This window comes from Sphingomonas sp. C3-2 (genome assembly GCF_033025475.1).
GTDB lineage: Bacteria > Pseudomonadota > Alphaproteobacteria > Sphingomonadales > Sphingomonadaceae > Sphingobium_A.
Map to the genome: position 1 here is coordinate 514748 of NZ_CP130322.1, position 55688 is coordinate 570435.

A 55688-nucleotide genomic window follows, 5' to 3' on the forward strand; every position below is an offset into this window, starting at 1 on the left:
GAACGGCCCCCTCACCGCCCCGGCGGTGAGACGGACAAGAACCGCGCCCGTGCCACCCGGCATTTGGGCGCGGTATTTTTTTGTGGTTGCGCCCTGCTGATCGCGGCCCCGGCACAGGGCCAGGAAGCACGCGATTTCTGCCCCGATCGGCCCGGTCTGGGTACGCCCGCGTGCACGCTCGAGCCAGGCGTCGTGATGGTCGAACTGGGCGTGGCGGAATGGATGCGTGAAAGCGATTCGACGACGCGGAGCGACACGATCGCAACGGGTGAGCTGCTGGTTCGGCTGGGCATTACCCCACAGCTCGAAGCGCAAATCGGCTGGGGTGGCTATGCGCATATGCGCGAACGCGACAGGGCGACCGGTGTGCGGACCGATGATGACGGTGTCGGCGACCTCACGCTCGCGCTGCGCCGCAACCTCGCCAATCCCGATGGATCGGGGCTCAGCCTTGCGCTCATGCCCTATGCGACGCTTCCGATAGGAAGTGCGCCGGCGGGCGCGGGTGATTGGGGCGTCGGGCTGCTCATCCCGATCAGCTACGCGCTTGCAGGCGATATTTCGCTTGCCCTCACGCCCGAGGTGGATGCCGCCCCCGATAGCGATGGCAATGGCCGTCATCTGGCTTATGGCGCGGTGATCGGCGTCGAATTCCCCCTGCACAACATGGTTACCGCCACGCTCGAGCTGGCCGCCACGCACGACCGTGATCCCGATGGGCATAGCACCGAAACGCTCGCGGCCTTTTCGCTGGGCTGGCAACCCGCCGACGATTGGCAGATCGATGCCGGATCGAGTTTCGGGCTTAACCATGACAGTCCGGATTTTACCCTTTCACTAGGCGTTGCCCGCAGATTTTAGCGTGCAGATTGATGTCGGGCCTGTTCGTTTGAGGGCCGCTTCGCTAGCGTTGGAGCATGACTGTTCTCGCCGACCTGATCCAGCCCGACAAGGGCCAGCCCGCCCGCACCATCCACATCGTCGACAAGCAAAATTTCGATGATTGGCTGGCCGCGCAGCCCGAACGGCACCGCACCGCGATCGACGCACAGGATATGAAGCCAACGCCCTTTGCCCGCGCGATCCTGCCGGGCGACAAGGCGGACGACTGGTCGGTGGTAACAGTGGTTGCCGATCGCGTGCGGCTTTCGAGCTGGTGCCTTGCCAAGCTTGCCGAGACGCTGCCGGCGGGCACCTATCGCCTTGCCGAGGGGGAACCCGGCGCGGCGCTGTTCGGCTGGTTGAGCGCGCAATATCGTTTCGACACCTATCGCAAGGATGAAAAGGCAGCCCCCGCGCGGATTTTGCTGACGGGTGAGGTAAACCGCATTGCCGATACCGTCCGCACGGCGAAGGCCACCGCGCGGGTGCGCGATCTCGTCAACACCCCGACGCTCGACATGGGCCCCGCCGATCTCGAAGCCGCCGTCGCGGCGCTGGCGCGCAAGCATGACGGCGAATGCAAGGTGACGCGCGGCGACGAGCTGGAGCAAGGCTATCCGATGATCCATGCCGTCGGCATGGCGGCGGACAAGGCGCGCGCGCCGCGGCTGATCGAACTGAGCTGGGGCCGGAAGGACGCGCCGCGGGTCGCGATTGTCGGCAAGGGCGTGTGCTTCGATACCGGCGGGCTCGACATCAAACCTTCGGCGGGCATGCGCCTGATGAAGAAAGACATGGGCGGGGCCGCACATGCGCTGGCGCTGGCCGGGCTGGTGATGGAGCATAACCTGCCCGTGCGGCTCCACCTGCTGATCCCCGCCGTTGAGAACGCGATTGCAGGCAACGCGCTGCGACCGGGCGATGTGATCATCAGCCGCAAGGGCCTGTCGGTCGAGGTGGCGAACACCGATGCCGAAGGCCGCCTGATCCTGGCCGATGCGCTGGTTCGTGCAGTGGAGGATGAGCCCGAACTGCTCATCGACTTTGCGACGCTGACGGGGGCTGCACGCGTTGCGCTTGGCCCCGACCTGCCCGCGCTGTTCGCCAATGACGACGCGCTTGCCACGGACATGGCCGCCAATGGCACCGCCGAGGATGATCCGCTTTGGCGCCTGCCGCTCTGGACCGGCTATGACGACATGCTGAAATCGGATGTCGCCGATCTCAACAATTCGCCCGATGGCGGCTTTGCGGGATCGATCACGGCAGCGCTTTTCCTGTCGCGTTTTGTGCCGGATACGCTGCCTTGGGCGCATTTCGACACATTTGCCTGGCGCCCGAGCGCAAAGCCCGGCCGCCCCAAGGGCGGCGAGGCGCTTGGCCTGCGCGCGGCCTGGGGGCTGCTCCGCCAAAGATATGGCTGATTTCGTAGGTCAAATGCGTTGGGCCTGAAACTGCATCCGATCTGAAGCGTTATGATCCCATGACGATGTCGTTCCGAACATCGCGCAGTGGTGATCAGAGGTTTCATGGCTTTGAACAAGGCCCTTAACGGGTGGATGACGACATTGACGGAATATGTGCGGTCGGGGGAGCCCGATCTTACCAACCGGCAAATGGCGCTTCTGCTGATCGTTTACCTCAGACCCGGCCCGCATACCGTGCGCGGTCTGGCCCACGATCTGAACGTATCGAAACCCGTTGTAACACGCGCCTTGAACAAGCTGGGTGCGCTCGGCTATCTGCGCCGACAACGCGACGATGCGGATCGCCGCAACATCTTTGTGGCGCAGACGCGTGAAGGGGCAGAATTTCTTGAAAGCTTCGCAGGACTCATCGCCCGAACAGGGCAACATTCCGAATCGCGAAAGCGCGAACGCGCGTAAGCATTTCGGCCTGAGCGGGCCGTCCATCGTTCTCGACCGACGGGTCAATGCCGTGCGCGGCGATATCGCCGATGTGGCGCTAGCGGGTGTGCTGTTCGCCCCCCATTATGCGCGCCCGATGCTGCGTCGATGCGCGGTGCCCGTGGCCGCCGTGCGCGCCAAGGCCAATGACGATGCCGAATGCGTGTCGGAATTGCTGCACGGCGAAAGCTTTCATGTCGTCGACCTGAGCGGCGGCTGGGCCTGGGGTTTCTGCGGGCATGATCATTATGTCGGCTATGTCCGCGCCGATGCGCTGGCGGTTGCCGAAGCCGGCCACTGGCGCGTCCAGTCGGCCAGCGCGGCGCTGCGTTCGGGCGCGACAGCCGATGCCGAAACGCTTGGAACGCTGCCCATGGGCGCGATCGTGAGCGGCCGTGCAGACGGCGATCATCTGCTGACCGACGAAGGTGTAATCGCGCTCGCCGACCTGATCGCCGTGAACGGTCGACTCGATCCCGCTGCACAGGCCGAGAAGCTGCTGGGTGCGCCCTATCAGCGCGGTGGCCGCCACCATGCGGGCATCGACTGTTCGGGGCTTGTGCAGCTTGCTCTGTCCTTCGCGGGCATTGCGGCGCAGCGCGACAGCGATCTTCAGGAAGCAAGCCTGGGCGACGCATTGCCAGCGAACACCCCGCTCCAGCGCGGCGATGTCGTCTTCTTTCCCGGCCATGTCGGGATGATGGTGGACGCAGACCGCGTGATCCATGCCAGCACCCATTCGATGTCCGTCGCGATCGAGCCCCTCGCCGATCTCAAGGCGCGGCTCATCACCGACGACACTGTTTCCATGAAGGCAATTCGGCCATGACGATTTCGGTTTTCATCGACGGCGCAGCCGGCACCACCGGCCTTGAAATTCGGGAACGGCTGGAAGGCCGCAGCGACCTGACGGTCGTCACGCTGCCCGATGCGCTCCGCAAGGATGCGGGTGCCCGCCGCGATGCATTGAACAGCGCCGATGCCGTCGTGCTCTGCCTGCCCGACGATGCCGCGCGCGAAGCCGTTGCGCTTATCGAAAATCCTGCCGTGCGCGTCGTGGATGCGTCGACCGCGCACCGCGTTGCCCCCGACTGGGTGTACGGCTTTGCCGAAATGGAGCCGGGCCAGCGCGAAAAGATCGCGCAATCGACCCGCATTTCCAACCCCGGTTGCTATCCCACCGGCTTTCTGGCGCTTGTCCGCCCGCTCGTGCGCGCAGGGATCATCCCGGCCGATTGGCCGATGACGGTGAACGCGGTTTCCGGCTATTCCGGCGGCGGCAAGGCGATGATCGCGGCGTTCGAAAACAGCGATGCGCCGGATGCCACCGATACGGCGTTTCACATTTACGGCCTTGGCCTTGCGCACAAGCATGTTCCCGAAATGCAGGGGCATGGCGGGCTGGTGCATCCCCCGATCTTCGCGCCGGCAGTGACGCGCACCTATCGCGGGATGATCGTCGAAGTTCCGCTCCAACTGCGCGCGATGCCCAAGGCGCCGAGTCTTGCCGCCATTCGCGACGCGCTTTCGGCCGCCTATGCCGACAGTAAGCTGGTTTCGGTCGAGCACACCGACGATGTCGGCCAGCTGAGCATCGAACGCATCGCAGGCACCGACCGGGTCGAGCTGTTCGCCTTTGGCAATGAAGCGACCGGGCAGGCACGTCTCGTCGCGCTGCTCGACAATCTGGGCAAGGGCGCAGCGGGCGCCGCCGTCCAGAACCTCAACATTGCAACCGGGCTGGATGAACTGGCAGGGCTCAAGCTCTAAGCCGCCGCCACCCCCACTGGAAAAGAAAAGGCCCGGCGATTGCCGGGCCTTTTTCGTTATGCGTCGAACCGTTCGGGACAGGCTTTTACATTTCCCCGCGATCACGCCGGATCGCATACCATTTGCGAACATTGGCGTTGTGCTGGTCCAGCGTCTCAGCAAAGACATGGCCGCCCTTCCCGTCCGCGACGAAATAGACGTAGCGCGTCTGTTCCGGATCGAGCACCGCCGCGATCGAATCGCGGCCGGGATTGGCAATGGGCCCAGCGGGCAGCCCGGCCCGCGCATAGGTGTTGTAGCCATTGTCCGCCGCCAGTTCCGATTTCAGGATACGCCGGCCCAACGGCTTGCCCTTGGTGATCGGGTAGATGACGGTCGGGTCGGCCTGCAGACGCATCCCCATTTTCAGGCGGTTGCTATAGACCGATGCGACACGCCGACGTTCGGAGGGAACGCCGGTTTCCTTTTCCACGATCGCAGCGAGATTAACCGCTTCTTGAGGCGAGGAAACCGCGGTGCCGGGCTTCCGTTCGGACCAAAGCTCGGCGAGCGTCTTCGTCATCGCATCCTGCATGCGCTTCAATACGGCAGCGCGGGTCTCGCCGCGCTGATAGCTGTAGCTGTCGGGAAGCACCGAGCCTTCGGCGGGAACAGCAACCGTCCCGGAGAGCAACGGTTCGGCCATCAGCTTTTCACGGACGAGGATGGAAGGCATGCCCTCGGGAACCGTGACGAAGCGCTGCAGCGTCTTTCCGTCTTGCAGCATGGCGAGCAACGCGCGCCCGCTCATCCCGGGTTCGACCTTGTATTCGCCCGAATGAATCGGCGCATCGCCGCCCAGAAGCTTGGCAAATTTCAGGAACTGCTCCGCCGAACGGATCGCGCCGGCGTCTTCAAGCTGACGCGCGGCGGAGGTGAGACTCGATCCCGGCTTGACCAGAACCTCGATCTCCTTGTCGGCAGGTCCGGGGCCGATCCAGCCCCGGAATACCGTCAGCGCGGCAAGCGCAAGTGCGGCTGCAACGAGCAGCCCGAAGCAACCGAACCTGCGCATGCGATCAGATGGCCTTCATCACCAGGCTGGCATTGGTGCCGCCAAAGCCGAAGCTGTTGTTGAGCACGGCCTTGATCTTGCGCTGCTTTGCCACGTGCGGAACGAGATCGACACCCGCGCAACCTTCGCTCGGATTGTCGAGGTTGAGCGTCGGCGGCGCGATCTGATCGCGCAGCGCGAGCAGGCAGAAGATCGCTTCCACGGCACCGGCACCACCAAGCAGGTGGCCGATAGCCGATTTGGTCGAGCTCATCGACAGGCCGCCAATGTCGCTGCCGAACAGGCGGCGAACCGCGCCCAGTTCCAGTTCATCACCCAGCGGCGTAGAGGTGCCGTGCGCGTTGATATAGTCGATATCGGCAAGCGAGAGACCCGACTTGCGCATCGCCATTTCCATCGCGCGGTAGGCGCCCGAACCTTCGGGATGCGGTGCGGTGACGTGATAGGCGTCGCCCGACAGGCCGTAACCGATCACTTCGCCGTAGATCTTGGCACCGCGCTTCTTGGCGCGTTCATATTCCTCGAGCACGACAACGCCTGCGCCCTCGCCCATGACGAAACCGTCGCGGTCCTTGTCATAGGGACGGCTGGCGCGGGTCGGATCGTCGTTGAACGCGGTCGACAGCGCACGGGCCTGCGCGAATCCGGCAATGCCCAGCGGGCAGATCGCGCCTTCGGCGCCACCGGCGAGCATGACATCGGCATCGTCCATCGCGATCATGCGCGCAGCATCGCCGATCGCATGCGCGCCGGTCGAGCAGGCGGTGACAACTGCGTGGTTGGGGCCCATCAGGCCGTATTTGATCGTGACCTGGCCGGTGATGAGGTTGATCAGGCGGCCATGGACGAAGTGCGGCGAAACGCGACGCGGGCCCTTTTCGTGGAGCACGATCGATTCGCTCTCGATGCCCGGCAGACCGCCAATGCCCGAGCCGATCGAACTACCCGCACGCAGGCGCTCTTCCTCGCTCATGTCGGTCAGGCCGGCGTCTTCGAGCGCCTGGCCTGCGGCATCGATGCCGTAGACGATGAACGGATCAACCTGGCGCTGGACCTTGTGATCGACGCGCTTACCAGCGTCGAACCCACATTCATGGTCGGCGGGCTTCACTTCGCAGGCGATGCGGCAGGCCTGATCGCTGGCGTCAAACCGCGTGATCGTACCCGCGCCGGATTTCGACGCGAGAATGTTTTTCCAAACGGTCTCGACGTCGCTTCCCAGCGGCGTGACCATACCCAAACCGGTAACGACTACGCGGCGCATAAATTCACTCCATCAGAGCGATTCCCCCAAGCGCGCCTTATACGCGGATATGCGCGCCCCCGGAATCACGGCAGATTGATGCAAGGCAGAAACCAAAACGGCCCCCCGGCCCTTATGTCCCGGGTCGGGGAGCCGTTTCAAACTGTTTCGGCTCGTAAAAACGAGGCCGGATCAGCCCTTGTTGGCGTCGATGAAGGAGATCGCATCCTTCACCGTCGAGATTTTTTCGGCGGCATCGTCAGGGATTTCCACGCCGAATTCTTCTTCGAAAGCCATCACGAGCTCAACGATGTCGAGGCTGTCCGCACCCAGATCATCGATGAAGCTTGCTTCTTCGGTGACCTTCTCGGCTTCGACGCCGAGATGTTCGACAACGATCTTCTTAACGCGATCGGCGGTCTCGCTCATGCAGAGCTCCTTCTCTTAACGGTTGTTCACGGGTTGCACTAATCGCGAGGCGGAGAGCTTGCAACCCCCGCATCACATCTCTGCGCGCTTTCGCGTGCTTAAATCATCGCCATGCCGCCGTTCACGTGCAGCGTCTGGCCCGTGACATAAGCGGCTTCGTTGCTGGCAAGATAGGCGACAGCGGCGCCAATGTCACTGCCTTCGCCCAAACGGCCTGCCGGGATCTTACCGGTGAGCGCTTCCTTTTGCGCTTCCGGCAGCACATCGGTCATCGGCGAGGTGATGAAACCGGGGGCGACGCAATTCACCGTGATTCCCCGGCTTGCCAGTTCCTGCGCGAGCGCCTTCGACATGCCGACAAGGCCAGCCTTCGACGCCGCATAGTTCGCCTGGCCGGGATTTCCGGTGGCACCGACGACCGAGGTGATCGAAATGATGCGGCCCGTACGCGCCTTCATCATCGGCTTGGCAGCCGCGCGGCACAGGCGGAACGCCGCCTCGAGGTTGATGCGGATCACCTGATCCCATTCCTCGTCCTTCATGCGCATCGCGAGATTGTCGCGCGTGACGCCGGCATTGTTGACGAGGATGTCGAGCTTGCCCAGCGCTTCGACCGCGCGGGGCACGAGGCCATCGACGGCTTCGGCATCGCCGAGGTTGCACGGCAGAATCACATGATCGCCGCCGATTTCGGCCGCAACCTTGGCCAGCGCGTCTTCACGCGTGCCCGACAGCGCAAGGCGCGCGCCCTGCGCGGCCAGAGCCTGTGCGACGGCCGAGCCGATGCCACCCGATGCGCCGGTTACCAGCGCGGTCTTGCCTGAAAGATCGAACATAATCCCAATTCCCCTTAAAGCGCCTTCAAGAGCGCTTCGATATCGTCCATCGAAATGATGCTGACCGCGTCTACCTCGCCGGTGGCGCTGCGTTTGACCATCGGGCCGAGCACCTTGCCGCCAAATTCGACGAAATGCGAAACGCCCGCGGCTTCCATCGCGATCACGGATTCGCGCCAGCGCACACGACCGGTCACCTGCTCGACGAGCAGATCGCGGATCGTATCGGACGCGGCGACCGGCGCGGCGGTGACATTGGCATAAACGGGCACGAGCGGTGCGCGCAGCGAGGCCTTGGCCAGCGCTTCGGCCATCGCATCGGCCGCGGGCTGCATCAGCGGGCAGTGGAACGGCGCCGAGACGGGCAGCAGAACGCCGCGCTTGATCCCGTGATCCTTCACCAGCGCGATGGCGCGCTCGATCGCGGCCCTGTGTCCGGAAATGACGACCTGGCCCGGATCATTGTCGTTGGCGACGGTGCAGACTTCGCCTTCGGCGGCGGCATCGGCCAGTGCCTGCGCCTTTTCGATATCGGCACCGAGCAGCGCGGCCATCGCGCCCTCGCCCACCGGCACAGCAGCCTGCATCGCCTGACCGCGCAGCTTGAGGAGGCGCGCGGTGGTCGACAGATCAAGCGCGTCGGCAGCGCAAAGCGCGGTATATTCGCCAAGGCTGTGGCCGGCGACGAAATCGGCCTTGTCGGCCAGACGCACGCCGCCTTCCTTCTCAAGCACGCGCAGCGTGGCGATGGCATTGGCCATGATCGCGGGCTGGGCGTTCTCAGTCAGCGTCAGATCGCCCTCGGGGCCTTCCGTCATCAGTGTGAACAGACTCTGGCCGAGCGCGTCGTCCACTTCCTGAAACACTTCGCGGGCGGCCGGACTCGCATCGGCAAGCGCCTTGCCCATCCCAACGGACTGGCTACCCTGTCCCGGAAAAATGAATGCGCGCATCGGCTTCTTCTGCTCCTGTTACAAATCGCGACACTAATTTCGTTGGCGCGGAAATCCAATTACGGCAGGGACTAGATAGCCAGATGGCCAAGCGCAAGCGGGGCCAGGCTTAGTTTGCGGTTCATTCGCGCTGAGGAGTAATCTTGCCGGTGCGCAAAAGACTTGTCCTTACCCTAGGGGCCAGCGCCCTTCTGACAGGCTGTGCGGCCGGGCCGGACTATCGCCCGACCACCGCAATCGATCTTGGCGTTCCCGATCAATATACCCGCGGCGGGGGCGAACCACTGTCCGCCGAAACGCTCGCCATATGGTGGCGCCAGTTCAACGACCCCGCGCTCGACACGCTGATCCAGCGCGCGCTGACCGCCAATCTCGATCTTGAACAGAGCGTCGCGCGGCTGCGGATTGCGCGCGAATCCCTGGTTCAGGCCAAGGCCGGCTTTATGCCCAGCGTCGATGCATCGGCCAGCGGTGGACGCAATTTCCGGAGCAATCAGGCTGACAGCAGCAGTTTCTCACTCGGCGGCGATGCGTCGTGGGAAGTTGACCTATTCGGGCGGATTTCCCGTTCGGTGGAAGCCGCGCGCGCGGATGCCGAAGGCGCCGAATTCGATCTGGCCGCCGTTCGCATGGCCATCGTCTCCGAAGTCGCGACCAACTATATCCAGCTTCGCCTGAACCAGGAGCAGTTGCGTATCGCGCGCGACACGCTGGAAAATGACAGCGAGAATTTCGACATTGCGCGCTGGCGGGTGCAGGCCGGGCTCGTCTCCTCGCTCGACGAGGAACAGGCACGCGCCCAGCGCGCGCGTACTGCGGCGTCGATCCCGTCGATCGAAACCAGCTATGCGGGCGCGCTCAACCGGCTTGCCGTGCTGACCGGCCAGGCCCCCGGCGCCGCGACACAGGCACTGGAAGCCGCAGCGCCCATCCCTGCTGCGCCCACGGACATCGCAACCGGCATTCCCGCCGACAGCCTGCGCCAGCGCCCCGATGTGCGCAGTGCCGAACGCACGCTGGCGGCCGCGACCGCGCGGATCGGCGTGGCGCAGGCCGCGCTCTATCCCTCGCTGCGGATAAGCGGGAATATCGGCACCAGCGCGCTTTCCTTGGGCGGGCTGACCGATGTGATCACCGCCGGACTGTTCGGTGGGATTTCGCAGATGATCTTTGACGGCGGGCGCACCCGATCGCAGATCCGCGCGCAGCAGGCGAGCGCCGACGGCGCCTTTGCCGCCTATCGCCAGACGGTGCTGGGCGCGCTCGAAGATGTGGAAAACGGGCTCGTACGGCTCGATGCCTCGCGAACCCGGGCGACCGAGCTGCAGACCGCGCTCGACGCGGCAAACAATGCCGCGATCCTGGCGCGCAGCCAGTACCGTGCGGGCCTTAGCGATTTTCAGACACTGCTCCAGATCGAACAGTCACTGCTCTCGGCACGCGACAGCGTCGCTTCGACCCGCGCGGACGAAGCGCTGGCGGTGGTTCAACTCTACCGCGCACTCGGCGGCGGCTGGCAGACAATGGATGGACGGACCCAATGAACGATTCGGCTCCCGCAGCGCAGACCGAGGCACAGGCCAGCCTTGACGATTTTCTGGGCGTGAAGCCGCAACAGCCCTGGAAAAAATGGGCGGTTTACGGCGCCATTGCACTGGCTATCGTGCTGGTTGCCACGCTGATCTGGCGCAGCTTTGCCAAGGATGAAAGCCCGCAATATGCGACCGCCTCGGTGGAACGCGGCGCACTGACGGTTACCGTTTCGGCGACGGGCAATATCGAGCCAACCAACAAGGTCGAGGTCGGCTCCGAACAATCCGGCCTCATCACCGAGGTGTTCGTCCAGAACAATGACCGGGTCAGCAAGGGGCAGTTGCTCGCCAAGCTCGATCCCGCCCGGCTCCAGGATGCGGTGGTTCAGGCACAGGCCGGCCTTGCCGCGGCGGAAGCGAGCGTGGGCCAGGCCAATGCCACGCTTGTCCAGTCGCGCGCCAATCTCGCGCGGCTTGAGGAAGTGTCGCGGCTTTCGGGTGGCAAGGTGCCGTCGAAAACCGAGATGGACAACGGGCGCGCCGAATCCCAGCGCGCGACTGCCAATCTGCGTGCGGCCGAGGCGCAGGTGGCGCAGGCGCGAGCGCAATTGTCCTCGGCCAAGTTCAACTTCTCGCGCGCCTTCATCTACTCCCCGGTGACGGGGGTGGTGTTGTCGCGACAGGTCGAGCCGGGCCAGACGGTGGCTGCATCGTTCAATGCGCCGGTGCTGTTCGTGATCGCCGAAGATCTGTCGAAGATGCAACTCGAGGTGAAGGTGGACGAGGCCGATGTCGGCCAGGTCACCGACGGGCAGCGCGCCGATTTCACGGTCGACGCCTATCCGGGGCGGAGCTTCCCCGCGCAAATCGAACGCGTCGACGTTGGCGCCAACGCATCAACTTCGTCCACTTCGTCGAGCAGCAGTTCCTCAACCAGCAGCAGCGGATCGGTCGTCGCCTATACAGCGGTGCTTTCGGTCGCGAATCCCGAGCTGATCCTGCGCCCGGGGATGACCGCAACCGCCGAAATCGTGACGAGCGAAAAAAAGAATGTGCTGCTGGTGCCCAACGCGGCACTTCGCTTCACCCCAGATGCCGCGAGCAGCGCCCAGCCCGGCGGCGTCACCAGCATCTTGGTGCCGCGTGGTCCCCGTCGCGGCAACCGCGCCGAACGCGAAGTGGGTATCGGACGCGGCAGCCAGCGTACCATTTATGCGCTGGGCGCGAACGGCAAACCCCAGGCCGTTCAGGTGACCACGGGGGAGACCAATGGAACGCAGACCGAGGTGACGGGCAAGGACCTGAAGCCCGGTATGAAGATCATCACCGGCCTGCTCGCGTCAGGCAGCAGCGGAGCCCAGCCGCAGGGCCAGGGACGCCCGCGTGGCTGAGCAACCGCTGATCCGGCTGCGCGGCGTTACCAAGACGTTCGGTAGCGGCCCCACCGCCTTTCAGGCGCTAAAAGGTGTCGATCTTGACATCGCGCAGGGCGATTTCGTCGCCGTGATGGGGCCGTCGGGCTCGGGCAAGTCGACGACGATGAACATTCTCGGCTGCCTCGACGTGCCCACTAGCGGCGAATTCCTGTTTCGCGGCCATCATGTCGAACAATTGAACCGCGACCAGCGCGCGCTGCTTCGTCGCAAATATCTCGGCTTCGTCTTTCAGGGGTTCAACCTGCTCGCGCGGACATCGGCACTGGAAAATGTCGAACTTCCCCTGCTGTATCGCGGCGAGGAACGACGCAAGCGCCATGAGATGAGCATGGCCGCGCTCGACAAGGTTGGTCTGGCCGAATGGTGGGATCACACCCCTGCCGAATTGTCGGGCGGACAGCAGCAGCGCGTGGCGATTGCGCGCGCGATCGTCACCCAGCCCGATGTGTTGCTGGCCGACGAACCGACCGGCAATCTCGATTCCGAACGATCGGTGGAGATCATGCAGCTTCTCACCGGGCTCAACCGCGACAGCAACATCACCATATTGATGGTGACGCACGAGCCCGAAATGGCCGAATTCGCGCATACCGTCGTCCATTTCCGCGACGGGCTGGTCGATCGTCAACACCGTAACGGGGCGCATCGCTGATGCTGGGCACGACCATCACCCTCGCCTTTCGCGAAATCCGTCGGCACCTGCTCCGTTCGTTTCTCACCATATTGGGGATCGTGATCGGTGTCAGCGCGGTGGTGACGATGGTGACGCTGGGCAACGGCGCCACCCAGGCCGTGCAGCAACAAATTGCAGGGCTCGGCGCCAATATCTTGCAGATCCGCCCCGGTCAGGGCTTCGGACGCGGCGGTGGCGGCCCCCAGCCGCCCGATTTCAAGATGGAGGATGTCGAGGCGATCCGCGATCAGATCGCGGGCGTCCGTGCGGTGGCGCCACAGGCCCAGTCATCGGGCATGGCGGTGCGCAACGCCGCCAACTGGTCCACCACGATCAACGGCACCACCAACGCCTTTTTCGCCGCGCAGCAATGGCAGGTGACGTCGGGCCGCACCTTTTCAACGCTTGAGGAGCAGGCCGGCAAGGCCGTGTGTGTCATCGGCAACACCGTGCGCCAGAACCTGTTTCGCGGGGAGGACCCGGTCGGCGAGCGCTTTCGTATCCGCGACGTTTCGTGCGAGGTGATCGGCGTGCTCGCGACGCGCGGCCAGGGCGGGTTCGGCGATCAGGACGATATCGTGATCATGCCGATCAAGGCGGTGCAGCGCCGCTTTACCGGCAACCGCGACGTGCGCATGATCCTCGTCGCGGTGGACGACGATTATGACACCGCAGCGGTGCAATCCTCGATCACCAGCCTGCTGCGCGAGCGCCGCAACATCAGCGGCGGCAAGCAGGACGATTTCAACATCTTCGACACCAAGCAGATTTCCGAAACGCTGCAGGGCACGACCAAGATCCTGACCGCGCTGCTAGGCGCGGTGGCAGCGGTCAGCCTGCTGGTCGGTGGGATCGGGATCATGAACATCATGCTGGTGTCCGTCACCGAACGCACGCGCGAGATCGGCATCCGCCTCGCCATCGGCGCGGTGGGGCGAGAAGTGTTGATGCAGTTCCTCGTCGAAGCAGTCGTACTTGCCTGCCTTGGCGGATTGATCGGCCTGCTGCTCGCGCTCATCGCCAGCATATTGGCGGCGCCGCGTATCGGCGTGCCCTTCGTGTTCGACTGGCAGATCAACATGCTGGCCTTTGTCTTTTCAGCCGCGATCGGGGTGATATTCGGCTATTTCCCCGCACGCCGGGCTGCCTCGCTCAACCCGATCGATGCGCTCCGCCACGAATGAGCGGGGCGCCGAGCCACGGTCATATGTTGTAAACCAATGGCGTTTAGAAACATGAACGGCACATGACTGCCATGTGCCTGATAACAGGCAGCGGGATCGCAATTCGCAGCATGACGACAAGCTTCGACACCCTTGCCGCCGATCAGGCCAGTGCGCTTTCACCCACCTCCCGTCGCTGGGGGGATCGCTCGCGCGAAGAGGACGGGCGCGGCGTTTCCTTCGTCAACCGTCTGTTCGGCAAGCGGAGCGCCGATAGTGCGCCGCCCCCTGCCGACGCGGACACCGAGTTCGACCAGATCGGCGCGTTCCTGCGCGCCAACCAGCTTTCGCCGACGCCGGACAATTACAACATCGCCTGGGAATATATGACTGCGCCGCATGGTCCGTTGGGCCGGGCCGTCAGCGCGATCATCGAGCGCGAAGGCCGGCTGGATGCATCGGCCGCGACGGCGCTTCTGACCCAGTACCGCGCACAGGATTCGGCCGAGGATCTCGCCGAAATGCTGACCAGGGCGCAAGGTTTTCTGTCCGACGGCACCGATCTGATCGAACGCGCCCGCGTCGATGCCAAGGCCTATGGCTCTGCCCTGTCCAACGAGATGGCGGAAATCGACCGCACCGGGCAAACGGCGAGCACGATCTCGGCACTCGCCAGCCTGACATCAACGATGATTCAGAAGGCCGCCGATGCCGAAAGGCAATTGCGCGATGCGTCGCAACAGATGGCCGACATGCAGTCCCGCCTCTCCCATGCGGAAAAGCTGGCGGAAAGCGACGCGCTGACCGGCCTTGCCAATCGCCGGGCGTTTGAACGGCTGCTGCGCACCGCCATCACCGAGAGCGAGCATGACCGGACGCCCCTCTCCGTCGCATTTTGCGACATCGATCATTTCAAGCGGGTCAACGACACGCATGGTCATGCGACGGGCGACCGCGTCTTGAAATTCGTCGCCGGATTGCTCAGCCGGATCTCGAACGGCAATTGCCATGTCGCCCGCCACGGCGGCGAGGAATTCGTCATTCTGCTGAAAGGCAGGAACGCGCGGGAAGCCCAGCGCATTGTCGACAAGGCGCGCGTCGACCTGACCGAACACCACCTCACCTCACGCGAAACGCGCCAGCAGATCGGGCAGATCAGCTTTTCCGCGGGAATTGCCGACCTGCAACGCGGCGAGGAACCCAGCGGACTGTTGCACCGGGCCGACCGCGCGCTCTACCGCGCCAAGCAGGATGGCCGAAACCGGGTCTATTTCTAGTCCGCAGCTTGCACAGCGAGACGATTTCGCGTAACGCGCGGGCCAATCGGGCGCAGGCGGCAGCTTTGTGCTCCGGTTGCGTATTACGAAAGAAAGCCGGAGGGGCGTCCGCATGGGGCGGCGTCAGCGATCGGCCAAGACAAGGAAGTGCCTGCATGGCTCTCTACGAGCACGTGTTCCTGGCGCGTCAGGACCTGGCTCAGGCCCAGGTTGATGCGCTGGCAGAAACCGCCACCAAGATCGTCGAAGACAATAACGGCAAGGTCGTGAAGACCGAGACCTGGGGTCTGCGTTCGCTCGCGTACAAGATCGCGAAGAACCGCAAGGCGCACTATGTCATGCTCGAAATCGACGCGCCCGCAGGCGTGGTCGCCGAACTCGAGCGCCAGACGGCGATCAACGAAGACGTCATTCGCTATATGACCATCAAGGTCGACGCCCATGAACAGGGCCCCTCGGTCATGATGCGCAAGAACGAACGCGACGGCCGCCGTGGTGGCCGCGGCGATCGCGAAAATCGCGAAGAACGCCCCCGTCGTGAAGCTGCTGACAGCGAATAAGGAGCTCTAAACCATGGCACGCCCATTTTTCCGCCGCCGCAAGAGCTGCCCCTTCGCCGCCAAGGATGCGCCGAAGATCGATTACAAGGACGTTCGTCTGCTTCAGGGTTTCGTCTCTGAACGCGGCAAGATCGTTCCCAGCCGCATCACCGCGGTTTCGGCAAAGAAGCAGCGCGAACTCGCCAAGGCGATCAAGCGCGCCCGTCATATCGGGCTCCTCCCCTATATCGTGAAGTAAGGAGCTGATCCGATGGATGTGATTTTGCTCGAACGCGTTGAAAAGCTCGGCCACATCGGTGACGTCGTCACCGTCAAGGACGGCTTTGCACGCAACTATCTCCTGCCCCGCAAGAAGGCGCTCCGCGCCAACGCGGCGAACAAGAAGATCTTCGACGCCAACCGCGCACAGATCGAAGCCGACAACGCAGCCCGTCGTACGGACGCTGAAGCGGCATCGAAGGACGTGGACGGCAAGACCGTGACCCTGATCCGTCAGGCATCGAACACCGGCCAGCTTTATGGTTCGGTTTCGGTCCGCGACATCGTCGACGCACTTGAAGCGGACGGCGCCAAGGTCTCGAAGCAGATGGTTGTCCTCGAACGCCCGATCAAGGCGATCGGCGTCGAAACCGTCCGCATCGCGCTGCACCCCGAAGTCTCGGTTTCGGTCAAGGTGAACGTCGCACGTTCGCCTGAAGAAGCCGAACTGCAGGCACAGGGCGTCGACGTGATGGCTGCAATGTTCGAAAAGGACGAAGCAGGCTTCACCGAGGAATATGATCCCAATGCAGAACCCGGCGACATCGCCGCGGCGACCGCAGAGGAAACGGAAGAGCAGGCCGAAGCCTGATCCTTCCGAGCGATCAAAAAAAGGTCGTCCGAACCACGGTTCGGGCGACCTTTTTTATTGTGCGATTGAAACGCTGAAGCGCGTGCCGGGATGGCCGCGCTCAGGCGGCCATCCGTATTCGATCAATAGCCCATCAGGCTCAGAACTTCCTTGCGGCTGCGGTCATCCTCGCGGAAGACGCCCATCATCCGGCTCGTCGTCATGCCGACGCCGGGGGTACGGACACCGCGCGCAGTCATGCACGCATGGGTTGCCTCGATCACGACGGCAACGCCGTGGGGCTGGAGATGCTCCCAGATGCAATCGGCGACTTCGGCGGTCAGGCGCTCCTGCACCTGCAAGCGGCGCGCAAAGCCATGGAGCACACGGGCCAGCTTCGAAATGCCGACAACCCGGTCCTTGGGCAGATAGGCGATCGAGGCCTTGCCGATGATCGGCGCCATATGGTGTTCGCAGTGCGACTGGAACGGAATGTCCTTCAGCAGCACGACCTCGTCATAGCCGCCGACTTCCTCGAACGTCCGGGAAAGATGATAGGACGGATTTTCGTCATAGCCCTGACAATATTCCTTCCATGCGCGGGCGACGCGCTTGGGCGTGTCAATCAGCCCCTCGCGTTCGGGATTGTCCCCTGCCCAGCGCAAAAGGGTGCGAATGGCCTCTTCCACATCCGCAGGCACCGCGATCTTGGCGGGCGGACTGACGAGGTCGCCATTCTCAGGTGAACCGGTGCTCTCCATGTAACTCCTCACTGTTAGTCCTTCGCCGCTACCATGTCCGGGTCGGACCAACAAATCCATCCCGTGCCTCGGCATTGGCGTGAAATATTATTTTTGCACCGCAACAATTAAGCTGACGCTACGGCACTTGGATTTGACCAGATGTCTGGTGATGTAAAGTCTTAATAATTGTTGCATAGCCACAGCTTAGCAGAGTCAGCACGCCATTTCCGATTGTTGACGTTACCAGATGATGTGCGCAACAATCCGTTTACTGAGCCAAACAATGGCCACGCCTCAAAAGAGGCGACACAAAAAGAGGGGATGTTCTGATGAAGAAGCGTTACCTGCTTGCCACGTCAACCCTTGCACTCGCCCTGTCGCCTCCTGCCGCTGCCCAAGATACGGGAACCAGTGATTTCGGTATCGCCGACATCGTCGTGACGGCGCAGCGTCAGTCCGAAAGACTTCAGGATGTCCCCATTTCCATCTCGGCTTTTTCAGCAGAAACGTTGGAAAAGCAACAGATAGACAACGCAACAGATCTGCAACTTACGCTTCCCAACGTCACCTTTACCAAGACCAACTTCACGTCATCCAGCTTTACCATCCGCGGCATTGGTGATCTTTGCGTCGGCTTTTCGTGTGATCAGGCGACCGGCATCCATGTCAACGACATGCCGCTCGTATCGACCCGATTGTTCGAAACCGAATATTTCGATCTCGAACGCGTCGAGGTCCTGCGTGGCCCACAGGGAACGCTTTATGGTCGCAATGCGACCTCGGGCGTGGTCAACTTCATCACCGCGCGCCCGGACCTGACCGAGTTTCACGCCTCGGGCAGCTTCGAATATGGGAATTACGATTCCTACAAGATCAACGGGATGGTCAACATCCCGCTCGGCGAGACGCTGGGGCTGCGCGTCGCGGGCTATTATCTGAACCGGGACGGTTATACGAAGAACGAATATGACGGCAGCCGCATCGACGGGCGCGACCTTTACGCGCTGCGCGGTACGCTCAGGTTCGAACCGTCAGCCTCCACCACCATCGACCTGATCGGTTATTATTTCCGCGAAAAGGACAACCGCTCGCGCATCCAGAAGCAACTTTGTCACCGCGATCCGACAGGCATTCTCGGCTGCCAGCCAGACAAGCTGGCCGATGAATATGTGAACGCGAACGCCACGCTCGGCGTTATCCTCAGTTCGCGCGAATTCCTGTCCATCGCGGGATCGCCGGCTCTGGCCCCCTTCGGGCTCCAGAGCATCTATGGCACCGATCTCTTTGCGGGGCAGACGCTGCCATCGGGCAACCGCAACGTTCGGCTGGATTACAACCCGACCTATTTCGCCGAGGAAATCCAGGCGATGGCCAAGATCCGGCAGGATTTGGGCGATAATTTCGCACTGACCGTGACGGGCGGCTATGCGCAAAACAAGGTGGATTCGCGAACCGACTATTATCTGGCCGCCGCCAACAACTTCACGGGCGCCGCGCTCCCAACCTTCCGCGCGGTGCTGGGCAACACGCCCGTTGGCCAAGCGCTGCTCGATTCGAACGGCAATATCTGCGTGTCCGACACGACGGGGGCGTTCGGCGTCGGCTATGGCGGCGGCTTTATCGACAGCTGCGGCCCGGCGAGCATCGAATATGACCGCAGCGCCGCCAAGGTCCGGCAATATTCGATCGAAGGGCATATCGATTCCCGCTTCGACGGGCCGTTCAACTTCCTGCTCGGCGGTATCTACCTCGACTCAAAGACCACCAACGGCACCTATCAGGTCGCGGCGAGCGGGCTTGATTACGGCACTGCCGTTCTCGGCGGTGCGGCGTCGGGTGGCCAATATTATGTCGCCTCCCCTTATTTCGACGTCTCGGACCCGCTGTTTCGGCTCAAATCCTACGGCGTTTTCGGCGAAGTCTATTTCCAGGCCTCGGAAAAACTGAAGCTGACCGCAGGGCTGCGCTATTCGCACGACAGCAAATTCTCTCGTGCGCGTAACATCCTCTTCAACTTCCCGGTTCCGGTCGGCACCACCGACATTTTCGGCGTGCCGCGTGCGCCCGGCGCCTATGATGCCGACCCTAGCCTGCCGGGCGACCAGTTGTTCCGCGATGCCCGCGTCAAGTTCAGCGAACTCACCGGGCGTTTCGTCGTCGACCTCAAGCTTACCGACGACAACCTGCTCTACGCCTCCTATTCGCGCGGCTATAAATCGGGTGGCGTGAACCCGCCGTTCAACCCGGTCGATTTCCCGAACACACCGATCGGCTTCAAGCCCGAATTCATCAACGCCTTTGAAATCGGTACAAAGAACACGCTGATGAACGGCACGCTGCGGGCCAATTTCAGCGCCTTCTACTATGATTACAAGGATCTGCAGCTCAGCCGCATCCTCAACAAGACATCGTTCAACGACAATACCGACGCCACCATATACGGCGTCGAGGCCGAATTGCTGATCCAGCCCGACCCGGCCTGGCTGTTCAACATCAACGCCAGCTATCTCAAGTCGAAGATCAAGAATTTCTCGACGATCGACACGCGCGATCCATCGGGCGGCCGTTCGGACACGGTGATCATCAAGAACCTGCAGGGCGCCAGCAACTGCGTCGTCATCCCCGGTGCCGGCGCCAATGGCGCCGCCGCCAACGCCTTTGTCGGTGCGGTCAACGGCGCGCTGGGACTGCAGGGGCCAGTCGCCGTTCCGGGCACCAATACGACGGGCGCCTTCTCCTTCTGCAACGTGCTGGCGGCAACGGCAGCCAATCCGTCGCCCGCGCTGCTCGCCGCCTTCGGCCTGCAAAGCGGGCCGCTGCCCTTCACCGTCACAGACGGCGTGCCTGTCGATCTGGACGGCAATGAACTGCCACAGGCGCCGAACATCAAGGTATCGGTGGGCGGGCAATATACGCATGACCTGTCGAACGGGATGAACCTTGTCGCCCGCGGCGACATCGCCTTCACCGGCGACTATTTCGCCCGCAGCTTCAACCGTCCGATCGACCGGATCAAATCCTATTCGGTCATCAACATGTCGCTCCAGCTCAACGGCACCGACGACAAATGGTTCGTCCGCGGCTTCGTCCAGAACCTGACCAACAACGGGGCGATTACCGGGCAATATGTGACCGACGCCTCGACCGGCCTGTTCACCAATGTCTTCACGCTGGAGCCACGCCGTTACGGCATCGCCGCCGGCTTCAAATTCTGACACCCAGGTCCGGTGCCTGCCCCCGTTCGCTGTCGGACGGGGGCTCTTTTTTGAGCTGATAACATGGCCCTTGCGAATCCATTAGATAATTCTAAATTAGAACACTCTAATGGATTTATTCGACCGATGACTGAACTGTCCCCTGGCGTCTTTGCCGAGCAGGCGCGTGCCGCCACAGCATTGCTGCGCTCGCTCGCAAACGAGAACCGGCTTCTGATCCTCTGCCATCTCGGCAGTTCGGGTGAATTGCCCGTAAACGATCTGGTTGCCCGCGTGGGGCTTGGCCAATCGGCCCTGTCGCAGCACCTTGCCCGCCTGCGCGACGAAGGGCTGGTCGCGTCCCGCAAGGCTGGCCAGCATGTCTATTACCGGCTTTGCGATCCACGCGCAGAGGCCATCCTCGCGCTGCTGCACGACATGTTCTGCCCCGAACTGGGCGCCGCTCTCTCCTCCATTCCTGCAAAATAACGGATTTCCAATGCTTCCCCTTGCCCCTCTTCAGGCGATAGCGGGCGGGCTGCTGATCGGTAGCGCCGCCGGACTGTTCCTGCTTCTCACCGGACGGATCGCCGGCATCAGCGGGCTGACCGCCAATGCGCTGGGCATCGCGCGGGCGCCAGCCGCGCGCTCCGTTGCCATCGCGTTCATCGTGGGTCTGCCGATCGGCACCGGGCTGATCGCGCTGTTCCGTGCGCCGTCGATCACCGTCACCCAGTCCGTCCCGCTGCTGATCGCAGCCGGCCTGCTCGTCGGTTTCGGCACCCGGCTTGGCAATGGGTGCACCAGCGGCCACGGCCTGTGCGGAATTGCACGCCTCTCGCCGCGATCGCTGTTCGCAACAATCACCTTCATGATTGTCGCGATGGCCTGTGTCGCGCTTGTCCGTCCGCTGCTGGGAGCCTGACCATGCGCACGACACTCTATGCACTCGTCTGCGGCATCCTCTTCGGCGCGGGGCTCGCGGTTGCGGACATGATCAATCCTGCGCGCGTGCTCGGTTTTCTCGACCTGTTGGGCAACTGGGACCCGTCGCTCGCCTTCGTTATGGGCGCGGCACTCCTTCCAGCAACGCTCGCCTGGCGGGTGAGCCGGCGCATGGCAAAGCCGGTGGCCGCTGCAGCCTTCTCCGTGCCCGCCAACCGCCATATCGACACACCCTTGCTGGCGGGCGCTGCGCTGTTCGGTGCAGGTTGGGGACTTGCCGGTTTCTGCCCCGGCCCGGCCCTTTCGGGCCTTGCACTCGGCCATTGGCAGAATGGCGTTTTCGTGGGCGCCATGCTGGCGGGTATGGCGCTGCACCGCGTGGTGATGGACCGTCCCGTCCGGAAGGTTCCCGCCCCGGCGGCCTAGACGGGCCTCATACCGATGGCCGCGATGTTACTCCTTCTGCATCGCGGTCGTCCGGTTCCCCGCCCCCTTCCCCGGGCGTAGACTATGGCCGAGCAAAATGGCCAAGGGGATAGCGGGATGGACGAAACGCCCCGACGATTGCGTCGGCAAATGGCCAGCGCGCGGCCGACCGAAAAGGTCATCACGATCGTTTCGCCCTGTTATCAGGAAGAGGATAATGTCGAGCGCTGCTATCAGGCGGTGAAGCGGATTTTTGATGAGTATCTTCCCGGATATCGCCGCGAGCATGTTTTCAGCGACAATGCCTCTACCGACAACACCGTTGCCATATTGAAGGAAATCGCGCGCAACGACCCGGCAGTGAAGGTTGTCGTCAACGCACGCAATTACGGGTTGTTTCGATCCACCTTCAACGCGCTGCAATATGCGCGCGGCGATGCCGTGCTGCTGATGCTGCCGGTCGACCTGCAAGACCCACCCGAACTGATCCCGGAGTTCGTCAAGTTGTGGGAACAGGGCTATGAAGTCGTCGCCGGCGCCCGCGCCGAACGGCGCGAAGGCTGGGTCATGCGTGCCTGCCGGCGGACCTTCTACACGCTCGTCAATTCGCTCGCCGATTTCGACATTCCGGAAAATGTGGGCGAGTTCCAGTTGGTCGATCGCAAGGTGCTGGATGCGATGCTCGATCACCGCGATCAATATCCCTATATCCGCGGGCTCGTCGCCTCGGTCGGCTTTCGGCGGATCATCGTTCCCTATACCTGGGTCGAACGGCGGAACGGGAAATCGAAACTGCGGCTGGGCACGCTGATCGATCAGGCGCTCAACGGCATATTCTCCTTTTCCAGCCTGCCGATGCGTGCAGCTACGCTGATCGGCTTTGCCCTCTCCGCACTGTGCCTGCTCTATGCGCTGGCGATGGTTGTCGCCTATTTCCTGATGCCCGGGGTGGCACCGCGCGGAACCACGACGCTCATCGTCTCGGTCTTCTTCCTGTCGGGCGTGCAACTGGCGTTTGTCGGCATGCTCGGCGAATATGTCGTCGCCATCCACGCCCAGGTGCGGCACGGCGCATCCGTCGTCGAACGCGAACGGGTGAATATCGACGAAGGGGAAAAGAACTGCACGCCGCACCTGTCCTGATCGTCGGCGGGGCGGGGTTTATCGGATCGCATCTCGCGGCGCGACTGCTCGAGCAAGGTCGCGATGTTCATGTCATCTTGCGCCCCTGCAATACCGGTTGGCGGCTGAACGGGCTGTGCCGGCCGCCAACGCTCCACCATCTGGACATTGCCGATGCCGCTGCACTGGAACAGTGCCTGCGCAGCGTTGCGCCCGCGCAGATCATTCATCTTGCGACCAACACGGCGGGGAGCGCGCGGCACGGCGCCAGCGGGCGTGCTGACGCCGATGGGCAGGACGTTGCCCTGCTCGCCGCGTTGCTCGGCATAGCGGCCGCGCTGCCCGCCCCGCCGCGCACGTTCATCCGCAGCGGATCGATCGCCGAATATGGCCCGGTCGTCGATCCCGCCGGCGAGGATATGCCGCCGCACCCGACGACCGCCTATGGCTGTGTGATGCTGGAATGCACCCGCTATGCCCAGCGGATTGCCCCGAGGCTGCCGTTCACCGTCCGCACGGCCCGCCTTGGCCATACTTACGGGCTGCTCCAGCCGACCAGTTTTCTGATTCCAGCCCTTATCAACGCCTGCCTCATGGGCGATCCCTTCCATGTCAGCCGCCCCGACGACACGCGCGACCTGACCCATATTGACGACATCGTCTCGGGCCTGTGCGCGCTGCTCGATGCGCCTGATGACACGCCCGACATACTCAACCTGTCCCGGGGCGAAGGCGTCTCGATGCGCATGGTTGCGGGGATTATTGCAGATGCCACGGGATGCCCTGCCGGTCTTCTTTCCTTTGGCCCAAGACATGATCCATCACTGCAATGCGCAAGCCCAAGCCTGGCGACAATGCATCTCGGCTGGACGCCCCGGATCGACGCCGTGTACGGTCTGGCCGCATTGGTGAGGCAGACGATTACCACAACCATGCCGTCCCGCGCCCCCTGCGCCACCCTTGCCAGTTGAGCCCGAGGCAGCCGCGCCTCATCCGGTTCTCCCCCCATTCGACCGGATCGCAACCTCCGCCTGCACTGAAATCCGGTTGCGGAGTTGGCGGATGGTGAAGTAGCGACGGCCAATGACTATGCCGCTACCGGCACTCCCCGGCATTCTGGAAGCGCGTGATGACGATCGCGTCGTAAAAGCGCGCCTTGAAGTTCCAGGGATGGTCGTTGAGCTTTGTGATTTTCCGCCGCTGCGGAGCGAAGACCGCGTCACCTGCGAAAGCGAAACGATTCTGAGCTTGGGTCTGTCGCCGCTGCTGCCAATATGTTCGGGGCGTTACGCCTCCGGGACATATAGTCGATTTGCCCGTCTCGGCGCGCTTATCCTGCGTCCAATGGGTATGCCGCTGGAATTTCGCCACGCAGGGGGTGAGTTCACAAGTGTTCGCTGCCGTTTTGCATCTACCGACAGATTAAAACAGCCCGGCGAAAGCTGGTCGGACGCCGAACTTGAGGCATGCCTTCATATCGCCGAGCCGCGGGTTGAGTATGCCATGATCCGCCTGGCCGAGGAATGTAAGCAACCTGACGCAAACAGCGCCGCGATCGTGGCCAGTCTCGGCGAACTCATTCTGGCTGATCTCGCGCGCTATTTTCAGGCCGTACGGACCCGCGCGACAAGCCGGAAGGGCGGTTTGCCGGCCAGCCATTTACGACGAATTTCCGAACATATAGAAAACAGCACGGCACCGCCCAGCATCTCGGATCTGGCGGCGTTATGTGGATTGAGCACCAGCCACCTGATGCGCGCCTTTCGGCAGAGCACCGGCAAAAGCGTGGCCAAATATGCCGAGCATATCCGCATGTCCAAGGCCAAGACCCTGCTTTCCGAAAGCGATCTTCCGATCAGCGAAATCGCCACGAGACTGGGCTTCTCCACCCCGGCTGCATTTTCCCACAGTTTTCGGCGCGTCACGGGGCATACACCGCGCGATTATCGTAGTTCGATTGGATAGCGCCGGTGGCGCGCCATCAACGCCCTTGGCGGGTATGACGGCGCGCCAGTTGCGTCAGCGGCACATGACGCCACCGTCCACGAACATCGTATCACCCGAAATATAGGCGCCTTCGGCCGACGACAGAAAGGCAACGGCGCGGGCAATCTCGATCGGTTGTCCCATATGACCGATGGGGATACCGGCCTCGACAGCCGCGCGTGCTTCCGGGCCATCAATATATCGCCCGAGCTGCGGTGTTTCGATAAAGCCGGGGCAGATTGCGTTCACGCGTATTCCGTGAGGCGCATATTCCTTCGCCGCAGACTTGGTCAGGCCCAATACGCCGTGCTTCGCCGCCGTATAATGGGGAAGCCCCGGTGCCGCCATCACCCCCGCGCCCGAACAGTTGTTCACGATCGAACCCCCACCGCATTTCAGCATGGCGATGATTTCATGCTTCATGCTGAGGAAGATGGAACTGAGATTTGTGCGGATAACCTGATCCCAGTCGGACAATGACTGTTCGTGGAAAGGCGCAACGGCTCCGGTCATTCCGGCATTGTTGAAGGCGATGTCGAGGCGGCCGAAATGATCGACGGTCTGCTCCACCATCGCGGCGATGGCTTCTGGTTCTTCCACATCGGCCTGAATGAAAATGGCGGTGCCACCGGCCGCCAATATCCGTTCAACGGTCTCGCGCCCGCGTTCCGCGGTGCGCGCAACGACGGCAACGCGTGCCCCCCGCTCGGCCAGATACTCGGCGGTGGCCTGCCCTATGCCGCTGCTTGCGCCGGTGACAAGGGCGACCTTGCCGCTCAGGTCCATGGGTGTGCTCATCCTTGGATATCCTGCAGCGCATCTGCATCCTTCCACCCGCCGGGACGGTAGGCGCTGGTGATCATCACAGAGACGTTGGGAAGATCGAGGAAGCGCGCGACATTCGCCATTTCTCGCGCATAATTGGCCTTGTAGACCTCCTCGGATCCATTCGCCTTCCAGAAGACAAGCGGATCAGTCATCGCCTCGATCGGATAGCATTCCTCGACAATCCCGTCCCACGCCGGCGCCCCTGGGGTCAGCACACGGGTTATGATATTCTGGCAATAATAGAATGTATCCTGCGTTTCCACGCCAACCCGGGTCTGATCCCGCATCCAGATTTCCATGTAACCCTCGCGGGTTATGCCCGGTAGCTTGAACAGGAATGCCAGTTGCGAAAAACCGCGTACGCGGCCGTCCGCATCCGGCGTCTCGGTGTTGGGCAACACGGTCGATTCTGCCACGGCATAGCCTGCGATGCGCGGAGCAATGCTGTTCAATATGGCTTCCACCGGCGCCCGTTCATGAGCAGCGTTCAACCAGAAGGCGACCATCGCAGTTGGGGCCGGCTGTACCGGCTCGGCCCTGAGCGGCGCGCCGGCGGCAACCGCCTCATCGACGATGTTGATCTGGAGCCGGTCGACCGGGAGCGAAAGCAACCTGTCCCGAACGTTTCCGAGCAACATCGCATTGAACTGTTCGATGGGCTGGGAGTCCGGTTTCCAGAGTACGTAGATTATCTTTTCCAAAGCGCTTCTCCATCCTCTCCATACGCGTGCAAATCAGCCAACGCATACGCAGCGCGCGTCTTTCTGGGACAGATTTTCCTAGGCAAGCAGGCGCACGGCGTCACCGCCATTGATGGTCGCAAACTTGCGCGCACGGATCATAAATATCGCCAGACGATCATCAATTTGGAGCATGCCCCTGCTCGGGGACGCAAGCACCTCTTTGAAGAAAACCATTGAGCAGCGTTCGGACAATGCGTGAGGCCTCGGCGGCGGCCGATATCTCCGCTCTAAAGCCCGGTCGAATCGACGCCATCATGACGACGGCGCTCGTGAGTTCGAGCAAAGTCATAGCCACTTCTTCAGGGCTGCTCGTCAGCATGGTCCGATCGGGATGCTGAGCAATATAGGTTACAAGACGCTGCTTCGTCTGGGTTTCCATGGTGACATGGAAGGCTTCGAAGATTTCCTCAAGCTTGATCGCTTCGCTCAGGAAGAGGCGGAAGATGCCGAGATAGAGAGGGTCGGTCGCCGCCGCGATGATGTTCGTCAGGATATCGACCAGCCCGATTTCCATCGGCTGGGGGGCGACATTGTCGGTTATCCTGGCAAGGTGATTGTCGAGGACATGCTGGATCACCGCCTTAAGCAGCTTCGCCTTGCTGCCATACCGGGCATAAATCGTCGGCTTGCCCACATTGGCAGCCTCGGCGATCCGGTCGATCGAGGTCCCCGCATAGCCATCGCGCGCAAAAATCGCGGCGGCCGTGTCAAGGATCCGCAAGCTCATGAGCTTGGCGTCCTCGCGTTTCGGCCTTCCGCCGCGTCCCATCGATTTCGTCAACTTCAGTTTCCCACGTTCGTCCGCTTGCCTCGTCTGTCTAGCCGATACGGCTTCCCATGCAATTCACATGCACAGGTCAACATCCACCTTCACGCGCTTTACAGAACTTAACGGTTAAGTTAATATGATTCGCAGAACAAAATACAGGCCAAGGGGAGAAGGTCAGTATGCAGGATGCGGTCATTCGCAATTTCACCACCGCGTCGGTTGATCGACCGGGCGCATGAGCATGTCCGCTGACCAGTCCAGGATGACCATATCCTTCCTGATTCAGGATCGGCTTTTCGAATTTGGCCGCGCCGTCGACAGCAAGCAGTTTCACAGGCTCGACGCGGTCTTCGATCAGGATGCTGTCGGAATCTATAATGGTGCGAACAGCCATGAGACGGCCGCCCAGTTGATTGCGGCGATGCATCACAATCTGGGCGTCAATTCGCACTGCGGCGTCAGCCAGCACAACATCCTCAATGTTCAGGTCGTGCCGGACGGTGACGTCGCGGCCGAGAGCCGGGCCTATTTCTACGCGATCCATGCCGGAGTGGGCGCCTATGACGGGCAGCTGTGGAAAACCTGGGGCGAGTATAACGACTTCTGGGTACTGACGGCGGCCGGCTGGCGTATTCGCGAGCGCCGCTACACGACATTCTTCAGTGAGGGCCCGGCCGAAATTGTGACCGCAAAACCAACCTGACAACAAGCACATTATCGGGGCCGTCGGAGAACGGTCGTCGATTTCAAGGAGGGGAAGATGCAGACCATGACGATCGCGCCCAATGGCGCGAGCGAACGCTCGACTATTGTTCCGAGGTTGCGGCTCGGTCGACCGAAGCGCAAAGGCGCATCAGCTATTAGACTGAGCCTCCTTGCGGGAATAGCCGCCATGGCTCCGACCGCGCCGTCCTTTGCGCAGGAGGGACCTGCGGCGTCGTCGAGCGAACCCGGTATCAGCGATATCGTCGTCACCGCCCAGCGGCGTGAGGAGCGCAATCAGAGCGTCCCCATCGCGATCACGGCCTTCTCCCAGGAAAAGCTGACACAGAACAACATCACCGGCGCACAGGATCTGAGCGGTCTTGTCCCGTCGCTCGTCGTCGGCGCGAACGGCTCGGGCTCGCGCGACACCCAGTCGCCGACGTTGCGTGGTCAGGGCGCGACATTTCAGGGGGCATCGGCGGTCGTCATCTATATGAACGAAGTGCCTCTGCCCGCTGCAGTGACGCTCAATCAGCAGGGTGGTCCCGGCAACTTCATCGATCTTGAAAATCTTCAGGTTCTGGCGGGGCCACAGGGCACCTTGTTCGGTCGGAACACGACTGGTGGCGCCATGCTGCTCGTCCCCCGCAAGCCGACTGATCAGCTTGAGGGATATGTTGAGGGCAGCATCGGCAATTACGATTTGCGCGGACTCGAGGGCATGGTGAACGTGCCCATTGTCGAGGACAAATTACTGGTCCGGGCCGTTGGCGCGTATAACGACCGCGCAGGCTTTACCCGGGACGTCGTCTGGAACAAGCGCCGCGACGATGTGCATTGGTATACCGGGCGCATCGGCATCATGATGAAGCCGGTCGAGCGCTTCTCGAATTACCTGATGATGTACGGCACACGGTCCAGCACCAATGGCACGGGCTTCATCAATACCGGCATCAATATTGCCGGCATGTCTGCATTCGGCCTGTGTCAGGAAGGGCCCTCCATTCCTGCTATGGTCTCTTCGTGCGACGTCTACAGGAAGCAAGCGGAACTGGCCAATGAGCTTGGTCCCCGCAAGACTCGGCTTGGCGTGGACGAATTCCAATATGTTCGAACCTGGGGGTTGACGAACACCACCAGTTACGAGCTGACCGACGAACTGACTCTGCGCAATATCGTAAGCTATCAGCGCTTCAAGGGGAGCTACAGCTACGACAGTGACGGTACCCCACTACAACAAAACGATCAGAACCCTACGCGCTATCCAGATTTTCCGGTGTCCGGCCTCTCCGAATTCGGGCTACCCTTGGCTGGCTTCAATAATTTGCCCGGCAACACAGCCCCCCGCGACAATCTTCGTGCGCTAACCGAGGAGTTGCAGCTTCAGGGCGCTATGCTCGACGACCACCTGAACTTTACGGTCGGTGGTTTCTACTATGATCAGAAGCCGGTCGGCCCGATGAATGGACCGCAGATCGTGTTCTGCCCAGCAGCCTTTACCGGCTTTCCCATCCCAGGCACGGCCGCGTGCAGTGCGCAGCAGGTTCAGGTCGGGATATCGACCCGTTCGAAGGCCCTTTACGGTCAGGCCACGCTTGATTTCGGCGTCGCCGCGCCTGAACTCGATGGTCTGCGGTTGACAGCGGGATACCGTTACACATGGGACACGGTGAAGGGCTTTGCCCGCTTGTACACGCCGGTAGAAGGCACGGGGAACGTCGTCTGCGGTAGCGACGCTCAGATGGTCCCGGTCGGCGAGGAAGCCCGCTGCGGCTTCAGCGCAACGCTCAAGAGCAGGGCACCGACATGGACGTTCGGCATCGATTATCAGGCAAACCGCAACCTCCTCCTATATGCAAAGGTGAGCCGTGGCTTCAAAGCGGGTGGCTTCAACACCTACTCGGTGCGTCCATCGACGCGGACGTATGAACCGGAAAAGGTGACATCCTACGAAACCGGGTTCAAATCCGATTGGCGCCTTGGGGCGATCCCTTTGCGTTTTAACGGAACCTATTATTACTCGGATTATAATAATATCCAGCGAGTGACCGGAGATTTCAATCCGGAGACGAATGCTGGTGGCGCGCAGTTTTTGGGTGCGTCAGCGCGAATTCAGGGAGTCGAGGCCGAAGTTACCGTTCGTCCCATCCCCGAACTCGAACTTGGCGGCAACCTCAGCTACACGGACGCCGACTATCGGAATTTCACCTACACGCCGCTTTCCCCCACGCTGGCCTGCAATGGCCTGGTGCCAGCCGGCGGCACGGCGGATGCCAGTTGCAATCCCTTCCAGTATGTCACCCCGTGGATCTACAATCTGAATGCGGCGCTGACGCTACCCGTTCCAGATTCCGTGGGTGAGATCAGCCTGACGGCGAACTATTCGCACCGTTCGGATCAGAACACCGAGGCGCTGTTGCCACCTTCACAGCAGCCCGGCTCGATCCTCACGGGCTATGGCCTGCTCAACCTTTCGCTCAATTGGCAGGACGTTGGCCAGAAGGGTGTCGATCTGACCTTCTTCGTGACCAACGCGACCAACAAGCTCTACCGGATCAGCAATACCAATCTCTACCAGTCCCTGCTGACGGCCGCATCGGTCTACGGGGAACCGCGCATGTACGGGCTCAAGCTCCGCTACCGCTTTGGGGAAGGCCGATAAACAAATTCGGGCGAACGGGGTGACGTCCTCGCCCCCCGCCCCTCCATTCAAATCATTGGTCAGTTCAGAGGAAAAACAATGAACAGTGAGCAAATCGCCTCGATCGAAGCCCGACTAGCGGAAGTCGAAGCCCGGCTGGAGATCATGGATCTCGAGGCCGAATATGCCCGGTCGTGGGACGCCGCCGATCCCGAGGGGTGGGCAGAAGTCTTCACCAGTGACGGCGTCTTTGAAATGAGCCCTGTCGGGATCCAACCCAATCGCCTTCAACGCGGACACATCGAACTGGCAGCATTCTGCCGCGAAACATCGACCCATTATCGCGGGCTCCACTACATGCACCTGCCGCGGCTCAGCATCAACGGTGATGTGGCCTATGCCCGGCTCCATTTTGAATGGATCGGCCTGTACAACCCCCGGGAAAATTACCGCGGTCGACGCGACGCCGCCGGATATTACGACGTCACCTACCGAAAGGAGAACGGCCGCTGGCGCATGGCGCACCGGCTTGAGAAGCAAATCACCGGGCAAATCGCGGACGGTTACGACATCTACCTGTCTGAGAGTTTTCCCTCCACGACAGCCTGAAGCCCTCCGGCACAGGATGGCGGAACAAGTGCTGCCACGCACGCGATGAAAGCGTGGCAGCACGAAACCTTTTCACCCGACATGGATGATCGCTCTGCCCTTCTCGCAGCGCGCAGCGATACTGACGGCACGGGGTTTAGGACTACTACGACCCGAGCGCGGGGTCGAAAGCGTCCCCTCGAGCGGACGGAATTCGCTATATTAGTGGTGCGCCCGACAGGATTCGAACCTGTGGCCCCCAGATTAGGAATCTGATGCTCTATCCTGCTGAGCTACGGGCGCATTTCGCAGTGCCTGTGGAGGCGACAGGATTTTCCTAATCTTGACCGGGAAGGCGGTCAACGTGCGAAGTCGCGTGTGACCTAGTTTCTTGCCTCGGGCGGGACAACGGGCAAGGGCAAGGCGGCGATCTCGACGCCTTCCTCGATCAGTTCGCGGGCCTGCTCGGGCGTGGCCTGTCCGTGGATCGACTTGCGCTCGATTTCGCCCAGATGCATCGCCTTGGCGCGGTCGGCAAAGTCGCCGCCCACCCAATCCGAATCCTTGAGCATTTCGGCCTGCGCCTGCGCGAGCGCGGCGTACACGGCCTTTAGCTTCTCGTCGTTTCCGCCTTCGCGTGCAGGCGCGACCTCCGACCTGCGGTTGCCTTTTGCCGCGACATTCGGCGCCATCACTGCCTTTTCAACCTTATTGTCCCCGCACAAGGGGCACGAAATAAGACCGCGCTCGCGCTGGCTTTCATAATCGGAGGAGGATCCGAACCAAGCCTCGAACACATGGCCGTCCCCGCATCGAAGATCGAAAACGATCATTTCGCGCGCTCCGGTGCCGGTATCTCACGCCGATGTGCAAGAACCGGAATCCGCGCACGCACATCGGCGATGCGCGCCAGATCGATCTCGGCAAAGCCAATGCCCGGCGCATCGCCCATGTCGAGCAGCACTTCACCCCACGGATCGATCACGAGCGAATGACCATAGGTTTCACGGCCATCTTCATGGATGCCCGTCTGCGCAGCGGCGACGACGAAACAGCCGGTTTCGATCGCGCGCGCGCGGAGCAGCGTATGCCAGTGCGCCCGCCCCGTCGGCACGGTGAAGGCGGCGGGCAAGGCGAGTATTTCGGCGCCGGCGGCCGACAGCGCCTGAAACAGCGCCGGAAAGCGGAGATCGTAGCAAATGGCGAGGCCCAGCACGCCTGCGGGCGTATCGATCAGCGTCGTGCCGTCCCCAGGCGCGTAAGCAGCCGACTCCCGCCAGCTTTCGCCTGTCGGCAGATCGACATCGAAGAGATGCATCTTGTCGTAGCTGGCGCGGACCATACCCCGATCGTCGATCACGAAGCCACGGTTGACGAGGCGTCCGTCGGCACGCTCGCCCGAAAGCGCGAGCGAACCGATATGGATCCATAGCCCCTGTTCGGCCGCAGCCGCCCGCGCTGCGCGCAGCACCGGATCATGCGCGGCATCACGCAGGCGCCCGCGCGAACGCTCCCTGTCGCGATCCAGAAGCCCGGTCATTTCCGGGGTGAACAGCATCCGCGCACCGCCGGCACGCGCCTCACGCGCAGCCGCGCTCAAAGTGGCGGCATTGGCCGCGGGATCGATCCCGCTCGTCATCTGCAACAGGGCAATACGCATGGTTTTTCCGATCAGGCCGCGAGCAGCGGATCGAGTCTGCCGTCGGCCTCAAGCGCATAAAGATCATCACAACCGCCAATGTGCCGGCCATCGATAAATATCTGCGGAACGGTGGTGCGGCCATGCGCGCGGCTGATCATCTCTTCCCGCTTCGGCCCGCCGTTGGAAATCTCGAACTCTTCGAAGGACGCGCCCTTCGCATCGAGCAACGCCTTGGCACGCGCGCAATAACCGCAGGTAAACTTGGTATAGATCTCGATCTTCGGCATGCGTTCCATCATCCTTTCCCTGCGAGGTGTGGTTCCGCGCCGCCATTGTCAACATCGGACTGCAGCACGCGCGCCCAGCACAGGAGGATAACCCTTTTCGCCCCTGCCCTTTTGAGCGCCCGCGCGCAGGCATTGGCGGTAGCACCGCTGGTGTAGACATCGTCGATCAACCAGATCGTTCGCCCGGTAATATTGGCGCGCGCGTCAGCCGCAACACGAAAGGCGCCCCGCACCGCCTTGGCCCGCGCCTTCGCCCCAAGGTTACGCAGAGATGGTGTGGCGCGCGTTCTTTTCAGCAATGCTGGCGCCAACGATACCCCCGTCTGTCGGGAGACAAGCCGTGCGATCAGCATCGACTGGTTATACCCCCGCGACCACAGCCGCCATCGGTGGAGCGGAACCGGAACGAGCAGACCCGATGGCCCATCCGCTTCCTCGGCAACGACAAAACGCCCAAGCTGACCGGCGATGATATGCGCCATGCCCGGACGCCTGCCATATTTGAGCTTGAGCACGACACGCCGCGCCATCTCGCCGTAAACCACCGCCGCGCGTACACCATCATGATCGGGCGGCGACGCGAGGCATGGGCCACAGTGTATTCCCGCCATTGCCGTTGGCGGCAATGGCACCCCGCAGGCCGCACAGCCCCCGCCCCCCAGAAATTCCATCTGCTGCCAGCAGGAGATGCAGAAGCGGTGATCGCCGTCGACCACCGTGCCGCAGCCCGGGCAGCGCGGGGGCAGCGCAAAATCGCAAATCGAACGCAGGAAGGAAGCTGCCGACCGCATCCGCCCCTTGTCCAACGCACGGCGCTGTTGCACAAGCGCCATCGTGTCAGCCCCCGAACTCTTTGATCGACGCCTGCGGCGGCTTCGCCGCGACCGCGCAACCGCAACATTCGCGGAATATGATTTTCTGCGCACGCACATGGTGGAGGAAATTCTCGATCGCCTCGACAGCGTGAAACGGGAATTTTCCTGGGCGCTTGATCTTGGATCGGCAGACGGATCGCTGGCAAACGCGCTGCGCGCGCGGGGCATGAAGGTTGTGCAGGCAGATCCCGGCTATGCTTCGGCGCAGCGCCTGGGCGGCATCCAGTGCGACGAAGACCGCCTTCCCTTTGCCGATGAGAGCTTCGATCTGATCGTTCAGGCCGGCGGGCTGGAAAGCATCAATGACGTGCCCGGTGCGCTGACGCTGGCCCGGCGTGCGCTGCGGCCTGATGGTTTGTTCCTCGGCACCTTTGCCGGTGCCGGTAGCCTCAGCGCACTAAAGGCTGCGGCGCTGGCCGCCGACATGGCGCTCGGCGACACGCTGCGTGCGCGGATCCACCCGCAGATCGACGTTCGCTCAGCGGGGGACCTGTTGTCGCGCGCGGGCTTCGCGCTTCCGGTTGCGGACAGCGCGGCGCTGACAGTCCGCTACGGCAGTCTGTTCGGCCTTCTGCGCGATTTGCGCGGCATGGCAGCCACCAATTTGCTGACGGCGGACCGTGCGCCGCTCAGCCGCCAATGGCTTTCCGCAGCAGCGGAAAATTTCGCAGCGCGCGCCGAGGCCGATGGCAAGACGAGCGAGACGTTCGAAATCATCTGCCTGACGGGATGGGCGCCCAGCCCCGATCAACCCAAGCCTGCACGCCGGGGCAGCGCCACCAAATCGCTCGCACAGGCGCTGAAAACCTCCGAAAAGGGTTAGATCAGGGCTTCCAGCAAGCCGATCAGGGGCTTGTCGGCGGGGGGCATCTCAAGCCCGTGCAACTGTACCGGACGAACCCATTTCAACCCGTCCGCATCCAAAGCCGCGGGCGTCCCTTTCCACTTGCGGCAGATATAGAGCAACAGCACAAGGTGTTTGCTACCGAGCGGCTCACTCGCGAACCCCGCTGGCGCCAGGCACGCGGTGTGCGTTTCAATGCCCAGTTCTTCGTGGAGTTCACGAACCAGTGCGGCCTCCGGCGTTTCGCCGGCCTCCACCTTGCCGCCTGGAAATTCCCACAACCCCGCCATGCTGCGATCCGCGCTGCGCTGCTGGACAAGCACCCGGCCATCGGCATCTACCAGCGCCGCCGCAGTCACAAACAGCATGTCCATCGCAATCTATTCCCGTCTTCTAGCAAATTATTAATTCAATTATGCCTAACCCTGTTTTAGGGAAAAACGCGTGGGGCAGGCAATGATGATCGGATCGAAGACGGCATTTTCCAATTTTCGGCGCGATCAACGTGCTGCAACCGCAATAGAATATGGCCTGATCGCGGCGCTGATTGCCATCGCCGCGGTTGGCGGTATGAACAGCTTTGGCGGGGGACTGAGGGGGATGTGGGGGTATATCTCGAACGAGGTTCTGACCGCTACCTCCTAAGCGGGGATTTTGTTTACCAAATTAAAACCCTCCCGCCATTATCATCACACATGTCGATGGGGGGCGACCCGGTCGACGGGACGCTGGACTATCAAGGAGACCGGATATGAAGTTCCTCAAGAAGTTTCTTCGCGACAACAAGGCCGCAACGGCCATCGAATATGGTCTGATCGCTGCCCTGATCGCGGTGGCTGGCGTAGGTGCATTCACCGCTCTGGGCGAACAGATCAACACCACGATGACGAACGCCAAGGACGCGATGGCTGGCAATTCCGCTGGTTAACATCTAACCGGGCGGCGGTTTCCCGCCGCCCGTTTTCATTTGATCAATACGTCACAATCTTCACACGCTGCCCCGCCTGCAGCCGCGCATTCGACTGAAGCGCATTGAGCGTCAGAAAACGCTCCTGCTGATAATCGGCATAGGCCATGCGCCGCGAGAGCGTCTGCACCGTATCGCCTGCCTTCACCGTCACCACCTGAACGCGGCGCGGCTTGATTGCGGCGACATCAGCGGCCGTCAGCTTCCGAACGCTTTGATACAGCGAATTGAACAGCCCGCTATTGTTCACCGGTGTGATCGCCACGAAGTGATAGGCCGTTTGCGGCCCGAACTGATAGGCGAAAACCGTGACGCCGACCACGCCCTGCTGGGTATTGGCGCGGGCCGACGCATAGGCCGCATCGATACCGTTCACGCTTGTGCGTTGAATTTCACCATAATCGACCCGCCCCTGCCCGCTGCCAAGCGCGCTGAACACGGAATCGATATAGGCGGGCAACCCGCCTGAAGGAATCGCGCCGCCCGCAAATTGCGCCTGCCCGCCCGACCCGTTGATCGTGACCGCCTGGGTTCCGTTGGCCATGGCAAAACCCTGCGGCACGGTGAAGCTGAGCTTCAGATCGGGATGGCGGAAGGTGCGGCCATCGACAATCCCCTGCTTGGGATCGTCCTCGTACAGCACGCCGTTCAATGCATTCATGAACGCATCGCGGTTGCGGACACCGCCTGCCACGCCCGTTTTGCGCGCCTGCGTAAGCGCGCGCGAGACGCGGCTTCCCGGATCGGGATGCGTGCTCGCCCATTCGGGGGCCGAACGCGCTTCGCCTCCGCGAACACGAGCTTCGAGCGCGGTCTGCGCCGCCAGCGATGCAAGCATCGACGACGAGGCTGCCGGGTCATATCCCGCCTTGGCGAGATAGCGGATGCCAAGATCATCGGCTTCATATTCCTGGGTGCGCGAAAAACGCAGGGTCAGTAGCTGACTGCCCGTGCCGATCCCCTGCTGCAGCATCTGCCCAAGGCCCGAATTGCCGGCCACCGCGCCCACCAGAACCTGCCCGAGAACGCCGAGGATCGAGTTTCGCGTGGCCGCCTTTTGCCGCTTCTGGGAATGCTGGGCGGCCACATGGCCAACCTCGTGTCCCAGCACTGATGCCAGTTCGGCCTCGTCATTCATCAGCGCCAGCAACTGGCGCGTGACATAGACATAGCCGCCGGGGATGGCGAAGGCGTTGTTCACCGGCGAATTGAGCAGCGTGATCGTGAAATCGCTCTGGCTGTTCGATAGCCCGGACTGAACGGCGATCTTGCGCCCAACCTGCGTCACATAGGCGGCCTGGCTGCCCGAATAAGGCCCGCCAAATTCCTGCAACAACTCAGGATGCGCCTTGGCGCCGACCTGCTTGTCCTTCGCCGAGATCGACTGGGCCTGCTGCGCCACTGAGGGGACGGCAATTGCGCCCCCTGCGACAGCCAATCCCGCGATTCCAGACAAAAGCCACTTCTTCGCCACGCACAATCCCCTTGCCAACAATAGCTGTCAAAACGGGCGAAAGATCGGAACGGTTCCGAAATCGGGGAGGCTTAAAGCCCCCCGATCGAAAGGAATTTCTGGCGACGATCCTTGCGGAGCGCATCCGGGCTCAGCGCACTGAGCGAATCGATCTCCTCGCCAATCGCGGTTCCGAGCGCCTTGATCGCCGCAGCGGGATCGCGGTGCGCGCCGCCCATCGGTTCGGCAACGATACGGTCTGCCACGCCCAAGGTTTTCAGATGCTGCGCGGTAATCCGCATCGCATCGGCCGCGTCGCTTGCCTTGTCGGCGGTACGCCACAAAATCGATGCGCAGCCTTCGGGCGAAATCACGGCATACACCGCATGTTCGAACATCAGCACGCGGTTGGCGGCAGCCAGCGCAACCGCCCCGCCCGAGCCGCCCTCGCCCACAATCGCGGCGACCATCGGAACGCCGAGTTCAAGGCACTTCTCGGTCGACCGCGCAATCGCTTCGGCCTGACCCCGCTCCTCGGCCTGAACGCCCGGAAAGGCGCCCGAGGTATCAACGAGCGTGACAACGGGAATACGGAAACGATCGGCCAGTTCCATCAGGCGGATCGCCTTGCGATAGCCCTCCGGCTTGCCCATACCGAAATTGTGACGGATGCGGCTGGCGGTATCATCGCCCTTTTCATGGCCGATAACCATGACGCGGCGGCCGCCCAGCATGCCAAGCCCGCCCATGATCGCCTTGTCGTCCGCAAAGGCGCGGTCGCCGGCCAGCGGCATGAAATCGTCGAGCAGCCCGGCAATATAATGCTTGAAATGCGGGCGCTCCGGATGGCGCGCAACCTGCGTCTTCTGCCAGGGCGTCAGCTTGGCATAGGTATCGCGCAGCATCTTGTCTGCCTTGGCTTCAAGGCGTGCGACATCCGCCTGAATATCGACGGCACCCGTTTCTGCGGTCTTCCGCAGATCGGCAATGCGCGATTCAAGTTCGGCGATCGGTTTTTCAAAGTCGAGAAAGCTAACCATCGGTGACGGGGGTTAAGCGCGCAAAGGGCCGCCGTCAACGCGTGCCTGCATTGCGCCGAGCGGATGATTGCGATTGACGAGTTCGACAAGCCGCCTGCTGTCGACATGCGTATATATTTGGGTGGTGCCGATATCGGCATGACCAAGCATCGCCTGAAGCGCGCGCAGATCCGCGCCGCCCTCAAGCAGATGCGTGGCAAAGGCGTGGCGCAGCACGTGCGGACTGATTCTTTCAGGTGGAATTCCGGCCCGCGCGCCAAGCTCACGAATAAGCTGGTACAATCGGATTCGGCTGAGGTGCGACTTGCCCGACGGAAAGAGCCACAGCGAATCATCGGACACATGATCGAGCCACGCAGAGACAGCATGGCGGGCACGATCCGAGATCGGCACCAGCCTTTCCTTCCCACCCTTGCCCTTCAGGATCAGGAACGGCCGATCCCCCACCAGCGCGTTGCGCGGCAGTGATACGAGCTCGCTGGCGCGCAGCCCCGAACCGTAAAGCAGTTCGATGAGCGCCGCGAGCCGCACGTCGAGCGGCCGGGGATGTTCGATACCCAGCGCCGCCTCGATCTCGCCGAACAAACGCGACACGTCCTCGTGGCCCAAGATGCGCGGCAAGGGGCGACGCGTGGCCGGGCGCGGAAGCGCTGGCGACGGATCATCCGCGCGAAACCCTTCGTCCAGCAGAAAGCCGTAAAACCGCCGGAGCGCCGCCGCCTTGCGTGCCACTGTCGACGAGGCAAGCGCCGCCCAGCTTTCGGACAAGATCGTCAGCATCGCCTGATCTGCCTCGACAAGGCGGCCGTCAAGAACGCCGGATGCCCCGCGCAGATCGGTGCGATAGGCAGCGAGCGTATTGCTTGCCGCCCCGGCTTCCGCCGCAAGCATCTCGAGAAAGCGGTCGATCAGCGCCGAATCCGATCCGGCAGGCGCGCTCACAAGCGGGTCAGCGCCTCTGCCGCGATCATCCGTGCCTCCGCCTCAAGCCCCACCTGCCGCAATGCGGAGACGATATGGTAGAGATGCGCCGCCGGCACATGCTGCCATTCGCGCGTCTGCATGCCGACAGCCGCCAGCAGCGCGACCGTGCCCTGCTGGCCATTCGCGGCAGCCCGGCCAAGCAGATTGCTCCACTTGCTGGTCCGCGCGATATCGGTGTTCAGATCGGCCGCGATGCCCTGCGCGTCTTGAAGGCTGATGCGCCCCAGACCGGCGAGCGCCGCGATAAACAACGCGCCCTTATGCGGATCGACGCTGCCCGCATAATCGCCCGCGCGCCCCGCATTGACGGCCACGCGGGGTCGCTGCGAACCGACCGCGAGCAACGCCCAACCATCGTCCGAATCCCCAACGACACGCGACCAAAGGTCCGCGCGGTTGTCGAGCCCGGCGGCATACATCGACGCCAGCAGCAACGGCGTGTCATCCGCCAGATCGGCGGACGCCGGAACGCGGCCCGCCGCTCGGGCGGTCAGGATCAGGCCGGCAAAACGCGCCTGCGCGTCTTCGCCATTGCCCCAAAGATCGCGCATCGCCGCCATACGATCATCGATATCGGCCGCTGCATAGGCATCACGCAGCTTGATCATCGGCGTGCCCGCGATTTCGGACGGATCGGTCCGATCGAGCAGGCCGCCATAGAGATCGACCAGCGCCGCGCTGGAAAGCACGCCCAGCACCGCCGCATCGCGCCCGGCGCCCAGCAATTCGCTGTCAGGCAGGAAAGGCGCGCGAATGCGCCAGCCCTGCACCTGCGGGCCCACCGTCTTGAACAGGCGCTCGGGGATAGGCACGTTCACCGCCGCGGCCAAGCCGTAGCGCCAGCTATTGAGCGTGTTGACCTTATCCCACTCGATCGTCACCGAGCGGCGGCCATTGGCCCCTGCCCCGACGACCTTTTCGGCCAGCAAAAGATCGATCGTCCGGCGCCCGCGCAGCCGTGTGTTGCGCGCCTGTTCGATGGCGGCGGTGGCCGTACCGGGTTCGCCCGACAGCGCCGCACACATCGCGCGTGCGAGCATCCAGCCGGTATCGCGGCTGACGGCGGAGGCCGGTTCGACAAGCGGGCAGAGCCCTGCCGGATCACCCAGCGCCAACTGGGTCTGCATCGCGACCGCGAACAGCCACGGCGAATATTGGTTCGCATCGACACTTTGGATGAGCAACCGGGCGGAATCCGCCTCACCCATGCGCAAAAGCAGCCATGCGCGTTCGGCAACCCAATCGGGCGCACTTACGCCCGAGGGCGTCGGCACATTGGAAAGCAGCGCCCGGCGCAGCAGGATCGATTCCCAGCGCGACGGCAGCGGCGCGTTCAGCCGCCGCATCAGATGAACGAGCGCGCGCCCATCGGTTCCGGCAAAGGCGTCGTCGCCCAGCCCGCCCGTGCTGCGATAAAGCGGCCCAACCGCGCCCAGCGGGCGCACAGGTTCGGGCGGAAGAAGCGATGCGAACGCATCTTCGGGCAGTGCCTCCCCATCAGCACCAGGTTCAGCGGCGGGAAGCGTTTCAGCGGGGTTCGCGGCATTGGACGGCGGTGCAACAGGCGCGGCCGGTGCAGTCGGAGAAGCCCCGCGATCGGGCGTGGAAGGCGCCTGCTGTGGCGGCGGCGCGCTTGCCGGATCGCCGAAGCCGGGCGGCAACAACGATTCGGGCGCTTCCTGCCCCAGGGCGGGAAGGCCGACCAGAATGCCGGCGCCGGCAAATGCCAGCGCGAATGCCGATGCCTTATTGCGCCAGAGTTTCATTCGCGACCGGCTTTTCCACCCGGGTTTGCGGCTTTTCGCTGGCAAGCGTGGACAGGAAATACAGCCCGCCGCCAATGACGACGAGGAGAATGACAAGGTTCCGGATCAGACGCGACATGAATTTCCTATGCGTTGCGGGGGCAATCACGGCAAGTGTGAAGCGATATGTCACGGCCTTTTGCCCCATGGCAACGGTGTGTGTATAGCCCCCGGTCAATGCAGACCGAACACGTCATCATCACGCCGCCGCTCGACCGCCCCATCGTGCTTGTGGGGCTGATGGGCGTTGGCAAATCGACCGTGGGCAAGCGGCTGGCCGTGCGCCTCGACATCCCCTTCGTCGATGCCGATCATGAGATCGAGGAAGCCGCCGGGCTGGCGATCCCCGAGATATTCGACCGTTACGGCGAATCCTATTTCCGTGACGGCGAACGCCGCGTGATCGCCCGGCTGGTCGACGGCCAACCCAAGGTGATCGCAACGGGCGGCGGCGCCTTCATGCAGGATGAAACCCGCCAGTTGATCCTCGAAAAGTCGCTGGCGATCTGGCTGGATGCCGACATCTCCGTTCTGGCCCACCGTGTGGGCAAGCGCGACAATCGCCCGCTGCTGCGCGGAAAGGATCCTGCCACGGTGCTTACCGAACTGGCCGCGATCCGGAACCCGGTCTACGCGCAGGCCCCGATCCATATCCGCAGCCAGCCCGCACCGCACGACATTACCGTCGACAAGATTCTGAACGCCCTGCAGGGAAGAAAAACAGACCAATGACCATCGTTCCCGTCGCGCTGGATGCGCGCAGCTATGACGTCCGAATCGAAAATGGTGCGCTGGACCGGGCCGGTGAACTGCTATCCCCGTGGATCCGCCGCAACCGCGCGGTCATCATCACCGATGCGCACGTGGCCGAACATCAGTTGCCCCGCCTTCAGGCCACGCTGGCCGGTATCGAACAGCATGTCATCACGCTGCCCGCCGGCGAGGCGACGAAATGCTGGGCGCAGCTTGAAGCGCTGACCGACCGGCTGCTCGAACTCGAAGTCGAGCGCGGCGACAATATCATCGCGCTGGGCGGCGGCGTGATCGGCGATCTTGTCGGCTTCGCGGCATCGATCCTGAAACGCGGCTGCGGCTTCATCCAGATTCCGACGACGCTGCTCTCGCAGGTCGACAGTTCGGTTGGCGGCAAGACCGCGATCAACAGCCGCGCCGGAAAGAACCTGATCGGCGCCTTTCACCAGCCGCGCTTCGTGCTGATCGATCCCGATGTGCTGGATACGCTGCCGCTGCGCGAACAGCGCGCCGGTTATGCCGAAGTCGTCAAATACGGTCTGATCAACGATGCGGAATTCTTTGGCTGGTGCGAGGAAAACGGCCCAGCATTGCTGGCCGGCGATGCCGCCGCACGCAGCCATGCGATCGAAAAGAGCGTGGCCGCAAAGGCGCGGATCGTGATCGCGGACGAGCGCGAGACCGCCGATCTGCGCGCGCTGTTGAACCTTGGCCATACGTTCGGGCACGCACTGGAAGCCGAAACCGGTTTTTCAGACACATTGCTCCACGGTGAGGGTGTGGCCGCCGGTATGGCGCTCGCATACCGCTTTTCCGCCGCACAGGGGCTATGCCCCGCCGAGGATGCGGAACGCGTGGCGGCACATCTGCGCGCGATGGGGCTGCCCGACGGGCTGAAAGCGGCGGGGATCAGCGCAAGCGGCGAAACGCTGGTCGAGCACATGCTCCACGACAAGAAGATGGCGGCAGGCACCCTGCCCTTCATCCTCGCGCGTGGGATCGGCCAGTCCTATGTCGACAAGCAGGTCTCGCTGGCCGACGTGGCGGCGTTCCTCAACGCGGAACCGCGCTGAGGATCAGTGCCGCAGCGCGGTGAAGGCCAGCCAGAGCCACCCGACAATCAACAGCGTGCCTCCAATCGGCGTGATCGCGCCGAACCAGCGGGGCGCGCCAAGCGCCATCGCATAGAGCGTGAATGCAAAGATCGCGGCCCCCACGAGGAAGGCGATCGCGGGCCCCTTGCTGCCCAGCCGATCGAGCACCGCCAGCGCGGCGACGGCGTGGATAAGTTGATAGCTTGCCCCGGTCTTCAGCCATTCGGCGGCTTCACCCGAAGCGCCGTGCGCGCCAAAGGCCCCCGCCGCCACGGCAATTCCCCCCGACAGGGCGATCAACGCCAGCCACATCAGCCACACTCCCCTCTGTTCATCGGATTGCCCGGCCGGAACATCATTTCCTTGGCCGCATAGAGATCACCCGCCTCCGCCTGCTTCTCCAGCCGTGCCAGATCGCGGCGGCGATATTCGACCTCAATCTCGTCGATGCGGTCGGACGCGATATCGAGTTCGCGGAGCGCCTCGCGCCCGACGGTTACCGCCGATTCGAAGATTTCACGCACGGTCCCGGCAGCGCCCGCCCGGCTGAACTGGATAAGCTGGCGCCGATCAAAGGCGCGCATCAGGAAACGCGCGTCCGGAAAGGCATGGGTGATGCTTTCGAGCTGTTCGCCATTGAAACTGCGGTCATCAATGCAGAAGACGATCAGACGCGCCTTGTCCGCCCCAGCCTTGCGCAAAAGATCGATCCGGCGACCATCGCCATAATAGACCTTGAGCCCGAAGGTGCTCGACAACTGGATCTGGCTGGGCTTGCGATCGATAAGCGTGACGGCGATCCCCTCCGCCATCAGCATCTGCGCGACAGTCTGCCCAAACCGGCCATAGCCGATGACGAGCGCGCGTGCCTGCGATGCGGCTTCGGGGCCATCGAGATCGTCGGTCGCGTCACCCGTCTTTTCAAAGCGGCGCGCGAGCGCGAGCAGGAACGGTGTCGTCGCCATCGACAGCGTGACCACCGCGCTGAACAGGCTGGCGGCCTGCGGCTCGATCAGCAGCGCATCCTGCGCCTGGGTAAAGAGCACGAAACCGAATTCGCCGCCCTGGCTGAGCAACAGACCAAGGCTGAACGCCAGCCGGTTGCCAAAGCCAAAGGCGCGCGCCAGCAGGAAGATGACCAGCGTCTTGGTGATGACGAGCGCGGCTGCCATGCCGATGACATAGACCGGATAGGTGAGCACCGCCTGGACATCGAGCACCATGCCAACCGCGAGGAAGAATAGCCCGAGCAGGATCGAACGGAACGGCTCGACATCGCTTTCAATCTCATGCCGATAGGGTGAATCCGCGAGCATCACCCCGGCCACGAACGCGCCTAGCGCGGCGGACAGATGCAGCATTTCCATGAGCGCGGACGCCGCAAAGACCGTGAACAGCCCGATCACGACGAAAAGCTCGCGTTCGCCGAGATGCCCGACCAGCCGCAAGAGCGGCGTCAGAATGAAGCGACCGGCAAGCACCAGACCGATGATCGCCACCACCGTATAGATGCCAAGCAGCCAGCCCGGCGGTGCGCTGGGATCCGCGGGCGCGCGCGACAGTGCGGCGATGATCGTGATCAGCGGAATGATCGCGAGATCCTGGAACAACAGGATCGAAAAGGCGCGCTCCCCAAAGGCGGTGTTGATCCGCCCGGAGGATTTGAGGCTGGGAAGCACCTGCGCGGTCGACGAAAGCGCAAGCGGCAGCCCGAGCGCGATGGCCGCCCCCCAAGTGAAACTGGACGACAGGTAAACCACGCCCGTGATCGCGATGCCGCAGAGCACGACCTGCGCCATCCCGATCGCGAAAATCTCCTTTCGAAGCCGCCACAGTCGCGCAAGATTGAGTTCGAGCCCGACGATGAAGAGCAGCAGGACGATGCCGATTTCGGCGATATCGAGCTTGGATTCCCCGCCCCCGACAAGACCGAGCACATGCGGCCCAATCACCACGCCCGCGACAAGATAGCCAAGCACCGCGCCCAGCCCCAGCCGCCGGAACAGCATGACGGAGAAGAGCGCCGCGCCCAGCAGCACTACCCCTTCCTTGAGAAGCAGGTCTGCAGGGGCTTCAGCGGTCATCAGTTCTTATCCCTTGCCTTGTGCGCCGCCTCGGCCGCTGCCTCGAAAGCAAGGCGGATGGACGCATGACGCGCGCTGTGCGGTCGCGCGGCCGCAAAAATATCAAGCCCCGGCCAGTCGCCCGGATCGTCCCGCTCGCCCGCCAGATAAGCCGCAAGCGCCGCGCTGGCGGTATCAAGTTCTTCGGCCGTGCGCCCAAGCACATGCGCCCCCATGAGCGCAGCAGAGGCCTGCCCCAGTGCGCACGCCTGTACCTGCTGGCCCAGGCGCGCAACGCGGCCGTCGCCGTCCAGAATGACATCGACGGCTATGCGGCTGCCGCAGACGGGAGAGCGTTTCTCGATGGTCGCATCGGGCTTTTCCAGCCGGTCGAGATGCGGAATGGTGGCCGCGAGGCGAAGGATGGCGCTGTTATAGAGCGGCGCGTTCATCCCGCCTCGGCCGTATCATTGCCAGCCGTCTCGCCGTCAGGATCGACCGCACGGCCGCGTTGTTCCTCGACAAAATCGACCAGCGCACGCCCCGAGGCGTGAAGCAGCGGATAGGTACGCGATTCCCGCATCCAATCGGGGCGCTCGGACGACATGCCGTAGAGCGTATCGTAAACAAGCGCGGCGGCCAAATAGAGCACGGTCGCGATGATCAATCCCTTGAGCATCCCGAAGCCCACGCCGAGTATCCGGTCAAACGGGCCCAGCACCGACTGGCGCGTCTGCTTGCCAAGGCTGCGCGCGAGCAGCCGACAGGCAATGAAGGTGACGCCGAATACCAGCGCAAAACCGAGCACCGAAGCGCCGCTGCCCTCACCCACCCAGTTTTCAGACAAGACGCGCGCGGGTTCGTAGAAGAACTTGACCGCAAGCACCGCGGCCACCCACGCCAGAAGCGACAGGATTTCGGTGGTAAACCCTCGCAGAAAACCAAGGATTCCGGCGCCGCCGACGAGCAGCAGCACGATGACATCAAGGGCAGAGAACGCAGCCATGACGCTGAGCTAGTCGCGGCGGAGCATATGGTCAACGAATTGACGCAGCGTACGGAATTCGGTGCAGCGCAGTGCCGATTTCTCTTTGCCCGTACCCGCCGGAACGACCGCGCGGGTGAACCCCAGCTTGGCCGCCTCCTTGAGCCGCAGATTGCCGTGCGCCACAGGCCGGATCTCACCCGATAGCGAGATTTCTCCAAAGGAGATCGAGTCCGAGGCGACCGGCGTCTCACTGAGCGCCGAAATCAGCGCCGCCGCAACCGCAAGGTCGGCCGCGGGATCAGACACACGGTATCCACCGGCAATGTTCAGATAGACTTCACAGGTCGAGAAGCTGAGCCCGCAGCGCGCCTCGAGTACGGCGAGGATCATCGCAAGCCGACCGCTGTCCCACCCCACCACCGCACGCCGCGGCGTCGCGCCGCTGGCGAGGCGCACGGTGAGCGCCTGAATTTCGACAAGCACGGGCCGCGTGCCTTCAAGCGCGGGAAAGACCGTTGCGCCGGTGACGGTTTCGTCACGGTGCGTGAGGAAGAGCGAGGACGGGTTGGAGATCTCGCTCAACCCCTCCTGCTCCATCGCAAAGACGCCGATTTCATCGGTGCCGCCAAAGCGGTTCTTGATCGCGCGCAGGATGCGGTATTGATGGCTGCGTTCGCCCTCAAAGCTGAGCACGGTATCGACCATATGTTCGAGCACACGGGGCCCCGCAATCGAACCATCCTTGGTGACATGGCCGACCAGCACGAGCGCGGTGCCACGCTCCTTGGCAAACCGGATAAGCTCCTGTGCGGACGCGCGCACCTGGCTGACCGTGCCGGGGGCGCCTTCGATCAGGTCGCTGTGCATGGTCTGGATCGAATCGATCACGAGCAGCGCGGGTGGCTTACCCTGCCCCAGCGTCGTCAGAATATCGCGGACCGAGGTGGCGGCGGCGAGTTGCACCGGCGACTTGCCCAGCCCCAGCCTGCGTGCGCGCAGGCGCACCTGATCGGCGGCTTCCTCGCCCGACACATAGGCGACCGAAAGCCCCTGATCGGCAAGCTTGGCAGTTGCCTGCAGCAGCAGCGTCGATTTCCCGATCCCCGGATCGCCGCCGATGAGCGTGGCCGATCCTTCGACAAAGCCGCCGCCCAGTGCACGGTCCAGTTCCTTGATGCCGGTCGATGCGCGTTCGGGCAGCGCGATATCGCTGTCGAGCCCGGTCAGTTCGAACGCGCGCCCGCCCGCCTGCAGGTTATGCTTTGCGGAAAAGGGGGTTACGACCGCACCGGCATCTTCGACCAGCGTGTTCCATTCGGCGCAATCGACGCATTGCCCCTGCCATTTCGAGGCTACCGCCCCGCAGGCCTGACACACAAATCGTTTCTGAACCTTCGCCATGCGCGAACGATTAGCATTGCTTCGGAGAGAAGCCACGCCTTAACGCGTTACAGCAGCACCAGACGCAGGACGCGGGAAAAACATGCTCGTTGTGGCCAGTTACAATATCCGCAAGGCCATCGGCACCGACCGGCGCCGCAAGCCCGACCGCACGCTCGACGTGCTGCGCGAGGTGAATGCCGACATCATCGCCTTGCAGGAGGCCGATCGCCGCTTCGGCACCCGCGCGGGCGTGATCCCTTTGGAAATGCTGGCAGAGCATAGCGACTATCAGGCCGTTCCCTTCGACATGCGGACGCACAGCATGGGCTGGCACGGCAATGCCATCCTCATCCGCAAGGCCGCGCAGATCCTGCACCGGGAAGTGATCCACCTGCCCGCGCTGGAACCGCGCGGTGCGGTGATGGCGGAAATCCGCCTCCACGGCCTGAAATACCGCATCGTCGGAATGCACCTCGATCTGTCGGGCCTGTGGCGGCGGCGGCAGGCGCGCGCGGTGATCGCGCATCTTGAGGCCTGTTCTGCCCGTCCGATGCCGACGATCCTGATGGGCGACCTCAACGAATGGAGCCGGATGAGCGGCTGCCTTCACGATTTTTCGCGCCATTTCAGCTTTGCCGATTGCGGCAAGAGTTTCCATGCGCAGCGCCCGATCGCGACGCTTGACCGGATCATGGTGTCCGAACAGCTGCGCATAGCCGAAGCTGGCGTGCATATCAGCACCGCCGCGCGGCGAGCATCTGATCATCTGCCCGTCTGGGCGCGGCTGAAACCCGCCTGAGGGGTCGCGATGCGCTCGACAATTCCGCCCCCCAATGCCAGTCTAAGCGCATGAGGGAAAAGGAATTGCGGCTGGCGTTGGTCTGTTATGGCGGCATCAGCCTTGCGGTCTACATGCACGGCATCACCAAGGAAATCTGGCGACTGGTGCATGCCAGCCGCGATTTCCACGACGGCGCGCCGGAGACGGAGGGCAGCCGCAAGCTCTACCGCGAACTGCTTGAAGTGATCGAGGCGGAAACCGGCACCAAGCTGCGGATCATCGCCGACATCATCGCCGGTGCGTCCGCGGGCGGGATCAACGGCATCTTCCTTGCCCAGGCGATCACTTCCGGCCAGTCGCTCGATCCGCTGACCGATCTCTGGCTCGACTGCGCCGATGTTGAGAAACTGCTGGCGCCCGACGCCCGCCCCCTCTCCCGCTTCTCGAAATTCTGGGCGCAGCCGCTGGTGTGGATGGCGGCGGGCAAGAGCGGCACGGTGGAGCGGACCGTGGAGCCGGGCACGCGCGATGAAGTACGGCACAAGCTGTCCAGCTTCATCCGGTCCCGCTGGTTCGAGCCGCCCTTTGGCGGCGCGGGCTTCACCCACCTGCTGCTCGACGCACTCGACGCGATGCGCAACGCACCGCGTGGCCCGCGCCTGCTCCCCGCCGACCAGCCGCTCGACCTGTTCGTGACCGTGACCGATTATCGCGGGCATCCGGAACGCCTGCGCCTGAACAGCCCGCCCGAGGTGGTGGAGACCGAACACCGGCTGGTGATCGATTTTTCCAGCCGCGAACATTCAGCCTCCGGCCTTGGCGAGACGCCCGAACTGGCCTTTGCCGCGCGAGCGACCGCGAGTTTCCCCGGCGCCTTTCCGCCCTTCACGGTGAGCGAACTCGATCAGGTGCTGGAAGAACGCGACGCAAGCTGGCCGGGGCGAAAACCCTTCCTCACCCGCATATTGCCCCGCCAAAGCGCGGTCGGCATGGTCGAGAGCACCGCGCTCATAGACGGGTCGGTGCTCGCCAACGCGCCTTTCGCGCCCGCGATCAACGCGCTGAAGCGCCGGCCGGCTCGGCGGGAAGTGGATCGTCGCTTTGTCTATATCGATCCCAAACCCGGCGTCCGCAGCTTCCGGATCACATCGCCCCAGGCCGACGGCCATGGCGAAACCGCGCCCGTGTTGCCCGGCTTTTTCGGTACGATCTTCGGCGCGCTGTCCGACCTTCCCCGCACCCAGCCGATCCGCGACAATCTTGATGCGATCGAACAGCGCTCCGCGCGCATCCGGCGGATGCGCGCGATCATCGAGGCCGTTCGCCCCGAGGTGGAGGAATCGATCGAGGCGCTGTTCGGCATCACCTTGTTCCTCGATCGCCCCACGCCCGTCCGGCTCGCAGGCTGGCGCGCCAAGGCACAGGACCGCGCCGCCAAAACAGCAGGGCACGCCTATCCGGCCTATGGCCATCTGAAATTGTCGGGCGTGGTGGAGGAAGTGTCCGCAATGCTGGCGCGCCTTGCCGGCCGCGACGATAACGCAGCGATTCAGGATGCCGTGTTGCACGCCGTGGCCACGCAAGGACTCAACCGGATCACCGGCAAGGGCAGCGGCGCCACCGACACCGCCATCGCCTTTTTCCGTGCGCATGATCTGCGCTTTCGGATCCGACGCCTGCGGCTGCTGGCGCGCCGGCTGGCGGAACTGCAGGACGAACCCGACGCGCCGCGCGCCGCACTCGATACACTCGCCAAGACCATTTATGAATGTCTTGCGCTCTATCTCGACCGCGAGCGCCCCGAATTTTTCGGCCCCGCGCTGCGCGAGGTGGCGGCGAACACCTGCACCGCGCCGCAAGACGCACTCGAAGCGCTTGCCCATGCGCGCGATCTGAAGTCGATCGACCGAATGACCGACGATCTGCTCGCGGATGGATTGGCCGGGCTTCCCAAGGCCGCGCGGCGACAGATGCTGCTCGCCTATCTCGGCTTTCCCTTTTACGACATGGCGACACTGCCTATGCTCCAGGGCGAAGGGCTGGACGAGTTCGACCCCATCAAGGTCGACCGGATATCGCCCGAAGACGCCACCTCGATTCGCGAAGGTGGCGCCGAAGCGACGCTTAAAGGCATACAGTTCAACAGCTTCGGCGCCTTTTTCAGCCGTGCCTACCGCGAAAATGATTATCTCTGGGGCCGTCTGCACGGCGTGGATCGGCTGGTCGATATCGTGGTGTCGAGCCTGCCGTCGGGGAGCGCGATGAAGGCAGGAACCGTGGCCACGATCAAGCGCCGGGCGTTTCTCGCGATCCTTGATGAGGAGGAGCCCCGGCTGCAGGCAATCCCCGAATTGTTCGCCTCGCTACGCCATGAGATTGGGCCCGATCCCTTGGCAAAGGACGCCAATCCGGAATAGTGTTGTATGCGCGCAACAATAACAGGGTCCGCTGCATGCAATTTTTGAGAACGATCTTCTGGGTGATCCTCGCCGTGATGGCGGTGATCTTCGCGGTTGGCAATTGGCACGCCGTGACGATCAACCTCTGGGGGGATGTCCAGGTCGATTCCAAGCTGCCCGTGCTGCTGTTCGGTGCGTTTCTGCTGGGGCTCGTCCCCACGCTGATCCTGTACCGCGCAACGCGGTGGCGCCTGAAACGCCGGCTGGAAATCGCCGAGCGCGCGCTGGCCGATGCCCGCGCGCAGCAGGTCGAGACGCCCGCCGTCCCCATTGCCGAGGCTGTGTCGGAAGCGCCGACGCCCGCCTATGTCCCAACCGCAGTTCCGCCCGGTGTATAATGAGCAATAACCCCATCTATGTCGCCATCGACACGCCCGAACTGGAGCGTGCGAAGCAGATCGCCAATTCCGTCCGCCATCATGTGGGTGGTATCAAGCTGGGCCTTGAATTCTTTTCGGCCAATGGCCGCGCGGGCATTCGCGAAATGGCCGCGCTCGACCTGCCGATCTTCCTCGATCTGAAGTTCCACGACATCCCCAACACCGTCGCCAAGGCGATCCAGGCACTCCGCCCGCTCGAACCCGCCATCCTGACGGTGCACGCCGCCGGGGGCCGTTCGATGCTGGAAGACGCCAAGGCCGCAGCCGCCAACGGCACCAAGGTCGTCGCGGTCACGATGCTCACCAGCCTCGACGGCAGCGACATGAAGTCGATCGGCCTGAATTCCGACCCGCATGAACAGGTTGTCCGCCTGACCGAACTGGCGCGGGAATCGGGCGTCGACGGCGTCGTGTGCTCCGGCCATGAAGTCGCCGCCGCACGCGAAATCTGGCCCGAGGGCTTCTTCGTGGTCCCCGGCGTCCGCCCGGCGGGCGCCGCCACCGGCGACCAGAAACGCATGATGACCCCGCGCGACGCGCTCGACAACGGCGCCTCGATCCTCGTCATCGGCCGTCCGATCACGCAGGCAGAGAACCCCGATCTCGCCGCGCGTGAGATCGAAGCCACGCTTTAAACGCACGACAAGCGACGCGCCGCCCGCTGCTCGGCAGCAGCGGCGCGCTTCGTAAAGGCACCGACATGTCCCGAATCACCGCCAAGATCTGCGGCCTTTCGACGCCGGAGACGCTCGACGCCGCCATTGCCGGGGGCGCAAGCCATGTCGGCTTCGTCTTCTTCGCCAAAAGCCCGCGCAATGTGGACTTCGATCAGGTCCGCGCGCTGGCGGCGCGCGTTCCCGCGCATGTCGGCAACGCGGGCGTGTTCGTCGATCCCGATGATGCCCTGATCGAAACAGCTACGGCCGCCGGGATGCTCGACGTCATCCAGCTTCACGGCAAGGAAACACCCGAACGTGCGGCCGCCATCAAGGACCGCACCGGCCGGGAAATCTGGAAGGCGCTGTCGATCCGCACGCGCGCAGACCTTGCCCCGGCAGGCGATTATCGCGGCGCAGCCGACCGGCTGCTCTATGACGCCAAGCCCCCGGTGGGCGCCGATCTGCCTGGCGGGCTCGGCCTGCGCTTCGACTGGCACCTGCTCGAAGGTTTCGTCCATCCCCTGCCCTGGGCACTGTCCGGCGGGCTCGACGCGGCAAATATTGCCGAGGCGGTTGGCATCAGCGGTGCCCGGCTGGTAGATATATCCTCCGGCGTGGAAAGCGCGCCGGGCATCAAGGATGTGGACAAGATCGCCGCATTCCTTAAAGCAACGGCCCAGCTATGAGCATCATCAACTCCCTTCGCAACCAGCCCGACGAGCACGGGCATTTCGGCCAGTTCGGTGGACGTTATGTCGCCGAGACGCTGATGCCGCTGATCCTCGATCTTGAGCGCGAATATCGCGCGGCCAAGCAGGACCCGGCATTCCAGGCCGAGTTCGACTATCTGCTGAAGCAATATGTCGGCCGTCCGAGCCCGCTCTACTTCGCCGAGCGGCTGACCGAGGAACTCGGCGGCGCGAAGGTGTATCTGAAGCGCGAGGAACTGAACCACACCGGCGCGCACAAGATCAACAACTGCATCGGCCAGATCCTGCTCGCCAAGCGCATGGGCAAAAAGCGGATCATCGCCGAAACCGGCGCTGGCCAGCACGGCGTGGCAACCGCGACGGTAGCGGCCCTGTTCGGCCTGCCCTGCACCATCTTCATGGGCGCGGTCGACGTCGCCCGCCAGCAGCCCAATGTGTTCCGCATGAAGCTGCTCGGCGCAGAGGTGCGCGCGGTGGAATCGGGTGCCAAGACGCTGAAGGATGCGATGAACGAGGCGCTGCGCGATTGGGTGGCGAATGTTCACGACACTTTCTACATCATCGGCACCGCCGCCGGCCCGCACCCCTATCCCGAACTCGTGCGCGATTTCCAATCGGTGATCGGCACCGAGGCGCGCGCGCAGATCCTGGAGGCCGAAGGCCGCCTGCCCGACATGCTGATCGCCCCCGTGGGCGGCGGATCGAACGCCATCGGGCTGTTCCATGCCTTTCTGGATGACGAGGGCATCGAGATCGTCGGCGTCGAAGCCGCTGGCGAAGGCCTTGATACCGACAAGCACGCGGCCAGCCTTGCCGGGGGCAGCCCGGGCGTGCTCCACGGCAACCGTACCTATCTGCTTCAGGACGAGGATGGCCAGATCGCCGAGGCACATTCGATTTCGGCGGGCCTCGATTATCCCGGCATCGGCCCCGAACATGCCTGGCTGCACGAAGTGGGCCGGGTGCGCTACGAACCCGTGACCGATGACGAGGCGCTGGCCAGCTTCCAGCGGCTGTGCAAGCTCGAGGGCATCATTCCCGCGCTCGAATCCGCGCATGCCCTGGCGGCCGCCGAACGCATCGTTCCGACGATGGACAAGGACAAGATCGTGATCGTCAATCTTTCCGGCCGGGGCGACAAGGATATCTTCACCGTGGCCGACGCGCTGGGAGTGCAATTGTGAGCGATCGTCTTTCCCGCGCCTTTGCCCGTTGCCGCGATGAAGGCCGCGCCGCGCTGGTAACCTTCATCACGGGCGGCGATCCGACGCCCGAGGCCACCGATAGCGTGCTCGACGCGCTGGTGGCTGGCGGTGCCGACGTGATCGAAATCGGCATGCCCTTCACCGATCCGATGGCTGATGGCCCCGCGATCCAGCGCGCCAATCTGCGCGCGCTGGCCGCCGGAACGACGACCGCCGCGATCTTCGATATCGTGCGCCGTTTCCGCAGCCGCCATGCCGACACGCCTATCGTGCTGATGGGCTATGCCAACCCCATGGTGCGCCGTGGCCCCGAATGGTTCGCCGAGACGGCGGCCGAAGCCGGTGTCGACGGCGTGATCTGCGTCGACATTCCCGCCGAGGAAGATGCCGCCCTTGGCCCGGCGCTGCGCGCAGCGGGCGTCCACCCGATCCGCCTAGCCACCCCGACCACGGACAAGGCACGGCTTCCCGCCGTCCTCGATGGTGCTGGTGGTTTCCTCTATTACGTCTCCGTCGCCGGAATCACCGGGCAGCAACAGGCCGCCCAGACATCGATCGAAACCGCCGTTGCGGCGCTGAAGGCCGGAACCACGCTTCCCGTGGCGGTCGGCTTCGGCGTTCGTGCGCCCGAACAGGCCGCTGCAATCGGCCGCGTGGCTGACGGTGTCGTCGTCGGCTCGGCGATCGTCGACATCATCGCCCAACATGGCGCAGCCGCTGGCGCGCCGGTACAGCAATTCGTCGCGTCGCTTTCCAGCGCGATCGCGACCGCAGGAAAGGAAATGGCCGCATGAGCTGGCTCGACCGCGTTCGCAACTCGCTTCCCTTCGCCGCCAAGCGCGAGACCGCCGACACGCTGTGGCACAAATGCCCGTCCTGCTCGCAGATGGTGTTCATCAAGGAATATCGCGAGAACCTGTCCGTCTGTCCGAAGTGCAACCATCACGGCCGCATCGGCCCGCAGGATCGCTTCACGCAGCTGTTCGACGATGGCAGCTGGACCCAGCTCCCCACCCCGCAGGTGGCGGACGATCCGCTTAAGTTCCGCGACTCGAAGAAGTATACGGACCGCATCAAAGCCGCGCGTTCGTCCACCGGCGATCATGACGCGCTGCTCAACGCCAGCGGTCGGCTGCTTGGTCACAAGGTGGTGATCGGCGTCCAGAATTTCGCGTTCATGGGCGGCTCGATGGGCGTGGGCGTCGGCGCGGCATTCGTCGCCGGCATCCGCAAGGCGATTGCCGAAAGCGCGCCCTATGTCATCTTCACCGCAGCGGGCGGCGCCCGCATGCAGGAAGGCATCCTCTCGCTGATGCAGATGCCGCGCACCACGGTTGCCATCGCCGAGCTGCACGAAGCGGGCCTACCCTATATCGTCGTGATGACCGATCCCACGACAGGCGGCGTCACCGCATCCTATGCCATGCTGGGCGATGTCCAGATTGCCGAACCCGGCGCGCTTATCGGCTTTGCCGGCCAGCGCGTGATCGAGAACACCATCCGCGAAAAGCTGCCCGAAGGCTTCCAGCGCGCCGAATATCTGCTCGACCACGGCATGCTGGACATGGTGGTCGAGCGCAAGGATCTGCGCGATGAACTCGGCCGCCTGATCGCCTATCTCTGCCCCGAAAAGGCAGCCGCCTGACGCCATGGCCGACAAGGCACGTTCTTCCGATCCGGCGGTCCAGAAACAGCTCGACCGCCTGACCATGCTTTCGCCCGGACGCGATGTCCTGGGGCTGGAGCGGATATCGGAACTGCTGCGTCGGCTGGGCAACCCGCAGGATCATCTGCCGCCCGTCTTCCATGTCGCGGGCACCAACGGCAAGGGTTCGACCTGCGCCTTTCTGCGCGCGGCGATCGAGGCGGCGGGCCTGCGCACCCATGTCTATTCCTCCCCGCATCTGGTGCGCTTCAACGAACGCATCCGCGTCGCGGGGCAACTGATCGATGACGCCGAACTCGCGCCGCTTCTCGCCGAAGTGCTCGACTGTTCGGAAGACATCCACCCCAGCTTCTTCGAAGCGACCACGGCAGCGGCCTTTCTGGCCTTCACCCGCACGCCGGCCGAGGCCTGCATTA

Annotated in this window: 61 protein-coding genes and 1 tRNA gene (1 of these 62 cut by a window edge); 37 read left to right on the top strand and 25 right to left on the bottom strand. The window is 63.1% G+C overall.

Annotated elements, in window-relative coordinates; genetic code table 11:
* Positions 1–63: 63 nt before the first annotated feature.
* From QYC26_RS02405 to argC, 5 genes are all read left to right on the top strand, one after another.
* A complete protein-coding gene (locus QYC26_RS02405; protein ID WP_317513808.1) occupies positions 64–861 on the top strand; it encodes a transporter in 798 nt (265 codons plus the stop codon).
* 56 nt (positions 862–917) lie between these two features.
* Entirely contained in the window at positions 918–2306 is a 1389-nt protein-coding gene (locus QYC26_RS02410; RefSeq protein WP_317513809.1) for a leucyl aminopeptidase family protein, read from the top strand.
* A 135-nt stretch (positions 2307–2441) separates the two neighbouring features.
* Complete coding sequence (locus QYC26_RS02415; protein ID WP_317513810.1) at positions 2442–2768, top strand: MarR family winged helix-turn-helix transcriptional regulator; 327 nt, start codon at positions 2442–2444, stop codon at positions 2766–2768.
* A complete protein-coding gene (locus QYC26_RS02420; RefSeq protein WP_317513811.1) occupies positions 2698–3618 on the top strand; it encodes an NlpC/P60 family protein in 921 nt (306 codons plus the stop codon). Before QYC26_RS02415 ends, QYC26_RS02420 begins: the two co-directional genes overlap by 71 nt.
* Positions 3615–4559: an N-acetyl-gamma-glutamyl-phosphate reductase gene (gene argC, locus QYC26_RS02425; RefSeq protein WP_317513812.1), complete on the top strand. Its 945-nt coding sequence runs from the start codon at positions 3615–3617 to the stop codon at positions 4557–4559. Before QYC26_RS02420 ends, argC begins: the two co-directional genes overlap by 4 nt.
* Before the next feature lie 85 nt (positions 4560–4644).
* On the opposite strand, the gene mltG is transcribed toward argC, so the two are convergent.
* The 5 genes from mltG to fabD form a co-directional block, all read right to left on the bottom strand.
* The gene (gene mltG, locus QYC26_RS02430) at positions 4645–5613 is read right to left on the bottom strand and encodes an endolytic transglycosylase MltG (protein ID WP_317513813.1); all 969 of its coding nucleotides are present in this window, start codon (positions 5611–5613) and stop codon (positions 4645–4647) included.
* A 4-nt stretch (positions 5614–5617) separates the two neighbouring features.
* Positions 5618–6877, bottom strand: a complete 1260-nt coding sequence (fabF, locus tag QYC26_RS02435) for a beta-ketoacyl-ACP synthase II (RefSeq protein ID WP_317513814.1) — start codon at positions 6875–6877, stop codon at positions 5618–5620.
* 171 nt (positions 6878–7048) lie between these two features.
* On the bottom strand, positions 7049–7285 hold the full coding sequence (locus QYC26_RS02440; RefSeq protein ID WP_317513815.1) for an acyl carrier protein: 237 nt from the start codon (positions 7283–7285) through the stop codon (positions 7049–7051).
* Between the two features lie 98 nt (positions 7286–7383).
* Positions 7384–8121 (bottom strand): 3-oxoacyl-[acyl-carrier-protein] reductase, encoded by a 738-nt coding sequence (fabG, locus tag QYC26_RS02445; protein WP_317513816.1) that lies wholly within the window; start codon positions 8119–8121, stop codon positions 7384–7386.
* Positions 8122–8135: 14 nt separating this feature from the next.
* Positions 8136–9074, bottom strand: a complete 939-nt coding sequence (gene fabD / locus QYC26_RS02450) for an ACP S-malonyltransferase (RefSeq protein ID WP_317513817.1) — start codon at positions 9072–9074, stop codon at positions 8136–8138.
* A gap of 149 nt (positions 9075–9223) precedes the next feature.
* Between fabD and QYC26_RS02455 the strand changes: the two genes are divergently transcribed.
* The 8 genes from QYC26_RS02455 (at position 9224) to rplI (ending at position 16565) form a co-directional block, all read left to right on the top strand.
* The gene (locus QYC26_RS02455) at positions 9224–10618 is read left to right on the top strand and encodes an efflux transporter outer membrane subunit (RefSeq protein WP_317513818.1); all 1395 of its coding nucleotides are present in this window, start codon (positions 9224–9226) and stop codon (positions 10616–10618) included.
* The gene (locus QYC26_RS02460) at positions 10615–11997 is read left to right on the top strand and encodes an efflux RND transporter periplasmic adaptor subunit (protein WP_317513819.1); all 1383 of its coding nucleotides are present in this window, start codon (positions 10615–10617) and stop codon (positions 11995–11997) included. The genes QYC26_RS02455 and QYC26_RS02460 overlap by 4 nt, the downstream gene beginning before the upstream one ends.
* On the top strand, positions 11990–12694 hold the full coding sequence (locus tag QYC26_RS02465; protein WP_317513820.1) for an ABC transporter ATP-binding protein: 705 nt from the start codon (positions 11990–11992) through the stop codon (positions 12692–12694). The genes QYC26_RS02460 and QYC26_RS02465 overlap by 8 nt, the downstream gene beginning before the upstream one ends.
* On the top strand, positions 12694–13899 hold the full coding sequence (locus QYC26_RS02470) for an ABC transporter permease (RefSeq protein WP_317513821.1): 1206 nt from the start codon (positions 12694–12696) through the stop codon (positions 13897–13899). Before QYC26_RS02465 ends, QYC26_RS02470 begins: the two co-directional genes overlap by 1 nt.
* A 110-nt stretch (positions 13900–14009) precedes the next feature.
* Entirely contained in the window at positions 14010–15155 is a 1146-nt protein-coding gene (locus tag QYC26_RS02475; RefSeq protein WP_317513822.1) for a GGDEF domain-containing protein, read from the top strand.
* A gap of 155 nt (positions 15156–15310) precedes the next feature.
* Entirely contained in the window at positions 15311–15715 is a 405-nt protein-coding gene (gene rpsF / locus QYC26_RS02480) for a 30S ribosomal protein S6 (RefSeq protein ID WP_317513823.1), read from the top strand.
* A gap of 13 nt (positions 15716–15728) precedes the next feature.
* Positions 15729–15953: a 30S ribosomal protein S18 gene (gene rpsR / locus QYC26_RS02485; RefSeq protein ID WP_237364913.1), complete on the top strand. Its 225-nt coding sequence runs from the start codon at positions 15729–15731 to the stop codon at positions 15951–15953.
* A 12-nt stretch (positions 15954–15965) separates the two neighbouring features.
* The gene (gene rplI / locus QYC26_RS02490) at positions 15966–16565 is read left to right on the top strand and encodes a 50S ribosomal protein L9 (protein ID WP_317513824.1); all 600 of its coding nucleotides are present in this window, start codon (positions 15966–15968) and stop codon (positions 16563–16565) included.
* Between the two features lie 122 nt (positions 16566–16687).
* On the opposite strand, the gene folE is transcribed toward rplI, so the two are convergent.
* Positions 16688–17305 carry a GTP cyclohydrolase I FolE gene (folE, locus tag QYC26_RS02495; RefSeq protein ID WP_317513825.1) on the bottom strand — a complete coding sequence of 206 codons (618 nt, stop codon included), beginning with the start codon at positions 17303–17305 and terminating at the stop codon, positions 16688–16690.
* Positions 17306–17616: 311 nt separating this feature from the next.
* Between folE and QYC26_RS02500 the strand changes: the two genes are divergently transcribed.
* The 7 genes from QYC26_RS02500 (at position 17617) to QYC26_RS02530 (ending at position 24939) form a co-directional block, all read left to right on the top strand.
* A complete protein-coding gene (locus tag QYC26_RS02500) occupies positions 17617–20502 on the top strand; it encodes a TonB-dependent receptor (protein ID WP_317513826.1) in 2886 nt (961 codons plus the stop codon).
* A gap of 126 nt (positions 20503–20628) precedes the next feature.
* Positions 20629–20970, top strand: a complete 342-nt coding sequence (locus tag QYC26_RS02505) for a metalloregulator ArsR/SmtB family transcription factor (protein WP_317513827.1) — start codon at positions 20629–20631, stop codon at positions 20968–20970.
* Between the two features lie 10 nt (positions 20971–20980).
* The gene (locus QYC26_RS02510; protein WP_317513828.1) at positions 20981–21406 is read left to right on the top strand and encodes a YeeE/YedE family protein; all 426 of its coding nucleotides are present in this window, start codon (positions 20981–20983) and stop codon (positions 21404–21406) included.
* Positions 21407–21408: 2 nt separating this feature from the next.
* Positions 21409–21852 (top strand): DUF6691 family protein, encoded by a 444-nt coding sequence (locus tag QYC26_RS02515; protein ID WP_317513829.1) that lies wholly within the window; start codon positions 21409–21411, stop codon positions 21850–21852.
* A gap of 117 nt (positions 21853–21969) precedes the next feature.
* Complete coding sequence (locus QYC26_RS02520) at positions 21970–22995, top strand: glycosyltransferase family 2 protein (protein ID WP_317513830.1); 1026 nt, start codon at positions 21970–21972, stop codon at positions 22993–22995.
* 44 nt (positions 22996–23039) lie between these two features.
* The gene (locus QYC26_RS02525) at positions 23040–23945 is read left to right on the top strand and encodes an NAD(P)-dependent oxidoreductase (RefSeq protein ID WP_317514982.1); all 906 of its coding nucleotides are present in this window, start codon (positions 23040–23042) and stop codon (positions 23943–23945) included.
* 112 nt (positions 23946–24057) lie between these two features.
* Complete coding sequence (locus QYC26_RS02530; RefSeq protein WP_317513831.1) at positions 24058–24939, top strand: AraC family transcriptional regulator; 882 nt, start codon at positions 24058–24060, stop codon at positions 24937–24939.
* A 54-nt stretch (positions 24940–24993) separates the two neighbouring features.
* On the opposite strand, the gene QYC26_RS02535 is transcribed toward QYC26_RS02530, so the two are convergent.
* The 3 genes from QYC26_RS02535 to QYC26_RS02545 all read right to left on the bottom strand — a co-directional run bounded on the left by QYC26_RS02535 (position 24994) and on the right by QYC26_RS02545 (position 27312).
* Positions 24994–25758 (bottom strand): SDR family NAD(P)-dependent oxidoreductase, encoded by a 765-nt coding sequence (locus QYC26_RS02535; RefSeq protein WP_317513832.1) that lies wholly within the window; start codon positions 25756–25758, stop codon positions 24994–24996.
* A complete protein-coding gene (locus QYC26_RS02540) occupies positions 25755–26489 on the bottom strand; it encodes a hypothetical protein (protein WP_317513833.1) in 735 nt (244 codons plus the stop codon). The genes QYC26_RS02535 and QYC26_RS02540 overlap by 4 nt, the downstream gene beginning before the upstream one ends.
* Before the next feature lie 160 nt (positions 26490–26649).
* Positions 26650–27312, bottom strand: coding sequence for a TetR/AcrR family transcriptional regulator (locus QYC26_RS02545; protein WP_317513834.1), 663 nt, complete (start codon positions 27310–27312; stop codon positions 26650–26652).
* Positions 27313–27562: 250 nt separating this feature from the next.
* Here QYC26_RS02545 and QYC26_RS02550 point away from each other — a divergent pair, with 250 nt between their 5' ends.
* From QYC26_RS02550 to QYC26_RS02560, 3 genes are all read left to right on the top strand, one after another.
* Positions 27563–28003 (top strand): nuclear transport factor 2 family protein, encoded by a 441-nt coding sequence (locus tag QYC26_RS02550; protein WP_317513835.1) that lies wholly within the window; start codon positions 27563–27565, stop codon positions 28001–28003.
* A gap of 57 nt (positions 28004–28060) precedes the next feature.
* Complete coding sequence (locus QYC26_RS02555; protein WP_317513836.1) at positions 28061–30667, top strand: TonB-dependent receptor; 2607 nt, start codon at positions 28061–28063, stop codon at positions 30665–30667.
* A 78-nt stretch (positions 30668–30745) separates the two neighbouring features.
* The gene (locus tag QYC26_RS02560; protein WP_317513837.1) at positions 30746–31255 is read left to right on the top strand and encodes a nuclear transport factor 2 family protein; all 510 of its coding nucleotides are present in this window, start codon (positions 30746–30748) and stop codon (positions 31253–31255) included.
* A 205-nt stretch (positions 31256–31460) separates the two neighbouring features.
* On the opposite strand, the gene QYC26_RS02565 is transcribed toward QYC26_RS02560, so the two are convergent.
* The 5 genes from QYC26_RS02565 to QYC26_RS02585 all read right to left on the bottom strand — a co-directional run bounded on the left by QYC26_RS02565 (position 31461) and on the right by QYC26_RS02585 (position 33996).
* Positions 31461–31537, bottom strand: a tRNA-Arg gene (locus tag QYC26_RS02565).
* Between the two features lie 80 nt (positions 31538–31617).
* Positions 31618–32067 (bottom strand): DUF1178 family protein, encoded by a 450-nt coding sequence (locus QYC26_RS02570; protein ID WP_317513838.1) that lies wholly within the window; start codon positions 32065–32067, stop codon positions 31618–31620.
* Positions 32064–32894 carry a carbon-nitrogen hydrolase family protein gene (locus tag QYC26_RS02575; protein WP_317513839.1) on the bottom strand — a complete coding sequence of 277 codons (831 nt, stop codon included), beginning with the start codon at positions 32892–32894 and terminating at the stop codon, positions 32064–32066. Before QYC26_RS02575 ends, QYC26_RS02570 begins: the two co-directional genes overlap by 4 nt.
* An 11-nt stretch (positions 32895–32905) precedes the next feature.
* Complete coding sequence (grxC, locus tag QYC26_RS02580; RefSeq protein WP_317513840.1) at positions 32906–33163, bottom strand: glutaredoxin 3; 258 nt, start codon at positions 33161–33163, stop codon at positions 32906–32908.
* An 8-nt stretch (positions 33164–33171) separates the two neighbouring features.
* On the bottom strand, positions 33172–33996 hold the full coding sequence (locus QYC26_RS02585; RefSeq protein ID WP_317513841.1) for a ComF family protein: 825 nt from the start codon (positions 33994–33996) through the stop codon (positions 33172–33174).
* A 1-nt stretch (position 33997) separates the two neighbouring features.
* Between QYC26_RS02585 and QYC26_RS02590 the strand changes: the two genes are divergently transcribed.
* A complete protein-coding gene (locus QYC26_RS02590) occupies positions 33998–34861 on the top strand; it encodes a class I SAM-dependent methyltransferase (protein ID WP_317513842.1) in 864 nt (287 codons plus the stop codon).
* Here QYC26_RS02590 and QYC26_RS02595 read toward each other — a convergent pair.
* A complete protein-coding gene (locus QYC26_RS02595) occupies positions 34858–35256 on the bottom strand; it encodes a (deoxy)nucleoside triphosphate pyrophosphohydrolase (protein WP_317513843.1) in 399 nt (132 codons plus the stop codon). The genes QYC26_RS02590 and QYC26_RS02595 overlap by 4 nt on opposite strands.
* Positions 35257–35338: 82 nt before the next feature.
* On the opposite strand from QYC26_RS02595, the gene QYC26_RS02600 reads away from it, so the two are divergent.
* Both QYC26_RS02600 and QYC26_RS02605 read left to right on the top strand, forming a co-directional pair.
* Positions 35339–35527, top strand: coding sequence for a Flp family type IVb pilin (locus QYC26_RS02600; RefSeq protein WP_317513844.1), 189 nt, complete (start codon positions 35339–35341; stop codon positions 35525–35527).
* A gap of 106 nt (positions 35528–35633) precedes the next feature.
* Positions 35634–35810: a Flp family type IVb pilin gene (locus QYC26_RS02605; protein WP_317513845.1), complete on the top strand. Its 177-nt coding sequence runs from the start codon at positions 35634–35636 to the stop codon at positions 35808–35810.
* A 43-nt stretch (positions 35811–35853) separates the two neighbouring features.
* Here the strand turns inward: QYC26_RS02605 and QYC26_RS02610 are convergent, their stop codons facing one another.
* The 5 genes from QYC26_RS02610 to QYC26_RS02630 all read right to left on the bottom strand — a co-directional run bounded on the left by QYC26_RS02610 (position 35854) and on the right by QYC26_RS02630 (position 41210).
* On the bottom strand, positions 35854–37323 hold the full coding sequence (locus tag QYC26_RS02610; RefSeq protein WP_411197619.1) for a M48 family metalloprotease: 1470 nt from the start codon (positions 37321–37323) through the stop codon (positions 35854–35856).
* Between the two features lie 71 nt (positions 37324–37394).
* Positions 37395–38342, bottom strand: coding sequence for an acetyl-CoA carboxylase carboxyltransferase subunit alpha (locus QYC26_RS02615; protein WP_317513846.1), 948 nt, complete (start codon positions 38340–38342; stop codon positions 37395–37397).
* Between the two features lie 12 nt (positions 38343–38354).
* Positions 38355–39284, bottom strand: a complete 930-nt coding sequence (locus QYC26_RS02620) for a tyrosine recombinase (RefSeq protein WP_317513847.1) — start codon at positions 39282–39284, stop codon at positions 38355–38357.
* Entirely contained in the window at positions 39281–41092 is a 1812-nt protein-coding gene (locus QYC26_RS02625; RefSeq protein ID WP_317513848.1) for a hypothetical protein, read from the bottom strand. Before QYC26_RS02625 ends, QYC26_RS02620 begins: the two co-directional genes overlap by 4 nt.
* Positions 41073–41210, bottom strand: coding sequence for a hypothetical protein (locus QYC26_RS02630; RefSeq protein ID WP_317513849.1), 138 nt, complete (start codon positions 41208–41210; stop codon positions 41073–41075). Before QYC26_RS02630 ends, QYC26_RS02625 begins: the two co-directional genes overlap by 20 nt.
* A gap of 98 nt (positions 41211–41308) precedes the next feature.
* Here QYC26_RS02630 and QYC26_RS02635 point away from each other — a divergent pair, with 98 nt between their 5' ends.
* Positions 41309–41863 carry a shikimate kinase gene (locus QYC26_RS02635; RefSeq protein ID WP_317513850.1) on the top strand — a complete coding sequence of 185 codons (555 nt, stop codon included), beginning with the start codon at positions 41309–41311 and terminating at the stop codon, positions 41861–41863.
* The gene (gene aroB / locus QYC26_RS02640; protein WP_317513851.1) at positions 41860–42957 is read left to right on the top strand and encodes a 3-dehydroquinate synthase; all 1098 of its coding nucleotides are present in this window, start codon (positions 41860–41862) and stop codon (positions 42955–42957) included. The genes QYC26_RS02635 and aroB overlap by 4 nt, the downstream gene beginning before the upstream one ends.
* A gap of 3 nt (positions 42958–42960) precedes the next feature.
* On the opposite strand, the gene QYC26_RS02645 is transcribed toward aroB, so the two are convergent.
* The 5 genes from QYC26_RS02645 to radA are packed head-to-tail and all read right to left on the bottom strand — an operon-like array spanning position 42961 to position 47430.
* Positions 42961–43290 carry a DUF423 domain-containing protein gene (locus QYC26_RS02645; RefSeq protein WP_317513852.1) on the bottom strand — a complete coding sequence of 110 codons (330 nt, stop codon included), beginning with the start codon at positions 43288–43290 and terminating at the stop codon, positions 42961–42963.
* Positions 43290–45062 carry a cation:proton antiporter gene (locus QYC26_RS02650; RefSeq protein WP_317513853.1) on the bottom strand — a complete coding sequence of 591 codons (1773 nt, stop codon included), beginning with the start codon at positions 45060–45062 and terminating at the stop codon, positions 43290–43292. Before QYC26_RS02650 ends, QYC26_RS02645 begins: the two co-directional genes overlap by 1 nt.
* A complete protein-coding gene (locus QYC26_RS02655; RefSeq protein WP_317513854.1) occupies positions 45062–45493 on the bottom strand; it encodes an iron-sulfur cluster assembly scaffold protein in 432 nt (143 codons plus the stop codon). Before QYC26_RS02655 ends, QYC26_RS02650 begins: the two co-directional genes overlap by 1 nt.
* The gene (locus tag QYC26_RS02660; RefSeq protein ID WP_317513855.1) at positions 45490–46047 is read right to left on the bottom strand and encodes a CvpA family protein; all 558 of its coding nucleotides are present in this window, start codon (positions 46045–46047) and stop codon (positions 45490–45492) included. Before QYC26_RS02660 ends, QYC26_RS02655 begins: the two co-directional genes overlap by 4 nt.
* Positions 46048–46056: 9 nt before the next feature.
* The gene (gene radA, locus QYC26_RS02665; protein WP_317513856.1) at positions 46057–47430 is read right to left on the bottom strand and encodes a DNA repair protein RadA; all 1374 of its coding nucleotides are present in this window, start codon (positions 47428–47430) and stop codon (positions 46057–46059) included.
* 82 nt (positions 47431–47512) lie between these two features.
* On the opposite strand from radA, the gene QYC26_RS02670 reads away from it, so the two are divergent.
* From QYC26_RS02670 to QYC26_RS02710, 9 genes are all read left to right on the top strand, one after another.
* Positions 47513–48211 (top strand): endonuclease/exonuclease/phosphatase family protein, encoded by a 699-nt coding sequence (locus QYC26_RS02670; protein ID WP_317513857.1) that lies wholly within the window; start codon positions 47513–47515, stop codon positions 48209–48211.
* Positions 48212–48261: 50 nt separating this feature from the next.
* Complete coding sequence (locus QYC26_RS02675) at positions 48262–50610, top strand: patatin-like protein (protein WP_317513858.1); 2349 nt, start codon at positions 48262–48264, stop codon at positions 50608–50610.
* Between the two features lie 35 nt (positions 50611–50645).
* Positions 50646–50990, top strand: coding sequence for a lipopolysaccharide assembly protein LapA domain-containing protein (locus tag QYC26_RS02680; RefSeq protein ID WP_317513859.1), 345 nt, complete (start codon positions 50646–50648; stop codon positions 50988–50990).
* Positions 50990–51667 (top strand): orotidine-5'-phosphate decarboxylase, encoded by a 678-nt coding sequence (pyrF, locus tag QYC26_RS02685; protein ID WP_317513860.1) that lies wholly within the window; start codon positions 50990–50992, stop codon positions 51665–51667. Before QYC26_RS02680 ends, pyrF begins: the two co-directional genes overlap by 1 nt.
* Before the next feature lie 65 nt (positions 51668–51732).
* On the top strand, positions 51733–52377 hold the full coding sequence (locus QYC26_RS02690; protein WP_317513861.1) for a phosphoribosylanthranilate isomerase: 645 nt from the start codon (positions 51733–51735) through the stop codon (positions 52375–52377).
* Positions 52374–53585 (top strand): tryptophan synthase subunit beta, encoded by a 1212-nt coding sequence (gene trpB, locus QYC26_RS02695; protein WP_317513862.1) that lies wholly within the window; start codon positions 52374–52376, stop codon positions 53583–53585. The genes QYC26_RS02690 and trpB overlap by 4 nt, the downstream gene beginning before the upstream one ends.
* A complete protein-coding gene (trpA, locus tag QYC26_RS02700; protein ID WP_317513863.1) occupies positions 53582–54400 on the top strand; it encodes a tryptophan synthase subunit alpha in 819 nt (272 codons plus the stop codon). The genes trpB and trpA overlap by 4 nt, the downstream gene beginning before the upstream one ends.
* A complete protein-coding gene (gene accD, locus QYC26_RS02705; RefSeq protein ID WP_317513864.1) occupies positions 54397–55251 on the top strand; it encodes an acetyl-CoA carboxylase, carboxyltransferase subunit beta in 855 nt (284 codons plus the stop codon). The genes trpA and accD overlap by 4 nt, the downstream gene beginning before the upstream one ends.
* Positions 55252–55255: 4 nt before the next feature.
* Positions 55256–55688, top strand: the beginning of a protein-coding gene (locus tag QYC26_RS02710; RefSeq protein WP_317513865.1) for a folylpolyglutamate synthase/dihydrofolate synthase family protein. The gene runs 893 nt beyond the window's last position; the window shows 433 of its 1326 coding nt (coding positions 1–433); its start codon is at positions 55256–55258; its stop codon lies beyond the right edge, outside the window.

Excerpts from the sequence above, each read along its gene's own strand:
- QYC26_RS02550 (WP_317513835.1), top strand. The coding sequence starts at position 27,563 with ATGACCATATCCTTCCTGATTCAGGATCGGCTTTTCGAATTTGGCCGC.
- folE (WP_317513825.1), bottom strand. The coding sequence starts at position 17,305 with ATGGAGAGCACCGGTTCACCTGAGAATGGCGACCTCGTCAGTCCGCCC.
- QYC26_RS02560 (WP_317513837.1), top strand. The coding sequence starts at position 30,746 with ATGAACAGTGAGCAAATCGCCTCGATCGAAGCCCGACTAGCGGAAGTC.
- QYC26_RS02555 (WP_317513836.1), top strand. The coding sequence starts at position 28,061 with ATGCAGACCATGACGATCGCGCCCAATGGCGCGAGCGAACGCTCGACT.
- QYC26_RS02575 (WP_317513839.1), bottom strand. The coding sequence starts at position 32,894 with ATGCGTATTGCCCTGTTGCAGATGACGAGCGGGATCGATCCCGCGGCC.
- QYC26_RS02510 (WP_317513828.1), top strand. The coding sequence starts at position 20,981 with ATGCTTCCCCTTGCCCCTCTTCAGGCGATAGCGGGCGGGCTGCTGATC.
- rpsR (WP_237364913.1), top strand. The coding sequence starts at position 15,729 with ATGGCACGCCCATTTTTCCGCCGCCGCAAGAGCTGCCCCTTCGCCGCC.
- QYC26_RS02440 (WP_317513815.1), bottom strand. The coding sequence starts at position 7,285 with ATGAGCGAGACCGCCGATCGCGTTAAGAAGATCGTTGTCGAACATCTC.
- radA (WP_317513856.1), bottom strand. The coding sequence starts at position 47,430 with ATGGCGAAGGTTCAGAAACGATTTGTGTGTCAGGCCTGCGGGGCGGTA.
- QYC26_RS02635 (WP_317513850.1), top strand. The coding sequence starts at position 41,309 with ATGCAGACCGAACACGTCATCATCACGCCGCCGCTCGACCGCCCCATC.
- QYC26_RS02600 (WP_317513844.1), top strand. The coding sequence starts at position 35,339 with ATGATGATCGGATCGAAGACGGCATTTTCCAATTTTCGGCGCGATCAA.
- fabF (WP_317513814.1), bottom strand. The coding sequence starts at position 6,877 with ATGCGCCGCGTAGTCGTTACCGGTTTGGGTATGGTCACGCCGCTGGGA.
- QYC26_RS02460 (WP_317513819.1), top strand. The coding sequence starts at position 10,615 with ATGAACGATTCGGCTCCCGCAGCGCAGACCGAGGCACAGGCCAGCCTT.
- pyrF (WP_317513860.1), top strand. The coding sequence starts at position 50,990 with ATGAGCAATAACCCCATCTATGTCGCCATCGACACGCCCGAACTGGAG.
- fabG (WP_317513816.1), bottom strand. The coding sequence starts at position 8,121 with ATGTTCGATCTTTCAGGCAAGACCGCGCTGGTAACCGGCGCATCGGGT.
- QYC26_RS02615 (WP_317513846.1), bottom strand. The coding sequence starts at position 38,342 with ATGGTTAGCTTTCTCGACTTTGAAAAACCGATCGCCGAACTTGAATCG.
- QYC26_RS02475 (WP_317513822.1), top strand. The coding sequence starts at position 14,010 with ATGACGACAAGCTTCGACACCCTTGCCGCCGATCAGGCCAGTGCGCTT.
- QYC26_RS02645 (WP_317513852.1), bottom strand. The coding sequence starts at position 43,290 with ATGTGGCTGGCGTTGATCGCCCTGTCGGGGGGAATTGCCGTGGCGGCG.
- argC (WP_317513812.1), top strand. The coding sequence starts at position 3,615 with ATGACGATTTCGGTTTTCATCGACGGCGCAGCCGGCACCACCGGCCTT.
- QYC26_RS02680 (WP_317513859.1), top strand. The coding sequence starts at position 50,646 with ATGCAATTTTTGAGAACGATCTTCTGGGTGATCCTCGCCGTGATGGCG.
- QYC26_RS02505 (WP_317513827.1), top strand. The coding sequence starts at position 20,629 with ATGACTGAACTGTCCCCTGGCGTCTTTGCCGAGCAGGCGCGTGCCGCC.
- QYC26_RS02625 (WP_317513848.1), bottom strand. The coding sequence starts at position 41,092 with ATGAAACTCTGGCGCAATAAGGCATCGGCATTCGCGCTGGCATTTGCC.
- QYC26_RS02585 (WP_317513841.1), bottom strand. The coding sequence starts at position 33,996 with ATGGCGCTTGTGCAACAGCGCCGTGCGTTGGACAAGGGGCGGATGCGG.
- QYC26_RS02520 (WP_317513830.1), top strand. The coding sequence starts at position 21,970 with ATGGACGAAACGCCCCGACGATTGCGTCGGCAAATGGCCAGCGCGCGG.
- QYC26_RS02675 (WP_317513858.1), top strand. The coding sequence starts at position 48,262 with ATGAGGGAAAAGGAATTGCGGCTGGCGTTGGTCTGTTATGGCGGCATC.
- trpB (WP_317513862.1), top strand. The coding sequence starts at position 52,374 with ATGAGCATCATCAACTCCCTTCGCAACCAGCCCGACGAGCACGGGCAT.
- aroB (WP_317513851.1), top strand. The coding sequence starts at position 41,860 with ATGACCATCGTTCCCGTCGCGCTGGATGCGCGCAGCTATGACGTCCGA.
- QYC26_RS02410 (WP_317513809.1), top strand. The coding sequence starts at position 918 with ATGACTGTTCTCGCCGACCTGATCCAGCCCGACAAGGGCCAGCCCGCC.
- grxC (WP_317513840.1), bottom strand. The coding sequence starts at position 33,163 with ATGCCGAAGATCGAGATCTATACCAAGTTTACCTGCGGTTATTGCGCG.
- QYC26_RS02630 (WP_317513849.1), bottom strand. The coding sequence starts at position 41,210 with ATGTCGCGTCTGATCCGGAACCTTGTCATTCTCCTCGTCGTCATTGGC.
- QYC26_RS02655 (WP_317513854.1), bottom strand. The coding sequence starts at position 45,493 with ATGAACGCGCCGCTCTATAACAGCGCCATCCTTCGCCTCGCGGCCACC.
- QYC26_RS02650 (WP_317513853.1), bottom strand. The coding sequence starts at position 45,062 with ATGACCGCTGAAGCCCCTGCAGACCTGCTTCTCAAGGAAGGGGTAGTG.
- rpsF (WP_317513823.1), top strand. The coding sequence starts at position 15,311 with ATGGCTCTCTACGAGCACGTGTTCCTGGCGCGTCAGGACCTGGCTCAG.
- QYC26_RS02595 (WP_317513843.1), bottom strand. The coding sequence starts at position 35,256 with ATGGACATGCTGTTTGTGACTGCGGCGGCGCTGGTAGATGCCGATGGC.
- rplI (WP_317513824.1), top strand. The coding sequence starts at position 15,966 with ATGGATGTGATTTTGCTCGAACGCGTTGAAAAGCTCGGCCACATCGGT.
- QYC26_RS02470 (WP_317513821.1), top strand. The coding sequence starts at position 12,694 with ATGCTGGGCACGACCATCACCCTCGCCTTTCGCGAAATCCGTCGGCAC.
- QYC26_RS02690 (WP_317513861.1), top strand. The coding sequence starts at position 51,733 with ATGTCCCGAATCACCGCCAAGATCTGCGGCCTTTCGACGCCGGAGACG.
- QYC26_RS02535 (WP_317513832.1), bottom strand. The coding sequence starts at position 25,758 with ATGAGCACACCCATGGACCTGAGCGGCAAGGTCGCCCTTGTCACCGGC.
- QYC26_RS02670 (WP_317513857.1), top strand. The coding sequence starts at position 47,513 with ATGCTCGTTGTGGCCAGTTACAATATCCGCAAGGCCATCGGCACCGAC.
- mltG (WP_317513813.1), bottom strand. The coding sequence starts at position 5,613 with ATGCGCAGGTTCGGTTGCTTCGGGCTGCTCGTTGCAGCCGCACTTGCG.
- QYC26_RS02605 (WP_317513845.1), top strand. The coding sequence starts at position 35,634 with ATGAAGTTCCTCAAGAAGTTTCTTCGCGACAACAAGGCCGCAACGGCC.
- QYC26_RS02415 (WP_317513810.1), top strand. The coding sequence starts at position 2,442 with ATGACGACATTGACGGAATATGTGCGGTCGGGGGAGCCCGATCTTACC.
- QYC26_RS02660 (WP_317513855.1), bottom strand. The coding sequence starts at position 46,047 with ATGGCTGCGTTCTCTGCCCTTGATGTCATCGTGCTGCTGCTCGTCGGC.
- QYC26_RS02500 (WP_317513826.1), top strand. The coding sequence starts at position 17,617 with ATGAAGAAGCGTTACCTGCTTGCCACGTCAACCCTTGCACTCGCCCTG.
- QYC26_RS02570 (WP_317513838.1), bottom strand. The coding sequence starts at position 32,067 with ATGATCGTTTTCGATCTTCGATGCGGGGACGGCCATGTGTTCGAGGCT.
- accD (WP_317513864.1), top strand. The coding sequence starts at position 54,397 with ATGAGCTGGCTCGACCGCGTTCGCAACTCGCTTCCCTTCGCCGCCAAG.
- QYC26_RS02515 (WP_317513829.1), top strand. The coding sequence starts at position 21,409 with ATGCGCACGACACTCTATGCACTCGTCTGCGGCATCCTCTTCGGCGCG.
- QYC26_RS02530 (WP_317513831.1), top strand. The coding sequence starts at position 24,058 with ATGACTATGCCGCTACCGGCACTCCCCGGCATTCTGGAAGCGCGTGAT.
- fabD (WP_317513817.1), bottom strand. The coding sequence starts at position 9,074 with ATGCGCGCATTCATTTTTCCGGGACAGGGTAGCCAGTCCGTTGGGATG.